Origin of the sequence: Desulforhabdus sp. TSK (assembly GCF_022836495.1) — a bacterium.
In the GTDB taxonomy this organism is placed as follows: domain Bacteria; phylum Desulfobacterota; class Syntrophobacteria; order Syntrophobacterales; family Syntrophobacteraceae; genus Desulforhabdus.
Map to the genome: position 1 here is coordinate 1 of NZ_BQXM01000024.1, position 57671 is coordinate 57671.

Annotated in this window: 45 protein-coding genes, 1 tRNA gene and 1 pseudogene (1 of these 47 running past the window's edge); 36 read left to right on the plus strand and 11 right to left on the minus strand. The window is 57.8% G+C overall.

What is annotated here, in order from left to right:
* The first annotated feature begins 822 nt into the window (after positions 1–822).
* From MWC30_RS14210 to argJ, 6 genes are all read left to right on the plus strand, one after another.
* Positions 823–2523 carry a glutamine--tRNA ligase/YqeY domain fusion protein gene (locus MWC30_RS14210; RefSeq protein ID WP_244084859.1) on the plus strand — a complete coding sequence of 567 codons (1701 nt, stop codon included), beginning with the start codon at positions 823–825 and terminating at the stop codon, positions 2521–2523.
* A gap of 31 nt (positions 2524–2554) precedes the next feature.
* A complete protein-coding gene (locus MWC30_RS14215) occupies positions 2555–5401 on the plus strand; it encodes an AMP-binding protein (protein ID WP_244084860.1) in 2847 nt (948 codons plus the stop codon).
* A 241-nt stretch (positions 5402–5642) separates the two neighbouring features.
* The gene (locus tag MWC30_RS14220) at positions 5643–6788 is read left to right on the plus strand and encodes an aminotransferase class V-fold PLP-dependent enzyme (RefSeq protein WP_244084861.1); all 1146 of its coding nucleotides are present in this window, start codon (positions 5643–5645) and stop codon (positions 6786–6788) included.
* Between the two features lie 156 nt (positions 6789–6944).
* Positions 6945–7409 carry an N-acetyltransferase gene (locus MWC30_RS14225; protein WP_244084862.1) on the plus strand — a complete coding sequence of 155 codons (465 nt, stop codon included), beginning with the start codon at positions 6945–6947 and terminating at the stop codon, positions 7407–7409.
* A 131-nt stretch (positions 7410–7540) separates the two neighbouring features.
* Complete coding sequence (secA, locus tag MWC30_RS14230; protein WP_244084863.1) at positions 7541–10066, plus strand: preprotein translocase subunit SecA; 2526 nt, start codon at positions 7541–7543, stop codon at positions 10064–10066.
* Positions 10002–11267, plus strand: coding sequence for a bifunctional glutamate N-acetyltransferase/amino-acid acetyltransferase ArgJ (gene argJ / locus MWC30_RS14235; RefSeq protein ID WP_368860861.1), 1266 nt, complete (start codon positions 10002–10004; stop codon positions 11265–11267). Before secA ends, argJ begins: the two co-directional genes overlap by 65 nt.
* Before the next feature lie 124 nt (positions 11268–11391).
* Here argJ and glgP read toward each other — a convergent pair whose 3' ends face one another.
* The 4 genes from glgP to MWC30_RS14255 form a co-directional block, all read right to left on the minus strand.
* The gene (glgP, locus tag MWC30_RS14240; RefSeq protein WP_244084864.1) at positions 11392–13008 is read right to left on the minus strand and encodes an alpha-glucan family phosphorylase; all 1617 of its coding nucleotides are present in this window, start codon (positions 13006–13008) and stop codon (positions 11392–11394) included.
* Between the two features lie 110 nt (positions 13009–13118).
* A complete protein-coding gene (locus MWC30_RS14245) occupies positions 13119–14867 on the minus strand; it encodes a YcaO-like family protein (RefSeq protein WP_244084865.1) in 1749 nt (582 codons plus the stop codon).
* A 366-nt stretch (positions 14868–15233) separates the two neighbouring features.
* Positions 15234–16097: a ribonuclease D gene (locus MWC30_RS14250; protein WP_244084866.1), complete on the minus strand. Its 864-nt coding sequence runs from the start codon at positions 16095–16097 to the stop codon at positions 15234–15236.
* 177 nt (positions 16098–16274) lie between these two features.
* Positions 16275–16478: a hypothetical protein gene (locus MWC30_RS14255; RefSeq protein WP_244084867.1), complete on the minus strand. Its 204-nt coding sequence runs from the start codon at positions 16476–16478 to the stop codon at positions 16275–16277.
* Between MWC30_RS14255 and MWC30_RS14260 the strand changes: the two genes are divergently transcribed.
* Complete coding sequence (locus MWC30_RS14260; RefSeq protein ID WP_244084868.1) at positions 16467–16910, plus strand: Smr/MutS family protein; 444 nt, start codon at positions 16467–16469, stop codon at positions 16908–16910. The two genes, MWC30_RS14255 and MWC30_RS14260, sit on opposite strands and share 12 nt — an antisense overlap.
* 67 nt (positions 16911–16977) lie before the next feature.
* Here the strand turns inward: MWC30_RS14260 and MWC30_RS14265 are convergent, their stop codons facing one another.
* The 5 genes from MWC30_RS14265 to MWC30_RS14285 all read right to left on the minus strand — a co-directional run bounded on the left by MWC30_RS14265 (position 16978) and on the right by MWC30_RS14285 (position 22147).
* Positions 16978–17439: a ferritin family protein gene (locus MWC30_RS14265; protein ID WP_244084869.1), complete on the minus strand. Its 462-nt coding sequence runs from the start codon at positions 17437–17439 to the stop codon at positions 16978–16980.
* 207 nt (positions 17440–17646) lie between these two features.
* Positions 17647–19377, minus strand: a complete 1731-nt coding sequence (ade, locus tag MWC30_RS14270; protein ID WP_244084870.1) for an adenine deaminase — start codon at positions 19375–19377, stop codon at positions 17647–17649.
* Positions 19378–19626: 249 nt separating this feature from the next.
* Positions 19627–20127: a bifunctional nuclease family protein gene (locus MWC30_RS14275; protein ID WP_244084871.1), complete on the minus strand. Its 501-nt coding sequence runs from the start codon at positions 20125–20127 to the stop codon at positions 19627–19629.
* Between the two features lie 112 nt (positions 20128–20239).
* Positions 20240–21595 (minus strand): tRNA (N6-isopentenyl adenosine(37)-C2)-methylthiotransferase MiaB, encoded by a 1356-nt coding sequence (miaB, locus tag MWC30_RS14280; RefSeq protein WP_244084872.1) that lies wholly within the window; start codon positions 21593–21595, stop codon positions 20240–20242.
* A 288-nt stretch (positions 21596–21883) separates the two neighbouring features.
* Positions 21884–22147 (minus strand): DUF4911 domain-containing protein, encoded by a 264-nt coding sequence (locus MWC30_RS14285; RefSeq protein WP_244084873.1) that lies wholly within the window; start codon positions 22145–22147, stop codon positions 21884–21886.
* 220 nt (positions 22148–22367) lie between these two features.
* Here MWC30_RS14285 and MWC30_RS14290 point away from each other — a divergent pair, with 220 nt between their 5' ends.
* The 14 genes from MWC30_RS14290 (at position 22368) to purN (ending at position 37670) form a co-directional block, all read left to right on the plus strand.
* Positions 22368–23786: a hypothetical protein gene (locus MWC30_RS14290; RefSeq protein WP_244084874.1), complete on the plus strand. Its 1419-nt coding sequence runs from the start codon at positions 22368–22370 to the stop codon at positions 23784–23786.
* Positions 23783–24331 (plus strand): CDP-alcohol phosphatidyltransferase family protein, encoded by a 549-nt coding sequence (locus MWC30_RS14295; protein WP_244084875.1) that lies wholly within the window; start codon positions 23783–23785, stop codon positions 24329–24331. Before MWC30_RS14290 ends, MWC30_RS14295 begins: the two co-directional genes overlap by 4 nt.
* A 251-nt stretch (positions 24332–24582) precedes the next feature.
* Positions 24583–24657: transfer RNA gene (locus MWC30_RS14300), tRNA-Val, on the plus strand.
* 291 nt (positions 24658–24948) lie between these two features.
* Positions 24949–26889 (plus strand): threonine--tRNA ligase, encoded by a 1941-nt coding sequence (gene thrS, locus MWC30_RS14305; protein WP_244084876.1) that lies wholly within the window; start codon positions 24949–24951, stop codon positions 26887–26889.
* A gap of 44 nt (positions 26890–26933) precedes the next feature.
* Positions 26934–27443, plus strand: coding sequence for a translation initiation factor IF-3 (gene infC, locus MWC30_RS14310; RefSeq protein WP_256461262.1), 510 nt, complete (start codon positions 26934–26936; stop codon positions 27441–27443).
* A gap of 155 nt (positions 27444–27598) precedes the next feature.
* The gene (gene rpmI / locus MWC30_RS14315) at positions 27599–27796 is read left to right on the plus strand and encodes a 50S ribosomal protein L35 (protein WP_244084877.1); all 198 of its coding nucleotides are present in this window, start codon (positions 27599–27601) and stop codon (positions 27794–27796) included.
* Positions 27797–27840: 44 nt separating this feature from the next.
* On the plus strand, positions 27841–28194 hold the full coding sequence (rplT, locus tag MWC30_RS14320; RefSeq protein ID WP_244084878.1) for a 50S ribosomal protein L20: 354 nt from the start codon (positions 27841–27843) through the stop codon (positions 28192–28194).
* A gap of 2 nt (positions 28195–28196) precedes the next feature.
* On the plus strand, positions 28197–29207 hold the full coding sequence (gene pheS / locus MWC30_RS14325) for a phenylalanine--tRNA ligase subunit alpha (RefSeq protein WP_244084879.1): 1011 nt from the start codon (positions 28197–28199) through the stop codon (positions 29205–29207).
* Positions 29208–29538: 331 nt separating this feature from the next.
* Entirely contained in the window at positions 29539–31944 is a 2406-nt protein-coding gene (pheT, locus tag MWC30_RS14330; protein WP_244084880.1) for a phenylalanine--tRNA ligase subunit beta, read from the plus strand.
* Positions 31945–31960: 16 nt separating this feature from the next.
* Positions 31961–32341, plus strand: a complete 381-nt coding sequence (locus MWC30_RS14335) for a PilZ domain-containing protein (RefSeq protein ID WP_244084881.1) — start codon at positions 31961–31963, stop codon at positions 32339–32341.
* A gap of 30 nt (positions 32342–32371) precedes the next feature.
* Positions 32372–32923 (plus strand): manganese efflux pump MntP family protein, encoded by a 552-nt coding sequence (locus tag MWC30_RS14340; RefSeq protein WP_244084882.1) that lies wholly within the window; start codon positions 32372–32374, stop codon positions 32921–32923.
* A 15-nt stretch (positions 32924–32938) separates the two neighbouring features.
* Positions 32939–35947, plus strand: coding sequence for an AIR synthase-related protein (locus MWC30_RS14345; protein WP_244084883.1), 3009 nt, complete (start codon positions 32939–32941; stop codon positions 35945–35947).
* A gap of 78 nt (positions 35948–36025) precedes the next feature.
* Positions 36026–36835 carry a phosphoribosylformylglycinamidine synthase subunit PurQ gene (locus MWC30_RS14350; RefSeq protein WP_244084884.1) on the plus strand — a complete coding sequence of 270 codons (810 nt, stop codon included), beginning with the start codon at positions 36026–36028 and terminating at the stop codon, positions 36833–36835.
* A gap of 16 nt (positions 36836–36851) precedes the next feature.
* Complete coding sequence (gene purN, locus MWC30_RS14355) at positions 36852–37670, plus strand: phosphoribosylglycinamide formyltransferase (protein ID WP_244084885.1); 819 nt, start codon at positions 36852–36854, stop codon at positions 37668–37670.
* Between the two features lie 63 nt (positions 37671–37733).
* Here purN and MWC30_RS14360 read toward each other — a convergent pair whose 3' ends face one another.
* Entirely contained in the window at positions 37734–38378 is a 645-nt protein-coding gene (locus MWC30_RS14360) for a WD40 repeat domain-containing protein (protein ID WP_368860863.1), read from the minus strand.
* A 117-nt stretch (positions 38379–38495) separates the two neighbouring features.
* Entirely contained in the window at positions 38496–40514 is a 2019-nt protein-coding gene (locus MWC30_RS14365; RefSeq protein ID WP_244084887.1) for a toll/interleukin-1 receptor domain-containing protein, read from the minus strand.
* A gap of 470 nt (positions 40515–40984) precedes the next feature.
* On the opposite strand from MWC30_RS14365, the gene MWC30_RS14370 reads away from it, so the two are divergent.
* From MWC30_RS14370 to MWC30_RS14440, 15 genes and pseudogenes are all read left to right on the plus strand, one after another.
* Positions 40985–41482 carry a hydrogenase maturation protease gene (locus MWC30_RS14370; protein ID WP_244084888.1) on the plus strand — a complete coding sequence of 166 codons (498 nt, stop codon included), beginning with the start codon at positions 40985–40987 and terminating at the stop codon, positions 41480–41482.
* 153 nt (positions 41483–41635) lie between these two features.
* Positions 41636–42346, plus strand: a pseudogene (locus tag MWC30_RS14375) (4Fe-4S dicluster domain-containing protein); the annotation flags it as partial.
* A 174-nt stretch (positions 42347–42520) separates the two neighbouring features.
* Entirely contained in the window at positions 42521–43159 is a 639-nt protein-coding gene (locus MWC30_RS14380; RefSeq protein WP_244084890.1) for a 4Fe-4S dicluster domain-containing protein, read from the plus strand.
* Between the two features lie 85 nt (positions 43160–43244).
* A complete protein-coding gene (locus MWC30_RS14385) occupies positions 43245–44630 on the plus strand; it encodes a CoB--CoM heterodisulfide reductase iron-sulfur subunit A family protein (protein WP_244084891.1) in 1386 nt (461 codons plus the stop codon).
* Between the two features lie 54 nt (positions 44631–44684).
* Entirely contained in the window at positions 44685–45122 is a 438-nt protein-coding gene (locus MWC30_RS14390; protein WP_254006171.1) for a hydrogenase iron-sulfur subunit, read from the plus strand.
* A gap of 13 nt (positions 45123–45135) precedes the next feature.
* Positions 45136–46074: a methyl viologen-reducing hydrogenase gene (locus tag MWC30_RS14395; protein ID WP_244084893.1), complete on the plus strand. Its 939-nt coding sequence runs from the start codon at positions 45136–45138 to the stop codon at positions 46072–46074.
* Between the two features lie 3 nt (positions 46075–46077).
* Positions 46078–47427: a Ni/Fe hydrogenase subunit alpha gene (locus MWC30_RS14400; protein ID WP_244084894.1), complete on the plus strand. Its 1350-nt coding sequence runs from the start codon at positions 46078–46080 to the stop codon at positions 47425–47427.
* A gap of 273 nt (positions 47428–47700) precedes the next feature.
* On the plus strand, positions 47701–47955 hold the full coding sequence (locus MWC30_RS14405; protein ID WP_244084895.1) for a hypothetical protein: 255 nt from the start codon (positions 47701–47703) through the stop codon (positions 47953–47955).
* An 819-nt stretch (positions 47956–48774) separates the two neighbouring features.
* Complete coding sequence (locus tag MWC30_RS14410) at positions 48775–49317, plus strand: helix-turn-helix transcriptional regulator (RefSeq protein WP_244084896.1); 543 nt, start codon at positions 48775–48777, stop codon at positions 49315–49317.
* A gap of 430 nt (positions 49318–49747) precedes the next feature.
* Positions 49748–51391, plus strand: a complete 1644-nt coding sequence (locus MWC30_RS14415; RefSeq protein ID WP_244084897.1) for an AMP-binding protein — start codon at positions 49748–49750, stop codon at positions 51389–51391.
* Between the two features lie 57 nt (positions 51392–51448).
* Positions 51449–53398, plus strand: coding sequence for an acetoacetate--CoA ligase (locus MWC30_RS14420; RefSeq protein WP_244084898.1), 1950 nt, complete (start codon positions 51449–51451; stop codon positions 53396–53398).
* Positions 53399–53464: 66 nt separating this feature from the next.
* The gene (locus tag MWC30_RS14425) at positions 53465–54649 is read left to right on the plus strand and encodes an acyl-CoA dehydrogenase family protein (protein WP_256461260.1); all 1185 of its coding nucleotides are present in this window, start codon (positions 53465–53467) and stop codon (positions 54647–54649) included.
* Positions 54650–54730: 81 nt separating this feature from the next.
* Positions 54731–55513 carry an enoyl-CoA hydratase-related protein gene (locus MWC30_RS14430; RefSeq protein WP_244084900.1) on the plus strand — a complete coding sequence of 261 codons (783 nt, stop codon included), beginning with the start codon at positions 54731–54733 and terminating at the stop codon, positions 55511–55513.
* A gap of 66 nt (positions 55514–55579) precedes the next feature.
* On the plus strand, positions 55580–57181 hold the full coding sequence (locus MWC30_RS14435; RefSeq protein ID WP_244084901.1) for an acyl-CoA carboxylase subunit beta: 1602 nt from the start codon (positions 55580–55582) through the stop codon (positions 57179–57181).
* Positions 57182–57271: 90 nt separating this feature from the next.
* Positions 57272–57671 carry the start of a hypothetical protein gene (locus tag MWC30_RS14440; RefSeq protein WP_244084902.1) on the plus strand. Its footprint extends 617 nt past the window's final position, so only the first 400 of its 1017 coding nucleotides appear in the window; its start codon is at positions 57272–57274; its stop codon lies off the right edge, out of view.

Here is a 57671-nt window from a genome sequence, read left to right on the forward strand (position 1 = left end):
TCGGATAATGGCTTTACGTACTTCACGCAGGCTCCTCGTAGAGGCTTTGTTATTAACATCGTAATACCACTTATCCGATTTGATTCATCATATCAACTTTGTTTGAAAATATTTGCTCGGGTACTTAAGTTTTTGCAAATTTCATGCTAAGCTCTGAAATTTCTTTTCTGCCAAATGATCTGCTATCCAAGTTGCCAATATCAGGATGTTATTAGGTTCAAATCAACTCTCCAGGAAATCCCATAAATGTCCGTCCAAGACCACGAGTTTGATCAGATTCGTAAAGCTAACCGACATATGACGGTTTCATTTCGAGAGATGTCCAATGAGTGTCATGGTATCTTTATAATTTTTCAGCATATTTCCTGTCGACGCTCCATTGTAATGATTCTGTAAACTTTGCCGACATTTTCCAAATTCGTGAGCTCTTGAATCAGACATTTTAATGAAGAGTTTGTTAACGTCTGGATGAAGTTGGCAGGCTCTCCATTGCTCGGCCGATGCATTTCATGAGCGATATGCATGATAACAAACGCCTGAAGAGACGGCGCCTTCGATATTTTGCATTCGAAGGTTGGTGGTTTTGTGGTAAACAAGCCCTTTGATGAGAAAGCGGGGGAGGGGTGCCCAAAGCGACGACCCCGTTTTTTCTGTAGAGGCTCAAGTGGCTTGAATCGTGGGGAACCGGCCACTGAGCGGAGAAATCAATGAACAGCTGGGTGCAAGTAAGAGTCATGCGGACCAAGGGCTCTGCCGGCCCTTGCCGATCCAGTATATTTTTTGCCGTGTAACTGAAGATGGGACAAACAGGGAGTTTTGAGCATGAGTACGACTGAATATACCCCGCCGCCGAATTTCATCCGCACCATCATCGCGGAGGACGTGAAGGCCAACAAGAACAACGGACGCGTGATGACGCGGTTTCCGCCGGAGCCCAACGGGTACCTTCATATCGGCCATGCCAAGTCCATCTGTCTCAACTTCGGACTGGCCGCGGAGTTCAACGGGGTCTGCAACTTTCGCTTCGACGACACGAACCCCGGCAAGGAAGATGTGGAGTATGTGGATTCCATCCAGGCGGATGTTCGGTGGCTGGGCTTCGACTGGGGTGACCGCCTGTATCACGCTTCGGACTACTTCGAACAGCTCTACGACTACGCCGTGCAGTTGATCCAGGAGGGCAAAGCCTACGTCTGCAGTCTCACGTCCGAAGAGACGCGGGCCTACCGCGGCACCTTGACGGAACCGGGGAAAGACAGCCCCTACCGCACTCGCTCGGTCGACGAGAACCTGGATCTTTTCCAGCGTATGCGGGCCGGGGAATTCGAAGACGGAGCCCACGTGCTCCGGGCCAAAATCGACATGGCCTCTCCCAATCTCAACTTGCGGGACCCGGTCATGTACCGCATCCGGAGGGTGACGCACCACCGGACGGGCGACAAGTGGTGCATCTACCCCATGTACGATTATGCTCACGGGATCTCGGATTCCATCGAGGGAATCACCCATTCCATATGTACGATGGAATACGAAGATCATCGGCCCCTTTATGACTGGTTCCTGGATGCCCTGGCCCTGGAATGCCATCCGCAGCAGATCGAGTTTGCCCGGCTGAACCTCAGCTATACCGTCATGAGCAAGCGCAAGCTCCTGAAGTTGGTCCAGGAAAAGCATGTGGCAGGCTGGGACGATCCACGCATGCCCACACTCGCCGGCATGCGGCGGCGGGGGTACACTCCTGAATCCATCCGGAATTTCTGTGAGCGCATCGGTGTCGGCAAAAAGGAGAGCACCGTCGACATCGCCCTCCTGGAGCACTGCATCCGCGAAGACATGAATAAAAAAGCACCCCGTGTCATGGGCGTGCTGAATCCTCTGCGGGTGGTCATCGAAAATTATCCCGAAGACCGGGTGGAAGAGCTGGAGGCCGTAAACAACCCCGAAGATGCCGGCATGGGGACGCGCAAGGTTCCCTTTTCGCGCGTACTTTACATCGAGCGGGAAGACTTCATGGAAGATCCTCCCAAGAAGTTTTTTCGTTTGTCTCCCGGCCGCGAGGTGCGGTTGCGCTACGCCTATTACATCACCTGCAAAGAAGTGGTGAAAGACGAAAAAACCGGCGAAATCATCGAACTGCGCTGCACCTACGATCCGCAAACCCGGGGAGGGGATTCTCCCGATGGGCGGAAGGTGAAGGCCACTCTCCACTGGGTGTCCGCCGCCCATGCCATCCAGGCGGAGGTGCGTCTCTATGACCACCTGTTTTCAGTCCCCAACCCTGCTGACGAAAAGGACGGCCAGGATTTCATGGCCCACCTGAACCCCAAGTCCCTGGAAGTTCTTCCGGTGTGCCGGGTGGAGCCGAGCCTCAAGGGTGCGCCTGCCGGCAGTCGCTACCAGTTTGAGCGGCAGGGGTACTTTTGCGTGGATCTGAACGATTCCACTCCGGATAAGCCGGTATTCAACCGCACCGTGACGCTGCGGGATACCTGGGCTAAGATAGTGAAGGCGGAAGGGAAGTGATCCTGGTGCGGTTGGGGCGTTGAGGACCGGCATGAACGGCGAACAGAGTCACCGTGACCCCGAAGAGACCCTGGAGGCGCTCATACGTATCCTCCAGGATCTGGTGGGTGAGCTCCACCCCGGCCGGGCGGTTTCTCCAAGGGTCTCCATCGACAGCACCCTGGACCGGGACCTGGGGCTGGACAGCCTGGCCCGCATGGAGCTCCTTGCCCGCATGGAGCGGCAATTCGGAGTCGCCCTGACGGAGCGGGCCTTTGCCGATGCCGAGACTCCGCGGGATTTGCTGCGGATGGTCATGAGCGCGGAAGCGTCCCGTGCCGGAGGCATGCCGGAAGTCACGCCCGTGAGGCTCGAAGAGGCGGGGGGCGAGCCGTACCGTGCCGAGACGCTGCCGGAGGTGCTCCACTGGCATGTTCAAAGGCATCCGGACCGCCTGCACATCCGCTTCTACAGCGATGCGGGGGAAGGGGAGGGGCTTACATACCGGCAGCTCCTGGAGGGGGCCGAAGCGCTGGCCGCCGGCTTGCAGGAACGAGGCCTGCAGCCCCTGGAGCCCGTCGCCGTCATGCTTCCCACGGGAAAGGATTACTTTTTCAGCTTCATGGGCATCCTCATGGCCGGTGGGGTCCCTGTTCCCATGTACCCTCCCGTCCGCAGGAGCCAGATCGAGGAGCACCTGAAACGCCACCGGGCCATCCTGGAAAATTGCGCCGCGGTGACCCTCATCACCCTCCCCGAAGCCAAAGCGTTCGGGAAGCTTCTGAAGACCCAAGTGGAAACACTGCGCAGCCTGGTGACAGTCGAGGAGCTTTCCACGCGCGCATCTTCCTACAGAGCGCCTTCCCGCCGAACTCAGGACACGGCCTTCCTCCAGTACACTTCCGGGAGCACGGGCAATCCCAAGGGGGTGGTCCTCAACCATGCCAATCTACTGAGCAACATCCGAGCCATGGGGCAGGTAATGCAGGTGAACTCCGACGACGTCTTCGTGAGCTGGCTGCCCCTCTATCACGACATGGGGCTCATCGGTGCATGGCTGGGGAGCCTCTACTATGCCGTACCGCTGATCATTCTGTCGCCTCTGGACTTCATCTCCAGGCCTCAACGATGGCTGCAGGCCATTCACCGGTACCGGGGGACGCTTTCGGCGGCGCCTAATTTCGGCTATGAGCTCTGCATCAAGAGGCTGCGGGACGAAGACCTGGAAGGCCTGGACCTCAGTTCCTGGCGGGGGGCCTTCAACGGGGCTGAGCCCGTGAGTCCCGATTCGCTGGAAGGCTTTTGCCGACGGTTCAGTCCCTACGGCTTCCGGCCGGAGGCGCTGATGCCGGTCTATGGCCTGGCGGAGAGCTCAGTCGGGCTGGCTTTTCCTCCCCCGGGGCGGGAGCCACTCATCGATGCCGTGGACCGGGGCACCTTCATGCGGGAGGGCCTCGCTGTATCCGTCGGTGCGTCGGACTCCAGAGCCCTGCGATTCGTGGCCTGCGGCCGTCCACTTCCCGGCCATGAGGTCCGCGTTCTGGACCCGTCGGATCGGGAATTGCCCGAGCGGCATGAGGGTCGCCTGCAGTTCCGCGGGCCTTCCGTTACGAGCGGGTACTTCAGAAATCCCGAGCAAAATCGGCTGCTTTTTCAGGGAGATTGGCTCAATTCGGGAGATCTCGCCTATATTGCCGGCGGGGACATCTTCATCACGGGCCGCACGAAGGACATCATCATTCGGGCAGGGCGCAACATCTACCCCAGGGAGCTGGAAGAGGCGGTCGGGAACCTGGAGGGGATCCGCAAGGGAAACGTGGTGGTTTTCGGGAGTGCAGACCCCGTATCGGGTACGGAGCGGTTGGTGGTGCTCGCTGAAACCCGTGTGGAAGATCCCACCGAACTGGAACGCCTGCGACAGGAAATTGCCGCCCTCACGACAGATCTGGTGGAGACTCCCCCCGACGAGGTGGTCCTCTGCCCTCCGGGAACGGTGCTCAAGACCTCGAGCGGCAAAATCCGGAGGTCCGCCAGCCGGGAGCTCTTCGAGAGCGGGAAAATCGGCAGCAGGCAGCGTGCGGCCTGGGGGCAGATCCTGCGTGCTCTGCTTTCGGGCCTGGGGCCGGAGTGGCGGCGGGTGAGGAGAGCGGTGCAGGGAGGGCTCTATTCCGCCTGTGCATGGGCTCTGGTGGGTCTCTTCGCTCCCATGGTATGGTTGGGGGTGCTGATGCTTCCCGGGGTGTCCTGGAGGTGGACGTTTTTGCAGGGTGTCGGAAAATTCCTGGCGCGGCTCCTGAGAATTCCCCTCACGCTGCAGGGAGGGGAATATTTGCCGCGGGAATGCCCCTGCATCCTCGTGTCCAATCATGCCAGCTACCTGGACAGCTTTGTCCTGACGGCCCTTCTTCCGTTCCCCGTGCGCTTCGTGGCCAAGGGGGAGCTGGCGGGCAGCATGTGGCTCCGCCTTTTTTTGAACCGCCTGGGGACGGAGTTTGTGGACCGGTTCGACATGCAGCAGGGGATCGAAGACGCACGGAGGATCGGCGGAATCGCCCGCTCGGGGCAGCCGTTGGTCTTCTTCGCCGAAGGAACGTTCACGCGCATGCCGGGGCTCCTTCCCTTTCACATGGGAGCCTTCGTGGCTGCTGCAGAAGCCGGTGTGCCGGTGGTGCCTCTGGCCATCCGCGGGACCCGCTCCATGCTGCGATCGGAATCGTGGTTTTTCCGCCGGGGTGCGGTGACGGTGACCGTCGGCCGTCCCCTGGAAACCCTGCGCATCCGGGAGAAGCATGGCGGAGACACCTGGGCGACCGCCGTTGAGCTGCGCGATGCGGCGCGCGAGCATATCCTCCGCCATTCGGGGGAGCCGGACCTGGCGCATGAAAAATCGCCGGTTTAGCTATTGCGTGATAGAATTCGTAACACTCGTGCAGTTACTGGAAATTACACCACGGGGCTGACTACCCCAGGCGCGATGATTACGCGGCCATTTCTTTGTAGGAACGGCTTCCAGGCGTGACAGAAACCGTCTACTCCACACTGTGTCGCGGCAGGATGCCGCTGCTACAAAAGCGCAAGGGCAGGTGGGGGCGTCATTGTGATCATGAGGATTGAATCGCCCCGGAAGGTTTGAAAGCATCATGACTCTTTATCTCGACAATGCGGCCACCACGTGGCCCAAGCCCGATCGTGTCTATGAAGCCGTGCAGCATGCCATGCGCGAGGTGGGGGCTTCACCCGGCAGGGCGGCGCATCGGCATGCCCGGGAAGCCTCGGACATCGTCACGGCGACGCGGGAAAAGGTCGCCCGGCTGCTGGGCATCCCGGATGCCGAAGCGGTGATTTTTACCAAGAACGCCACGGAAAGCATCAATCTAGTGCTGAAGGGGTGGCTTCGCCCGGGGGATCGAGTCATTTTTTCCGGGATGGAGCACAATGCCGTGGTGCGCCCGGTGGAGCGCCTGAAGCTCGTGGGCGTGGAGGCCGAAGTCATCCCGTGCACCTCTTCCGGCCTGTTGGATTTGGAGCTTTTCCGTAAAAAGGTGGCTGCCCGCCCTCGGCTGGCGGTCCTGAACCATGCGTCCAACGTCAACGGTGGAATTCAGCCCGTTGCGCGTGTCGCAGAGTTGTGCAGCGACGCGGGAGTGCCGCTCCTGCTGGATGTTGCCCAGACGGCGGGAGTGCAGCCGGTATCGGCCAAGGATTTGAATCTCGGAATGCTGGCCTGCTCCGGGCACAAGGGCCTGCTGGGTCCGTCGGGCATGGGACTGCTTTACATCCGGCCCGATCTGGATGTCTTGCCTCTCATGGAGGGTGGCACAGGGAGCCGCTCGGAAGACGCTCTTCAACCCGATTGCACCCCCGACCGCTATGAAAGCGGGACCCTCAACCTTCCAGGCATCGCCGGACTGGGGGCGGGAATTGATTTTATCCTGGAGCGGGGCATCGCATCGATCCGCGACCATGAGCTGGAACTGGCCTTTTTCCTGGAAGACGGTCTGAACCGCATGTCCGGTGTCAGCGTCTATCGCCCGGCGGAACGGGGGACGGGAACGGTTTCCTTCACGGTGGAAGGGCTCAACCCGGGGGACGTGGGCTACCTGCTGGACGAGGCCTTCGATATCGCGGTGAGAACCGGCCTTCACTGTGCCCCTCTCGCCCATGAAACTTTGGGGAGCTTCCCTCAGGGAACCGTTCGTGTCTCTCCGGGAATTTTCACAAGGATGGAAGAAATGGAGTATTTCCTGAAATCCCTCCGTTCTCTGCTCATGACACGGCGCCGTTGAGCCGAATAATGGTCGACCATGAGGGTCTTGACGGCCATCATTGCTCGAGTCCATTGTAGGGTTCCGGTTTGAACGATCTGCAGCTGGAGAAGGTGCAGTCCATGCAATGAATGTCGGGCTGTGTGTGCGCCCTGGCTCATGGGAAGGTTCTGAATCATGATACGTAAAGCGAAAATTGCCGATGTGCCCCCCGTACAGAAGATGTTGGGCGAGTTTGCCAGAGACGGACGGCTTCTGGCCCGTTCCCTGAGCGAGCTCTATACGAACCTGCGTGACATGTACGTCTATGTGGATGGGGAGACCAATCAGATCGCGGGGTGCTGCAGTCTGCACATCATTTGGGAAAACCTTGCGGAAGTCAGGTCCCTGGCCGTGGCACCTTCCCATCACAAGCGGGGGATCGGACGCCTGCTCGTGCAGGCCTGCATTGACGAAGCCAGGGAGCTGGGCATCAAACAGGTATTTGCCTTGACCTATAAAGATAAATTCTTCCAGCACCTGGGCTTCAGAGTCGTGGACAAGAATATCTTTCCTCAAAAGATCTGGGCGGATTGCCTCCATTGCCCCAAGTTCCCCGAGTGTGATGAAATTGCGCTGGTGCTGGATTTGTCCGAGGGATAATTGCAAAATCGGGGAACGTGGGTTATATAAGCAAACAAAATTGAGGCGTTGGAAGTTTCAACCCTTTACTGCCATTCAAAAGACCGAGCTGAATCCCCCGCTCCTCGTGAAGGAAGGAATACACTGAGCCGATGATTAGTGCTCTTCTGAAGAAGATTTTTGGGAGTCAAAACGACCGCAACCTGAAGCGTATTGCTCCTTTGGTGGATGAAATCAACCTGTTGGAACCGGAAATCCGGAAGCTCTCCGATGAAGAACTGAAAGGGAAAACCCCCGAATTCCGGCAGAGGCTGGAAAATGGGGAACCTTTGGACGATCTCCTGCCCGAAGCCTTTGCCGTCGCACGGGAAGCGTCCATCCGTACGCTGGGGATGCGGCCGTTCGACGCGCAGATGATCGGTGCCATTGTTCTGCACCAGGGAAAAATCGCCGAAATGAAAACCGGTGAAGGCAAAACCCTGGTGGCGACCATGCCCGTTTACCTCAACGCGCTCACGGGCAGGGGGGTGCATCTTGTCACGGTCAACGACTACCTGGCGCGCCGCGACAGTGAATGGATGGGAAAGATCTACAAATTCCTTGGACTGAGCGTCGGGTGCATTGTACACGGCCTGGACGACAGGGAGCGCAAAGAAGCCTATAATGCCGATGTGACCTACGGCACCAACAACGAATTCGGCTTCGATTATCTCCGGGACAACATGAAGTTCCGCATCGACGACATGGTGCAGCGGGACCTCCATTACGCCATTGTCGATGAAGTGGACAGTATCCTCATCGATGAAGCGCGTACCCCCCTCATCATTTCGGGTCCCGCCGAAAAATCGACGGAGCTTTATTACCGAATCAACCGCATCATTCCCAGCCTTCAGGATGGACTCCATTACACAAAGGAGGAGAAGAGCCGGACGGTCTCCCTGACGGAAGAGGGCGTGGCCCGGGCCGAAAAACTGCTGGGAGTCGACAACCTCTACGATCCCCGCAACATGGACAATCTGCACCATACGCAGCAGGCTCTGAAGGCCCATGTCCTGTTCAAGAGGGATGTGGACTATATCGTCAAGGAAAACCAGGTCATCATTGTGGATGAGTTCACCGGGCGCCTCATGCCCGGGCGCCGCTACAGCGACGGTCTGCATCAGGCCCTGGAGGCGAAGGAGGGGGTCAAGATCGAGAACGAAAACCAGACCCTGGCCACCATCACCTTTCAGAACTACTTCCGCATGTTCGACAAGCTGGCCGGCATGACGGGTACCGCAGACACCGAGGCTGCCGAATTCGACAAAATTTACAAGCTGGAAGTCGTGGTGATTCCGACCCATCGGAAGATGATCCGCATCGACCATTCGGATTGCATCTACCGGACGGAGCGTGAGAAGTTCCGCGCGGCGGCTGATGAAATCAAAGCGTTGAATGCAACGGGACGCCCGGTGCTGGTGGGGACGGTGAGTATTGAAAAATCCGAAAGACTGAGCGACATGCTCAAGCGCCAGGGCGTGCCGCACCAGGTCCTGAATGCCAAGCAGCACGAGAAGGAAGCGGAAATTGTGGCGCAGGCAGGACAGCGGGGAGCCGTCACCATCTCCACGAACATGGCGGGCCGCGGAACCGATATCGTCCTGGGTGCTGGGGTGGCCGAGCTGGGAGGGCTCCACATCCTGGGAACCGAACGCCATGAATCGCGGCGCATCGACAACCAGCTGCGCGGCCGCTCCGGGCGCCAGGGAGACCCGGGCTCATCGCGGTTTTACCTTTCCCTGGAAGACGATCTCATGCGGATTTTTGCGGCCGAGCGGTTGTCGGGCCTCATGCAGCGCATCGGTATGGAAGAGGGGGAGCCCATCGAGCATCGCCTTATCAGCAAAGCCATAGAGAACGCTCAGAGCCGTGTGGAAGCCCAGAACTTCAGCATACGCAAGCAGCTCATCGAATACGACGACGTCATGAATCAGCAGCGGGAAATCATCTATCGACAGCGCCGGGAAGCCCTCCAGGGGGAAAATCTGAAGCCGGTGATCATGGACATGGTGGAGGACCTGCTGGACGGGGTCGTCGCGGATTGCTCCGACGAGAAGACCTTTGCCGAGGACTGGGACCTGGAGAAGCTCAATGGGGAAATCTCGAGACTTTTCGCGATACAGTCCCCCCTGACCGAGGATTCCCTGGGGGAGTCCAGCCAGGAGGATCTCAGGGAACTGCTCTCGAAGATGGTTCTCGATCGCTATGAGGCGCGGGAGCAGGAGTTCGGTGACAAGGTCATGCGGGAGCTGGAAAGTTATGTCCTGCTCCAGAATGTCGACAGTCTCTGGAAGGATCACCTCCTCAATATGGATCATCTGAAGGAGGGGATCGGCCTGCGAGGGTACGGGCAGCAGGATCCTCTCGTGGCGTACAAACGCGAGGGGCATGCCCTTTTTGACGATATGATCGAGCGGGTGAAGGAAGAAACGGTCCGGATGCTCTTTCACATCCAAATCCAGCGCGAAGAGCAGGTTCAACAGTTGAAGAAGGAACAGGAAGACCAGCCCATGTTTTTTGGACCGGCCGAGGGGGGTGGCTCCCGTCCGCCGGTGGTGAGAAAGGACGGCAAAGTTGGACGCAATGACCCCTGCCCCTGTGGAAGCGGCAAAAAATATAAAAAATGTTGTGGTAAGTAGTGAGCCTTTTGCCGTCCCCGGTTTCCTGGTGTCGGCGGTGGCGTCGGGCATGCGGTACAAGGATCGGACGGACCTGGCCCTCATTGTGGCCGAGGGGGAAGCGGGGGCCGTGGCTGCAGGCGTATTCACGACCAATCGGTTCTGCGCCGCCCCTGTGGAGCTGTGCCGGGAGCATTTGAAATCCTCCAGGGCGAAGGCCATCCTCATCAATGCCGGCATTGCCAACGCCTGCACGGGGGACGAGGGGCTCAGGCGGGCGCGCGAATCGGCCCGGGCTGTCGGAGAGGCATTGCATGTGCCTCCCGAAGAGGTTTTGGTGGCATCGACAGGCATCATCGGGCCTCAGATCGTCCTGGACCCGGTGTACAAGAGCATGCCGGACCTGGTGAAGGATCTGCGTCCGGACGGGTGGAGTACCCTGGCGCAGGCCATCATGACGACGGACACCGTGCCAAAAATGGCCAGCGCCCGGGTGGAAATCGGCGGTCGGACGGTCACGATCGGGGGAGTCTCCAAAGGGGCGGGAATGATTGCCCCGAACATGGCGACGCTGCTCTCATTCGTCTGCACGGATGCCGCTGTCGAACCGGAAGTCTTGAGTCACTGGGTGCGTCGGGGAGCAGACCATTCCTTCAACAGCATCACGGTGGACGGGGACACGAGCACCAACGATACGCTGCTGGTTCTGGCCGGCGGAGCTGCGGGGAACCCGGTTCTCAGCGATGTGAACAGCCCGGACAGCGTGCGCTTTGGAGAAGCCCTTCAGGCGGTGCTCTTTGAGCTTGCCCGGAAAATCGTCCTGGACGGTGAGGGGGCTACCAAGTTCATCGAAGTGCTGGTGACGGGTGCGCGCGACGCGACCGAAGCCAGGGTGGTGGCTTTTACGGTTGCCAACTCTCCCCTGGTGAAAACCGCCTTCTTCGGTCAGGACGCCAATTGGGGACGGATCGTTGCGGCGGCTGGACGTGCAGGTGTTCCGCTGGATCCCGAAAAGACGGCTCTCTATTTTGACGATGTGTGCGTGTTTCGGGCCGGGACGCCCCTGGCGGGAGCGGACGTTGAAGAAAGGGCGTCCGCCGTTTTCAAGCAGAAGGAGCTGCGGGTGAACCTGGACCTGGGGATGGGGGACGCCGGCTTTTCGGCCTTCACCTGCGACTTTTCTTATGATTACGTAAAGATCAACGCCTCATATCGATCGTGATTTCGTCCGGAGCTGCGGCTGGTCGCCCAGGGGCTGCGGTGTGTGGCGGGAATAAAAATAAGGGGGGACAGAAGGGAGGTTATCCCTTCCGTCCCCCCTGCATGTTTTCACAGGTTGTCCAAAATCAGATGTAATACTTGTGGACGTAATCCGTCACCATGCGGTGCGTGTTGAACACCGGCGTGAGGTCGGCGATGGAATGCTTCATGATGGACAGCCACTGCTTGGGCTTGGAGTAGTATGTCGTGACCATGTCCTCGAGATCGCGGTAGAGGTCCGCCGCAGCGTCGTCATCGTTCTGGTTTTCGTCGTCGCCGATGGCCCAGCCGTTCACTCTGTTGATGCAACCTTCCCGCCACCATCCGTCCAGCACGCTCATGTTCACCCCACCGTTGAAACAAACCTTCATTCCACTGGTACCACTGGCTTCGCGGGGACGGCGGGGGGTGTTGAGCCATACATCCGTACCCTGGGTCATCAGGGCGGCGGACCATATGTTGTAATTGGGCAAGAAAACCATGCGCAGCCGGTTTTCATACTGTTTGCCAATATTTACGATTTCCTTGATGAGCTCCTTCCCCAAATCGTCCTGGGGGTGGGCCTTCCCTGCAAAGATGAACTGCACCCGATCGAAGGAGAGGTTGAAGAGGTATTCCAGGTCCGTGAAGATGAGAGTGGCGCGTTTATATGCCGCAGCACGCCGGGCAAAGCATATGGTGAGGAATTCATCGGCAAATCCCACGGCGGAGACGGAATTGATGTAGCTGATGAGCCGTCTCTTAGCTTTCCGCTTGGCGTCTCTGATCTCCTCGTCAGGAATGTTGAGGGCTCCGCTCAGGGCTTGGGGCTGGACGCGCCAGTTGGGGAGATGCTTATCGAAAAGCTCCTGAAATTCGGGTCCCGTCCAGCTCAAGTGATGGACTCCGTTGGTGATGTGCCCGATATTGAAGCCGGGGAACATCTCCCGGGAAATTTCACCGTGGAGCTCGCTCACACCGTTGGCGGCGCGGGAGAGGTTCAGGGCAAGCACCGTCGTGTTCAGCTCATTTTCCCCCGCCAGAGCCCGAATATTTGAGGGCAGATATTTTGCGAGGACATGCTGGGCCATGTCATAAGAGAATCGGTCATGGCCTGCGGGGACGGGAGTATGCGTGGTGAAGACACACTGCTCGCGCACCCGCTCTTCATTGCCGTTGGCCTCCTGGAGGAGGGCCAGGGTGAGGAAAACAGCGTGCCCCTCGTTCATGTGGTACGTGGTGATGTTCCGCTCGAGCTTCTTCAGGGCCAGGTAGCCGCCGATGCCCAGCACCGCTTCCTGGCAGATGCGCGTGTGCTTGTCGCCGCCGTAGAGGTACTGGGTGATGAGGCGGTCATCGGCCGAATTGATGGGAAGATCCGTATCCAGGAAGTAAACGGGAACCTTGCCGTGCATCCCCATTTGGTTGAACTTCCAGACTCCGATGTGCAGGTCGCGCCCTTCGATGTTGATGGTCACCTTCAAAGGGAGAGGCTCCATGAAGGCCCGGGGATCAAAGTACGGGTACATTTCTTCCTGCCGCCCCATGGGGCTGATGCTTTGAATGAAATACCCCCGCTTGTAAAGGAGAGTGACAGCAACGAGAGGGATGTTCTGATCGGCCGCTGACTTGACGTGGTCTCCCGCCAGGATTCCAAGACCTCCGCTGTAGGTGGGCATATTTTCATTCAAGCCGATTTCCATACTGAAATAAGCGATCTTCATGGGGATTTCCCTTTCTTCATCTTGAAGGATTTTGCTACCCTTATACCACACCGTGCGTCCGCTTCAAACACACTCTTGAAGCACCTTCGAGAGATGCATCGCCTGATGCCTCATCCGGCAGTTGACTCTTTGCGGATGGCTGCCTCGAGCTTTTCAATGTTGTCTCGGGCAAAATCGATGTCCGGGTCGAGCTCCAGAGCCATGCGGTAGAGCCGGATGGCTTCCTGCTTGAAACCGAGCTCTCTCAGGTTGGAGCCGATGTTGGCGTAGTCTATGCCCGATCCGGGATCGAGCTCGATGGCCCTCTCGAAGGCGTCGATGGATTCCTGGTGCCTCTTCAGCTGGTAGTAGCAGAAGCCCCGCAGGTTGTAGATTTCCTTCAGTTCCTTGTTGGATTGCTCGGCCAGGGCCAGGGCCTCCAGAGCCTCATGGTAGTTGCCGAGGTCCTTGTGGCAGGAGGCGATGTGTACGTGGATGCTGGCGACTTCCCTGGGATGGGGATTTTGCTCCAGGGCCCGGAGGAAAAGGGGGAGGGCCGCGTCGGGCCGCTCTTCCAGTTCCAGGCTGTGGGCCAGGAAAAAAGTGAGATCGTAGCGTGGCCCGAAAAGTTCGAGGAGACGCTCCATGTGTGGGGGAAGCTGGTCGATGGGGAGGCTTCGGAGCATCGTCCGCGCGGCGTGCTGGGCGAAGTCCGTGTCCCGGGTGCGGTCGAGGAAATGAGCTCCCGGTACGATGGTATAGACGGCGGGAACTCCCAGGTCCGGGTGGGTCACGTCCATCACCAGCACCTCGAGGCCGATGCGCTTCAGAGCGGCCACACACCGTTCGATTTCCACTTTCAGGTTTTCGTGGTCCAGGTTGGGAAGGGCCTGGATGGGAATGGAGCGGCCATTTTCCATGAGGTAGCCTGCCTCGTCCAGGCTGCCGTATTTGGGAAGGGTGGGGCGGTAGGAAGTGCGGCTCTCGAAGTCACCGGCAAGTTGAGCGACCTCCGTCAGTGCCCGTGAAAGAGACTTCTCGGGATGCGACGTTGTCCCCGCGGTGAAAATGATTTCACTCGATTCCGGGAAGGTGGAAGGATCGTAGGCCAAGGCTCCGACTGTCGGGATTCCCGTATCCAGTGAAAAATCCCTCAGGAACAACCGGATGCCCTTCTGACGAAATTTCTGCACCAGCTCCACGGCGGCGGGGTCCTGGAGGGAATCGGGATCGATCAGAGGGGTTTGGCGCTTCTCATAGCTGATGATGGACCCCACGTGCCGCTCCACGACCTCGCAGAGGCTCTGGAGGATGGCTTCCTCCAGCGTGTTGCCTGAGGCGGGGCCGTTGTATTCATTGATGAGGTAAAACCAGTCGATGGGGACCCACTGGTCCACTCCGCGCGTGAGATTGGCAGCCCTGCTCCAGCGCATGGGCAGGTCCTGCAGGAAGGCGTGGCAGAGCTCCGTCGGCGTCGTAGCGTCGTAAACGGACTGTTTGAGCGTCTCGGGGGATACCGCCTCCGGAGCAACTTCCCCATAAGAGCGGAGGGGAAAGTCCGACTGGCGAATGAAGGAGAAGAAACTGAACCGTTCCATGAGCTCCATGACGGCGCTCGCTTCGGACTGGATGGGTGTAGCCCCTTTTCCCATCTGCTTCTTCGTGCCCGTGAGGCGTGTGGCGTCGTCTCCGCAAAGGCTGATGTAGACGGGAATATCGAGACGCCCTGTATCGATGCGCCGAGTTTCCGCCAGGATATTGATCTTCAGCTTTTGCAGGCGTTCCTTGACCCAGGCCACGGTTTCTTCGGGTGTTCGAGCTTTGTCCTGATCGTGGCGGTATGTTTTGTAGCAGTCTTTGATGACGATGTGCGAATTCATGGGTTCTCCTCTGGGGTTTCTTCTGCCCTTGGGGGCATGTATACGCTGCATGGATGAGATGGTGACTTTTTGATGACCCAGTAGGAGCGGCTTCCAGCCGCGACTCTCTTGGGAATCAGCTATCTTTGTCGCGGCTGGAAGCCGCTCCTACAAGAGTCCAGATTTCAACAGATCTCAGTATGTCTTGCCAGACCTGAATCGTTGCACCGGCAGAAAGTCCCGCGATCCTTCGGATCCGTGCCTGGATCGGGATGAGTGCAGTGCTTCGAGTATGAGGGATCTTCGAGCCGAATGGGGGGGACATGGTTTCAGTGGACAGCAGACGGGAAAGGGTTTGAATAGTTTGAGTGGTTTGTCACGCCGGTGCTACTCTTCGATATTGCGGATCAGTTCCAGGAGGTTCTGTGCCCCACGACCGTTGTGGTAGTTTCTGGGCATTCCTTTGATTTTGGAAAAGTCTTTCAGATCCTTGGGGCGTTGGTGAGCGATCCTGAGGAGGGTATCGTTGGAGAGAACACGAAAGGGAGCGCGATTGCGGCGTCGGGCTTCGTGCTCGCGGTAAAGATAAAGCGCTTTGAGAATGCGCTTGCCTGTGGGATCGAGCGTCCGGGCCCCGTTGATCTGTATGAAGCTTTCCGGCCGAAACGTCTTTGCCTGAGCCTCCTGCTCGCTCGCCCGTGCGAAGGACTCACGCGCGGCGTCCCAGAGCTCCCGGGCCTTCAGATCCTCCGCCAGCCGGTGCCGCAGATCGATGAGGTAGTGCGTGTCCATGCGGGCGTAATCCAGCTGTTCTTCTTCGAGGGGGCGTTTTCCCCAGTTGTGCCGCTGCCATTTCTTGTTGAGGATGACTCCGAAGTGCTCCTGGATAAGCTTGGCCAGACCCAGCTGGGTGTATCCCAGCAGCTTGGCGGCCTCCGCCGTATCGAAAAGATTCCTGAAGGCAAATCGAAAATCGCGTTTGAGCCCCAGGACGTCGTTTACCGCCGCATGGAAGACTTTTTCTATATCAGGGTTGTTGAGTATCTCGCCCAGTGGCTGCAGATCTTCCAGTTGCAGCGGGTCCAGGATATAATCGTCCTCTGCCGTGGAGATCTGTATGAGGCAGATCCTTTCGAAGTAGGCGTAAAAACTGTTGGCTTCCGTATCGATGGCAATGTGCCGCGCGGTGGACAGCTTCTTCACGAGCTTCAGAAGGTCTGCCGGGTTTTGTATGACGATCACTGGGTTCATTCAGGGGTTCCTGTTGGATTTTCCTGGGGCAGTCATGCGAGTCACAAGCGAGGCAAACCAATGGGTAACCGTAAAAAAAAGATGCATCCACCCCCCTCTCGCTCCTCTCGCGGGAAATCTTTCCCCCATGAGTTCTATACCCCTTTTAAGGGCTTAGATCAACATCTTACGCAAACTTCACACACGGCTTCCCGTCGAGACCAAACGCCTTCCCGAGGCCCGGTCTCGGCCTCTCCCCAGGATGACGACCAGCTCTTCACCGAAGCCATGAAGGACGTGGTGCCCCTTGCGGATGCCGGGAAAAAGCGCGTTCCACCCCCATCCCCGGCGAAACGGGCGCCGCGCTTTCTCGCCCAGGAAGAGCAGGAGGTGTTCACGCATCTTGTGGACCTGGTGTCGGGTGGGGGGGAATTTGAACTGACCTATTCGGACGAGTATGTGGACGGCGCCATCGTCGGTCTGTCACCGAAGATCCTCAAGAAGCTGCGCCGCGGGGAGTTCAGCTACCAGGACTATATCGATCTCCACGGGCTGACACGGGATCAGGCCCGTGACGAAGTCATCCGCTTTGTCCAGGAGAGCTTCGCCAGGAAGTTCCGTTGCATCCTGGTTGTTTCGGGGCGCGGCCTCAATTCCAGGGACAAACAGCCCGTCCTGAAAAAGGGCCTGGTGCACTGGCTGACTCGATCGCCGCTGAAGCGCTTGATCCTTGCCTTCGCTTCGGCTCGTACGTACGACGGCGGGGCAGGGGCGTTTTATGTGCTTTTGCGCAGGAACGAGGGCAAGGCCCCCTTTGTGACGCCCGCGGTATGAGCCGCTTTCGTGGGAACAGCGTCAAGGCGCCATTCCCATGAAAGCTTTTCCTATGGAAATGGAAAAATCAATCCCAGCTCAAGATCTGGTCATCATAGATGGTTTCGATGGTGCGCTTGTGCTTCATTTCTTCCTGAGCAAGCAGTTCAAAGAGCTTGGATGTCTTTTCGTGCATGCACTTGTTCTTCCAGCCCGAATAGAAGGCGTGGGCTTTCTCTTCCTTTTTCATGGCCAGGGTCAGTGCTTCCTGGTAGGTGATTTCATCGTAGAACTGTACATCCACCAGGTAGTCCCCGATGCGCAGGTCTTCCACCTTGGCCAGCTGTACATCCGAGATTCCCAGGACATCCAATCCTTTCAACATGTCCCTGTGGCGTTGTTCTTCGGCAGCCATCTCCTGGAAGAACTTCTTGATGCCGGGGTTCTTGGCCTTGTCGGCACATTTCTGATAAAATTCCATGGCTTTTTGTTCTTTATCGATGGCGAAGTTGACGACATCATCCACAGAGCTGCATGAAACACTGGACATGGTTCCCTCCAAATTTTCGGTGACGGTCGATGTTTGTTCTCACGCGATTTCCATGAGAAGCAGCCTTGCATGCAGACCCCTGAACCCTGTCCAGGAGCCAGTTCCATATGAAACAGCAGGGCGCGTTCCTTCAGCCGACCGTCGCCATTTCGGCGACAGTCCCGGCCTGCGGTTTCATCCTCCTCTGAGCCTTGCAGGGCTCGGAGGCTATTGGGTTTGGAACAATGGAACGAAAGAAAAGGTGGAGACGTCCACCAGACCCAAATCGGTCAACTTCAGTTCCGGTATAACGGGAAGAGCCAGGAAGGAAAGGGCCATCAGAGGGTTATGAAGTCGACACCCCCAGGAGGCCGCTCTTGCCTTCAGGATTTCGAGACGCTCCACGACTTCCCATGCCGGTTCATCCGACATGAGTCCTGCAATGGGCAACGGAAGAACGGCCACGGGCTCCTCCGTCGAGCCGATGGCCATCCCGCCGCCAACCCTTCGCAGCGTCTCCACGACGTGGACAATGTCGTTGTCGTTTGTTCCCACTGCCATGAGATTGTGGGAATCATGGGCCACCGTCGTCGCCATGGCCCCCTTTCGCAGACCGAATCCCCTGACGAAGCCAAGGGAAGGTGGGCAGTCGGAGCGATAGCGGTTGAAGACGACCAGTTTGAGAATGTCGCGGTCCAGGTCCACCGCGACCTGGCCCTTTTCGACCTTCGGGGTCACGAGCAGCTGCCGGGTGAAAAGAGAGCCCTCCTGGACTTCGATGACTCTGAGGAGTCCCGGCTGAGGGGAGACGGCCAAAGCCTCTGGCGAGGGCGGAGCCAGGGCCATGGGGCTTTCCGGGGGGGAATGACTCTGGAACAGATCCCCCGGCACCAGGATTTTCCCGTTGCGGGCGATTTCCCTGCCTTTCTTGAATACACGCTGGGGAACCCACGGGGTGAGGGTGGGGCTCAGAGTGAAATCGGCCTGATAGCCGGGGGCGACGGCTCCCTGTCTGCCGAGACGGAAATGTCGTGCGGGGGTCCATGTAGCCAGGGTGAGGGCACGCACCGGTTCGAGGCCGAGGGCCATGGCGTGATTGACGATAGCGTTCATGTGGCCTTCCCGCAGGAGGTCATCGGGATGGCGGTCGTCGCTGACCAAAAGGCATTGGGGCCAGGTGTGATCATCGACGGCGGGCAGGAGCCGGGCCAGGTCCTTGGACTGGCTTCCTTCCCGGATCATGAGGACCATTCCCCTGGAAAGCTTTTCGCGAGCCTCCTGGAGCGAGGTGCATTCGTGGTCTGAGCTGATTCCCGCGGCAAGGTAGGCGTTCAGGTCGAGGCCGCTCAATTGAGGAGAGTGACCATCGATGCAATGCTCCTGAAAGAGGAGCAGCTTGTCTATCACTTCGGGAACGCTTGCGAGTACACCCGGGAAGTTCATCATTTCGGCCAGTCCCAACACCCTGGGATGCCGGAGCAGCGGGAACAGGTCGGACCCTCTCAGGACGGCTCCCGAAGTCTCCAGCGGGGAAGCCGGGACACAGCTGGGCAGATTGAAATAGACATCCATGGGAAGCCCATCCGTGGCCTCCAGGAGGTAGCGTATCCCCTCCAGACCCAAGACATTGGCCATTTCATGAGGATCTGCCACGACGGCGGTCGTTCCCCAGGGGGCGGCGGCCGCGCAAAACTGTATGGGACTCAGCAGAGAGCTTTCCAGGTGGATGTGTCCATCGATGAAACCGGGGCAGAGAAACATGTTTTCGGCATCGATGCTTTCCAATGCTTCGTAGTGGCCCCACCCGGCAATAAAACCCCCGTGGACGGCCAGGTCGGAAGTTTCCACCCGCCCCGTCAGGACATTCACGATCCGACAGTGACGCAGGCACCGCTCGGCCGGAACCCTTCCCCGGGCCACATCGATGAGTTGCGTCAGTCGCCTGCTGTCCCAAATCATGCATTCATCCCGTTTTTTCCTAAGTACACGTCCACAGAATAAGATGTCCATTTCTCCGCTCGTCATGCCGGCAGTTTTTAAGCCGGCATCCAGTTTTTTCTGTGGATTCCGGCTAAAAGACCGCCGGAATGACGAGGAAACGAATTTTTAGACAGCCCCTAAGGTGCTGGGGCCGAACTGCCCCATCGCCGGATTCCCGCTGCGTCCCCGGCACTCCGACAGCCTGCCGGATCGAAGTGTCCCGCCTCCTTACATTTTGTACTTGCTGAAGTCGGAAGGGTCGAGCTCTTCCAGGATCTCACTCCATTTTTCCCGGTGCTCCTGGTCGAAAAGAGGCTTGGCCGTTTCTTCCGGCTTCTGGGACTTGTTCAGCACCTCTTCCTTCACAAAGATGGGAGCATTCGTGCGGAGAGCGATGGCAATGGCGTCGCTGGGGCGTGCGTCGAGAGTGGAGCTCACCTGATTCTTGTCCCTCAGGTGGATGAGAGCAAAATAGGTGTTGTCCCGCAAATCGCACACTTCGATGCGCTCCACCGTAACGTCCAGGAGATCCAGGCAATTTTTGATGAGGTCATGTGTCATGGGGCGCGGGAACTGGATCTTCTCCAATTCCGTGGCAATGGCCGTCGCTTCGAGCAGCCCGATCCAGATGGGCAGGGATGTTTCGTTCCGGGGATCCTTCAAGACCAGAATGGGAGTATTGCTCTTAGGGTCCATCACGAGGCCGGACACTTTCATTTCTTTGAACATGCTGGCTCCTTGAAAAACTATGATTGCACCATGTGAGCAGCTAAAAAAGTGAATGGCTCAATGTAACCGCTGCAGTGACGCATGAAAAGTCCTTTGCACGGCGGGAGCGGCATCAGGCTGCAGGCTCTCCTTTAAGAGAATGAGATGCAGCCTCACGGATTCTCACCGTGATGAGCTCACCCGTACATGGCCGTGTACTCTCGAAATGTACGATCCGGTTCTGATGGGTCCTCCCCGTCAACAGCTCTTCCTGAGTCTTGCTCGGGCCCTCCACGAGGATTTCCCGCAGGGTCCCCACTTCAGCCTCGTTCTTGCGAAGCGTGATATCGGCCTGCAGCGCCTGAAGCTCCATCAGTCGGCGTGCCTTGGTCTCTTCGTCCAGCTTGTCATCGAATGCCGCGGCCCTGGCATGCGGCCGGTCCGAGTAGCGGAATGAAAAAAGATTATCATATTGGACCGTTTTCAGTAAATCCATGGTTTGCTGGAAATCCTCTTCCGTTTCACCGGGAAAGCCCACGATGACATCCGAGGAAAGTCCAATTTCCGGGCATGCGTCCCGCAGCCGCTGAATCTTTTCCAGGTAATGCCCTGCGGTGTAGCCGCGGTTCATCCGCTTCAAGATGCGGTCGGATCCGGCCTGAACCGGCAGATGGAGGTATTTGCAGAGGACCGGCAGATCCGCAAAGCATCGGATGAGCTCATCCGTGAGATCTTTGGGATGAGAAGTCGTGAACCTGAGCCTCAGAAGATCCGTTTCTTCCTGGATACGGTGCAGGAGCTCGACGAAAGAGATCTTCTCTTCCAAGCCTCGCCCGTAGGAATTGACATTCTGTCCGAGCAGGAGGACTTCACGTGTACCGCAGGAAGTCAGCTTCTCAATCTCATCCAGGATTTCCCTGCTGGGTCGACTCCTTTCCCGGCCCCGAACATAAGGGACAATACAGTACGTACAAAAGTTGTTGCACCCCTGCATGATGGTCACCGGCGCAGTCACCGGGGAGGTGGCGGCAGGAGATGCTGTGAAAAGCTCCCGGGGTGTCATGGAATCCACTTCGGGAAGGTATGCAAGACGCTTGTTTGTCTGCTGAATTTTTTCCAGGAGGTCGCCCACGGCGGATATGGCACGGGTGCCCAGAACGAGGTCCAGGTGGTCGAATCTCTTGAGGAGCTTGTTCCCCAGCTGCTGAGCGACACAGCCCGCCAAAATGATCTTGAGGCCGGGGTGGTGGCTCTTCAGGCGCTTCAGCCGTCCCAGGAAGGAGTGGACCTTCTGCTCGGCCTTTTCCCGCACGGAGCAGGTGTTCAGAAAGATGACGTCCGCCGAGACCATATCGGGCGTGACGAGGTACCCATGGGCCGCAAGAATGCGCTGCACTCTCAAAGAGTCATATTCATTCATCTGGCAGCCGAAGGTGTGCACATAGAGGTAGCGTGGTTCCAATTCTGATTCCAATAAGGGTTGCGTCATGAATCTCTCTTAATCCGGTGGGATCGTATCACCTGATCGTGACGGGAGCCATCCGGTGCTCGTCAAGGATGATTATAGGGGGCCGGTCAGCGAAGCATAGGAAAAAAGCTGACAGAGCGCCGAGACGAAGCGCTTTCAGAATTCGGAACGAGAGCGGCACGGGGCGGCTCAAGCGGCAATGTCGTTGACGATACCCTCGTCATTCCGGCGAAAGCCGGAATCCAGAGAAATAAAGACTTTATGGACCCCGATTTTCACCGGGGTGACGTCAAATCAACTGCATTGAGCTCAGGCAGGGGCGGAATCGAATGGAGCGTCCTCTTCCAAAACGACTGCCCTCCACTGCAGCTCTTCTTTTTCCGTGGCGAGAATCCGGTCGATCTCCTCCCCACACCCCGGCGCAACGCTCAGTCTCACGAGTCCCAGCTTGGGATCCAGTGTCGTGACCATTCCAATGCCTTCGTACCCCTCCAGGATGAAGCGCAAATAATGAATTTCCGCAGGGGGAAGGATCAGGTGGCGGACCCCGCATTTCCGAGGAACCTTGTGCAATCATTTCTCCTTTTGTTTCGGCCGTGACTATGATACCAAATAACATTCCAAAAAGGGAAGAGTGAGAACCGGCTGGTACCGGAAAATGGCTTTGGTGGCTGTCTCAAAATTCCCCCCTCAAGGGGGAAATCGTGGTGGGTTTGACTCCCGATCAGATGAATTTTTAGACAGCCTCTTAGAGCCCTTCGCCGGGGCGGAGACCTTGCGAGGGGAATTGGGAATGACTATGCGGTGTCGAGTGTTGTTTTTCCTTGTGGCACTTCTAACAACAGGCGTTTTCCTGCCTGCGTGGGCGGCAGTCCCCCAGACGCAGGAAAAAACCGAAGTCTTTTTCAGCCTGGGGCATGCCGTCTACAGCGCTCAGGATCATGCCAAGAGCCAGCAGGAAGCGATCCATGATTTTCAGGCCCAGGCTGTCACCCAGGCTGTGGGAAGCTTCCTGTCCCCAGGTGAAATGGGTGGCAAGTATAAGATCTTGAAAGAAAAAATTCTCAATCAAGCCGAACGCTATGTCCAGTCGTATCAAATCTTTTCCGAAACCCCTTCGGAAGGCGGTCTCTATCGCATGACGGGTCAGGTGCATGTCTCCATGGACCTGCTTCGGGGAGATCTCGTGGAACTGGGGATCATTCCTGAAGGTGCGGCGCCCTGGAAAAGTCCGCCCTCAGATGCTGGAGAGTCCCCACCCACCCTCGATCCCTCCTCTCCGGACCCTGGGGCTCCACCCAGCGACGAGGAATCGTTGCAGCCCGCTGAAGCGCTTCACCGGAAATCACCGGGCAGGGAGCTCCTGTGGGTGGTGAGCGAAAAATGGGGCGCGACCTGGTCCGTGCCTCAAGATGAAAAAGATACCGACGGGTTGTTTGCTCAGAGTGTCCTGCAGGAATCCGAGGATTATGACTGGCGCATGCGTTTTCCGGACGGTGAAAGACTGGACATCGGCGAAAGAGGGGATGTCTCCAACGGTCAGGCTCTGGCCTTGGCTCGCCGCCAGAAGGCTCCGGCTGTCATCCTGGGAGCGCTGGCCCTGCGCGAAAAGCAGGGGGAACCCTCCCGCCTGGAACTGTCGCTTCGAGTTTTGAACGTGGACACGGGAAAGAGTCTCGGCGAAATCAGAGACGAGCGAAATCTCGGCGATGACTCCACGCAGGAGTGTGCCATAGCCTTGGCGGCTTCGGTGGTTCCCCGGCTCAACGGCCTCCTGGGGAGCATTGAGTCCGTTCCTGCCGTTAGACATCCACAAGTGGAGTCCGGTAAGCCGGCGAAGCCGGTCTCCGCCGGGGAGCCGGGAGAATGGGCCCTGCATCTCCGCACTCAACAGCCTTATATCTACTGGCAGAAATTGGAAAAGGTTTTGAGGAAACAGTTCGCCTCCATGGAGGTGAGTGCCCTGGAGTTGAATCCTTCCGAAGGGATCGTTCGTCTCAAAGGGGTGGATGGTTCTTTTTTTCAGACCATGGATGGAATGGATCTTTCCGGAAATGTACAGGTCAAAGTGGAGGAGCTTGTCCCCGAATCCCGCCTGGTGCGTGTGAGCTTTGTCCCTTCACCGTTTCCTCGCAAGGAGATGCAGCAAAAGGTGCAGCCGCCGGAGGACGCGCCTGATTCAGAAACACCTCAGACAGAGTCGGAGCAATGACAATCCCCAATATTCTCACCCTCGGTCGTATCGTCTTAACCCCTCTGCTCGTCTGGCTTCTTCTCGACGGTAAACTCAAACAAGCTCTGGTGGTCTTCTTTGTGGCCGGGATGACCGACGGTCTCGATGGACTGATTGCGCGGGTTTTTCATCAAAAATCGAAGCTCGGGGCCTACCTGGACCCCCTTGCCGACAAGCTCCTTCTCGTGAGCTCATTCATTCTCCTCGGGCACCTGAATCTGGTTCCCGATTGGCTGGTGGTCATCGCGGTGAGCCGGGATATCATTATCGTTCTTGGGTTGATGACCCTGATGTTTCACCAGATCAACGTGGAGATCCATCCTTCGTTTTTGAGCAAAATCACCACGCTCCTGCAGCTCCTCACGATCTTCCTGGTCATGAGCACGCCGTATATGCTCCTCCCCGATTGGGTCTATTCGATTCTCTTTGCTGCAACAGCTCTTGTCTCCGTGGGCAGCGGGGTGCAATACATGCTCATCGGCTTCTCGCTCCTGGGGGCGTTTCGAGCCAACGGCAGGGAATGAAGGGCGTAACCGGGGCATGGCAACTGTATTGAGGATTGCAAGCTTTATTTTTGTAGGAGCGGCATCCTGCCGCGATCGCCTCACTGTCGCGGCAGGATGCCGCTCCTACAAAAAAGCAGGGAGCTATCAAATCGGAAATCAACTGTCTCACTGGGAATGAATTTGTGAGACTGCTCTCATGAGATTTGCTCGCCGGGTGCTATTTTTCTTGACATGGAACGGGGAGACCGCTATAGAGACGAGTAAATTTTAGGCGCGTAGCTCAGTGGGAGAGCGCTACCTTGACACGGTAGAGGTCGGCGGTTCGATACCGCCCGTGCCTACCATTCCTTTCCTGGTAATCTTAGGAAAGGGTGACATGAAAAGGAAGATCATTGAGGAGCTTCTCAAAGGCGTTTTACAGGCTGGCCGAAGCCCGGGATAAAGCTGACACAAGACTTTTCGAGACAGAGATAAAAGTCTTTTAGGGTATGAACGATGGGCACCTTCCCTCTCTGTGAGGCACGGTGCCTTTTTTGTTGAATGATCGTGTATATTAGTTCTATATAGCGACTCTGAAGGTCGAGGCTCGGCGTTCGGTGGCCGCGTTTGATGCACATCACTCCCAGGAAGTGAAGATGAATTCTCAAGAAATCCAGGTGACATTTTCAGATGGAAGGCAGCAGGCATTTCCCAGGGGGATTTCCGTTCAGGAAATCCTGAAGGCCGGGCAGAAGTCTAAAGCGAACTTTGTGGCTGCTCGTATTGACGGGCAAATGGTGGATCTCGTTCGGCGCGTGGAGACCGATGCGGTAGTGGAGGGGATTTCGTCGGACTCGGGAGAGGGATTGGAGATTTTACGGCACAGTACGGCCCACATCATGGCCCAGGCTGTGAAAATGCTTTTCCCGGAAGCGAAAGTGGCCATCGGTCCGGCCATTGAAAATGGATTCTACTACGATTTCGACGTGGATCGCCCTTTCACCCAGGAAGATCTGGAGCGCATCGAAGCGAAAATGAAGGAGATCATTGCTGCAAGGCAGGCTGTGCAGCGGCGGGAAATGGCCCGGGAAGAAGCGATCCGGTTTTTCCAGGAGCAGGGCGAGCAGTACAAGGTCGAACTGCTGGAGAGCTTCGAAGATCCCACCGTCTCATTTTATCAGCAGGGGGATTTCGTGGACCTGTGCCGCGGACCCCACATTCCGGATACGGGGTTTGTCAAAGCCTTCAAGCTCATCAGCGTCGCCGGTGCCTACTGGCGGGGAGACGAGCACAATGCCATGCTGCAGCGGATTTACGGCACGGCGTTTCCCGATCGCGACGGGTTGAAAAAATACTTGAATTTCCTGGCGGAGGCTCAGAAACGGGACCACAGGCGCCTGGGAAAGGAACTGGATCTCTTCAGTTTCAGCGACGAAATCGGTGCGGGAATGGTCATCTATCACCCCAAGGGAGCCCTCATCCGCCATATTCTGGAAACCTTCGAAAAGAAGGAGCACCTGCGGCGAGGGTACCACCTGGTGGTGGGGCCGACTCTGCTCAAGACGGATCTCTGGAAGCGCTCCGGTCACTTCGACAACTATCGCGAAAACATGTATTTTACGGAGATCGATGAGCAGTCCTATGGTGTCAAGCCCATGAACTGCCTGTCGCATATGCTCATCTACCGCTCCAAGATTCGGAGCTACCGGGACCTTCCTCTGCGCTATTTCGAACTGGGGACCGTCCACCGACACGAAAAATCGGGTGTTCTGCACGGCCTTCTTCGGGTCAGGCAATTCACTCAAGACGATGCGCACATTCTTTGCATGCCGGAACAGCTCAACCGGGAAATTCAGAATATCATCGACTTTGTCATCGAAGTCATGGGAATTTTCGGGTTCGAGTATGAAATGGAGATCAGCACCCGGCCCCAGAAGTCCATCGGTACGGATGAGGACTGGGATCGTGCGACCGATGCCCTCATCGGCGCCCTCGAAGGCAAGGGCATTCCCTACGAGATCTGCCAGGGGGAAGGGGCATTTTACGGTCCGAAGATCGATGTGAAATTGAAAGATGCGTTGGATCGTCGCTGGCAGTGTGCTACGATCCAGTGTGATTTCACCCTTCCGGAACGGTTTGATCTGAGCTACATCGGTGTCGATGGAAACCGTCATCGTCCCGTCATGCTGCACCGTGTTATCCTGGGAGCCATTGAACGGTTCCTGGGCGTTCTCATCGAGCATTACGCCGGGGCCTTTCCTGTATGGCTTGCCCCCGTTCAGGCCGTGGCAGTGACGGTGACGGACGCTCAGGTGGAGTTCGCCGGGAAGGTTTGCGACGCACTGAGGGATCTCGGGGTGCGTGTGGATCTGGACGATCGTAACGAAAAGCTGGGTTACAAGATTCGGGAGGCCCAGCTCCAGAAGGTGCCCTACATGCTGGTGATAGGGGATCGCGAGGTTGCCGCAGAGGGAATCTGTCCCCGCCGCCGCGATGGGGTTCAAATGGAGCTCATGTCCGCTCAGGATTTTGCCGTATTGTTGGAAAAGGAATGTCGAGAGAGCACCAAGGGGCGGGTGGGCTTGAACATTATTTAGCTCCAATGCCATAGTGACCATCATTCAGAAAGGAGGATGTTGTCCTGGAGAAGCAAGCCAATGTCAACGAAAGAATTCGATCTCCGGAAGTCCGTGTCATCGGTCAGGATGGACAACAGTTGGGAGTTCTGCCCATAAAGAGGGCTTTGGAGCTGGCCCTTCAGGAAGAGCTTGATCTGGTGGAAGTGGCCCCGAATGCGGATCCCCCTGTTTGTAAGATCATGGACTACGGCAAGTTCAAGTATCAACTGAGCAAGCGGACCCAAGAGGCCAAGAAGAAGCAGACGGTCATTCAGGTCAAAGAGGTCAAGATTCGTCCCAAGACGGATTCCCACGACCTGGAAGTCAAGATCCGCCACATCAAACGCTTTCTGGGACAGAAAGACAAGGCCAAGGTAGCCATCGTTTTTCGTGGACGGGAGATTGCTTACACGGAACATGGAACGAAAATCCTGGAGCATGTCATAGAAGAGCTCAAGGAAGATGCGGTCGTGGAGCAGGCGCCCAAGATGGAAGGCCGCAATATGGTCATGATCCTGGCCCCCAAGGCGTAAGTCCCCCCGCCTGAAAATAGAGCTTGACACTCGTAGGGAAGGCCAATAAATTACGCCCTTTCAGCGTCCGGTGCGAGGCTGGAGGCGAAGAGACAGGAATCCGCCCTCGCTTGAAGCGGGGGAATGCGTAGTGACAACGGACCATGGAGGATGGAATGCCCAAGATCAAAACCAATCGCGCAGCGGCCAAGCGCTTCAAGAAGACCGGGAGCGGCAAATTCATGCGCGCGCGAGCCAACAAGAGCCACATTCTCACCAAAAAGACACCCAAGCGGATGCGTCGTCTCCGCCAGACCACGATATGCGATTCCACCAATGTGCGCGCCCTGAGCCGCATGATGCCTTATCTTTAGAAAATAGACTCTGCTGAAAGTCTTATAGTGAGGAGTTTTTATCCATGCCCAGAGTAAAAAAAGCCGTTAAATCCCGTCAGCGTCGCAAGACCATCTTGGACATGGCGAAGGGCTACAGGGGGGGGCGCGGAACGCTTTTGCGCTCTGCATCCGAAACGGTCGATCGCGCCCTCAAGTTTGCCTACCGGGATCGGAAGGCCCGCAAGCGTTCCTTCAGAAGCCTTTGGATCATGCGCATCAATGCTGCTGCCAGGCAGCACGGCCTCAGCTATTCCAAGTTCATGAACGGTTTGACCAAGGCCAATGTTTCCCTGGATCGGAAGGCTCTTGCCCACATCGCCATGGCGGATCCTGAAGCTTTCGCCCAACTGGCTCAACTCGCAAAAGAAGCCGCATAAACATGGAAGAAGCTGTTCGAAAACTCCTGGAAGCGGCGACTGGAGAGGTTGCCGCCCTCGGAGACGACTTGAAAGCCCTGGAGCAGCTGCGGGTGCGCTACCTGGGGCGAAAAGGGGAAGTGGCCCAGTTGTTCAAGCAGCTGGGCAAGGTTTCCGAAGCGGATCGTCCGGCAGTCGGCAAAGTGCTGAACGAAGCCAAGGTGTCCCTGGAAAATCTTCTGGAACAGGCTCAGAACCGGTTGAAGGAATCGGCTTCCCAGCGACGGGAGCGATTCGATGTCACGGTTCCGGGGAGAAAGCCCCTCCGAGGACGTCTCCATCCCATCACCCAGACGGCCCAGGAGGTTTCCAGGATCTTCAACTGGCTGGGCTTCGACGCGGTGGAAGGCCCCGAGGTGGAATTGGACTACTACAACTTCGAGGCTCTGAACATTCCCAAAGACCACCCCGCCCGGGACATGCAGGACACCTTTTATATTTCTGAAGACGTCGTTTTGAGGACGCACACTTCGCCGCTTCAGGTCCGGGTCATGGAAAAACGAAAGCCTCCCATTCGCATCATTGCCCCCGGGAGGACCTATCGCTGCGATTCCGACGTGACGCACACTCCCATGTTTCACCAGGTGGAAGGCCTTCTGGTGGGCGACGATATCTCCTTTGGCGATCTCAAGGGCATCCTCACCACCTTCGTGCACCAGATGTTCGGCTCCGGTGTGGGATTGAGGTTCCGGCCCAGCTTTTTCCCCTTCACGGAGCCCAGCGCGGAAGTGGACATCCAGTGCGTCATGTGCGGTGGAAAGGGATGCCGCGTCTGTTCTCACACGGGATGGCTGGAAATTCTCGGATCGGGGATGGTGGACCCGGAAGTCTTCAAAATGGTGGGGTACGATCCGGAAAAAGTCACGGGATTTGCCTTCGGTATGGGAATCGAGCGGATTGCCATGCTGAAGTTCGGGATCGACGATCTGCGCCTTTTCTATGAAAACGATCTGCGATTTCTGAAACAATTTTGATCGACCCCAGGCCCCGACGTTTACTCACAGGTTCCTGATCGTCTTCCGAAGCCAATCGGTGGGTGAGAGGAACTTTTCTTGTTTTTTTGGGGCGTTTCGAATTCCATCGGCCATTTTCGTTCGTGGCTTCCGGTGTGTGCTTGTTTTCCCGCCCTCTGTTTCGGTTGAATCCGAACCTGCGCCGGGAGCGTCGACTTCGATCGGTCCGGTCCCCTGTATGGGCAGGAGGCTTGCCCCGACCGACGCGTGAGGGAATGAACCATTGTTGCCAATGCTTTCTGCTTTTCCGTGAGCTTCCCCCGCGACGGAAAAGGAGAAGAGGGATACCAGGATGATCGTCAGTTTAAAGTGGCTTCGCAATTATGTGGATGTAACCCTGACCGTCGAAGATCTGGTCCATCGCCTGACCATGGTGGGGTTGGAAGTGGAAGGCGTCAGCGCACTCAATCCTCATCTGCAGGGGGTGATCCCGGTGCGTGTCCGGTCTGTGGACCCCCACCCGCGCGCCGATCGTCTCCATCTTTGCCGGGTATCAGACGGTGAAAGGGAATACAAGGTGGTATGCGGCGCGCCCAATGTACGGGCTGGCGTTGTCGCTCCCCTCGCTCTTCCCGGCACCGAAATGCCCAATGGAATGGTGCTCCGGGAAGCCCGCCTCCGCGGCGAAGTGTCCCAGGGGATGCTCTGTTCCCAGAAGGAGCTTGGGCTGGGAGAGGATGCGAGCGGTATCTGGCTCCTCCCGGAGACCATCAGCCTGGGAATCCCCCTGTCTCGAGCCCTGGACATCGAGGACACCATCATCGAGGTCAGTATCACTCCCAATCGCGGGGACTGCCTGTCCATCCTCGGCATTGCACGGGAAGTGGCGGCCATCTGTGGAGCCCCCCTGCGGTATCCTTCTGTTGTTTTGGAAGAGAAGGGCTCTGCCATCGACGGCCGGGCCTCCGTTGTCATCGATGACCCCGTGGGGTGTCCCCGGTATGCCGCGCGCCTCGTGGAAGGCATCACCATCGGCCCGTCCCCACGCTGGCTCCGGGAAAGCCTGGAGGCCGTCGGCTTGCGGTCCATCAACAACATCGTCGATGTCACCAATTTCATCCTCATGGAAATGGGGCAGCCCCTCCATGCGTTCGACTTCGATTCCCTGCGTGAGCACCGCATCGTGGTGCGACGTGCTCGGGGAGGCGAGCGTTTCACGACCCTGGACGGGGTGGAGCGTACCCTCTTCGACGACACACTGCTCATTTGCGATGGGGCAGGTCCGGTAGCCATCGCGGGCATCATGGGCGGGCTGGATTCGGAAATCACCTCGGGAACCTCCCGGGTCCTCATCGAGAGCGCCTATTTTGAACCCGTCTGCATTCGACGGACAGGGAAGAAGATTGGGCTGCGCTCGGAATCGAGCTACCGCTTCGAGCGGGGTGTCGATCCCGAGGGCGTCCTGCGGGCAGTGGATCGTGCGGCTGCCCTGATGGCTGAAGTCGGGGGAGGCGTCATGGCTGCGGGAAGGATCGATGTCTATCCCCAGCCTATCGAATGGCCCGTCCTTTCCCTGAGGGTCGATCGGACCAACCGCTTCCTGGGAACCCGCCTGGAGGCATCCCGCATGGCCGAGGTCCTGAAAAGCATCGAGATGGACGTACGGGAGTTGGACGGCAACCGGCTGGAGGTGATTCCACCCTCCTTTCGTCCCGATATCTCCCGGGAAGTGGATTTGACGGAAGAAGTGGCCCGTCTGGTGGGCTACGACCAGATCCCCGTGACGCATCCTCATGTCGAGCTCCGCGCCGAACCGCTGGATCCCCATTTTCGCATGCGCCAGGAAGCAAGGAATCTTCTGGCGGGAGCCGGATTTTTCGAAGTCATCAACTATTCCTTCATCGGCCAGGAATCCCTGCGGCGGCTGATGTTGGACTCCGACGATGCCCGCCTCCATCCGGTGGTGGTGAAAAATCCCCTCAGCGAGGATCAGGGAGTCATGCGAACCTCCCTCATACCGGGGCTCCTCCAGACGGCGCGCCATAATTTCGGGCATCGCAACGATGATCTCAGGATTTTCGAGCTGAGCAAAGTTTTTCTGCCCCGGGCAGGGGAAGCCCTCCCGGCGGAGCCGCACCAGTTGGCGGGGATCCTCACGGGCAAGCGCGAGCCGCACCTCCTTTACGGCGGTGAAGAGGAAGTGGATTTCGCAGACGCCAAGGGAATCGTGGAAAGCGTTCTCGATCTCTTCTATCTCGAAGGGGTGCGCTTTGCGGATGAAGCCCTGCCTCCCTACCTGGATGCCGGCCAGGCGGCCTCGATTTTTTGCGGCGGAGAATGGGTTGGAACGTTGGGCAAGCTCCGTGCCGAGGTGCAGGAAGCCTTCGATCTCAAGAAAGATATCATCGTGTTTGAGGTGGATTTCGACAAGGTTTTCAATCTCAAGCAATCCCACCCCATGTTCCGCAGTCTGCCCAAGTATCCACCCGTAGCCCGGGATATGGCCCTCATCGTGGACGAGAACCTGTCCGTCCAGGAGCCCCTCGACTACATCTGGGGACAGAAGGAGGCGCTTCTGGAGCAGGTGGAAGTATTCGACATTTATCGAAACCCCCAGTGGGGCAAGGGAAAGAAGAGTGTAGGGTACCGCCTGGTGTATCGTTCTCCCGAGAGGAGCCTGACAGATGAGGAGATCAACGACATCCACAGCGGCCTGGTGCGGAAGGTACTCGACGTTTTTCATGCGACTTTGAGATAAATCCTGGCGGGAGACCATGACGGAGCTGAATCCAACTTCCAAAGCCAGGGCAGGGGGGAAGGTCCCACCGTGCAGGGTCGCCTATGCGATGGATGAAGAGGTCCGCAAGGGATTTTCCCTCCATTTCAATGCGACAGGCCTGCTGGTCATCTGCGCTGAGCCGGCTCCCCTCAAAACCCGGCTCAAACTCTCCCTCCACTTCACCGGGTTGAAGAACGCCATTGAGGCCGAAGGGGAGGTTGTGTGGACCAATATCCATGGAAGCGCCGACAACCTGTCACCGCGGGGAATGGGGGTGAAGTTCCTGAACCTCGAGCGGGATACAGAGCGAATACTGTCGGAGCTCGCCGCCAGGTTTGAAACTCAGGGAAACATGTACGAGTGCTATTACACTTAGCGGCAAATCATACAAGGGATTCACGAAGACTTGGAAGCGCTTGAAACATTCCTGGTGGCTGTTGCCCTCGGGTGCGATGCCTTCGCCGTGGGGATGGGGGTCGGAACCCGGTTTTGTGGTCCCAGGCAAATCTTTCGTCTCTCCTTTCATTTCGGCCTTTTCCAGTTTCTGATGCCCATCGCAGGCTGGTACCTCGGACAAAACATGGTGGGAATGATGCGCCAGTGGGCGCCGTGGGTGGCCTTCGCTCTCCTGTTCTCCATCGGGGCCAAAATGGGATACGAAAGCCTGAAGCCCCACGAGGCCGAAGAACCCGAGGCGTGCATTGACCCAACGAAAGGCTTCAGCCTGGTCATGCTCTCCGTTGCCACCAGCATTGACGCCCTGGGGGTGGGAATCGGGCTGGGAATCATGGGGCAAAGCCTCTTTTTTTCCGCACTCTGTATCGGAGTCGTGGCCTGCCTGATGACCTGGATGGCCATGAAGCTTGGAAACCGCCTCTCAGAAAAGTTCGGACGGCGAATGGAAACCGTGGGAGGCATCATTCTCATGGGGATCGCGGTGAAGTTCCTGTTCGACTGACAATGGATGCAGCATATGGTTGCAAGACTCGAAATCACGCTCAAGAGCCACCTCTTCGATGCGGAAGGCGCGAGCCTCTGCCGTAAGATCCGAGACTATTTCGGCTGGGATCCCGGAGCGGTGCGCGTCATACACGTTTTGACCCTGGATACAGACCTCACGCAGGCGGAACTGGAAGCCGTTCGCCGGGAGATTTTTACCAATCCCGTGACTCAAGTTTCCAGCTTTCAACCCATGGGCAGGGATTTCAGCTGGGCCATATGGGTGGGGTTCCGCCCGGGCGTGCGGGATACGGCGGGCAGCGTGGCCATTGAGGCCATTGCGGATTACCTGGGACGTCCTCCAGGAGCCCACGAAGCCGCATACACCTCCAAGATTTACCTGTTTTCCGGGGCGGAGCTGGAGCAGGGACAGGTGGAAATCCTGGCGCGTGAGCTCCTGGCCAACGACATCATTCAGCAATGGCGCATCTACAGTCGATCCCAATGGGATGAAACCCAGGGAATAGGTCTCATCGTTCCCAAGGTGCGGCTGGCGCACACCCCGGCCGTCGCCGAAATTCCCATTCCCTCGGATGAAGCTCTCATGGCCCTGAGCCAGGAGCGCAATCTCGCGCTGAATCCTCAGGATGTTCCCGTGATTCGAAGCTATTTCGGGCGTCCGGAGGTCCTGGACGCCCGCAGGAGCGCAGGGCTTTCCGCCCCGACGGATGTCGAGCTGGAAGCCATTTCCCAGGCCCGGAGCGATCATTGCAACCACAATACGTTTCGGGGCAAATTCCACTACCGGGATCTGGCTACGGGAGAAGAGACGATTGTCGACAACCTCTTCAAGACCTGCATTGAGGCGCCCACGCTGACGATTCAGAAGCAGAAGGACTGGGTCGTGTCCGTTCTGTGGGACAATGCCGGCGTGGCCCGCTTCGACGAGAACCACAATTACGCCATCACCGGGGAAACCCACAACAGCCCCTCCAATATGGAAGCCTACGGCGGTTCGCTGACGGGCATCGTCGGGATCTATCGCGACATCATGGGCACGGGAAAGGGGGCCCGCCTTGTGGCCGGCCTTTACGGCTACTGCGTGGGGCCCCGGGACTATGCCGGCCCCCTGCGCCCCCGCCTCCATCCCCGGCGGCTGCTGGACGGCATCGTTGAAGGGGTGCGTGACGGCGGCAACAAGCACGGCGTCCCCACACCTTTCGGCAACCTTTTCTTTCATCCGTCCTACCTCGGGAAATGCCTGGTGTTTGTGGCATCTTTAGGCATCATGCCCAGGGAGGTCCTCGGAGAGCCGTCGGATCAAAAGCGCCCCAGGCCGGGAGACTGCATCATCATGAGCGGCGGGCGGGTCGGCAAGGACGGCATCCACGGCGTGACCGCCTCCAGCGAAATCTACAGCGAAAACACGCCCGCCGGGCATGTGCAGATCGGCGATCCGTACACCCAGAAAAAGATGCACGATTTCCTCCTGGAAGCTCGGGATGAAGGGCTTGTCACGTTCATCACCGACAATGGAGGCGGCGGCCTGTCTTCGTCCGTCGGGGAATCCGCCCAGTTTGCGGGCGGCGCCGTGGTGGAGCTCGACGAGGTGCCGTTGAAATATGAAGGGCTCGATGTCTGGGAAATTTGGATTTCCGAGTCCCAGGAGCGCATGACGGTAGCCGTGGACCCGAAGCACCTGGATCGCTTCCTGGAGCTCTCGCGGAGGCATGAAGTCGAAAGCACGGTCATCGGCCATTACACGGGAAGTGGAAAGCTCCACCTTTCTTACAGCGGTAAGACGTGTGCCCAGCTCGATCTCAGCTTCTTTTCCGAAGCGTTTCCCCAGTGGGAGTTTGACGCCCACTGGACCCCGCCCGAAGCCCGCGGCCTGCTGGAGCCGGTGCTGTCGGAGCCCCGCGACCATGCAAAACTGCTCCACACCCTCCTGGCGCGCCCGAACCTGTCTTCGCGCGAATGGATCCAGCGCCAGTACGACCACGAAGTCCAGGGAGGCAGCGCCGTAAAGTTTCTAGTGGGACGTGAAAGGGATGTCCCCAACGATGCGGTGGTGCTGCGGCCGCTGCTGGACAGTCCCAGGGGCCTGGCTGTATCCCAGACCCTCAACCCCACGTACTCCCTCATCGATGCTTACCCCATGGTGGCTGCCTCCATCGATGAGGCCGTGCGCCGACTGCTGGCCGTGGGGGCCTTTCTGGATGAAATCGGCGGGGTGGACAACTTCTGCTGGCCCAGCATTCAATACGATGCAGTGCAAAATCCCGACGGTCGCTACAAGGCGGCTCTGCTGGTGCGAGCCAACTGGGCGCTGCGGGACATGTGCCTGGCATACGGCATTCCGCTCCTTTCAGGCAAGGACAGCATGTACGTAGATGGTCATCTTCCCGGAGCATTCGAGGAGACTCACAAGGTTTCGGGGCTCCCCACCATGCAGTTCACAGCGACGGGTGTCGTTCCCCAGGTGAGCAGGTGCCTGACCCTGGAGCCCAAGGTGGCGGGAGACCTGGTGTATGTTTTGGGCTCGACCGGGAACGAGCTGGGCGGCTCCGAGTATTACGACCTCATGGGAGAGGTGGGGTTGAACGTTCCGACTGTCGAGCCCCGGGGATCGTTGAAGCTTTATAAAGCCCTGGAAGGGGCCATTTCCGGGGGGCTCCTCGCCTCCTGCCATGGGATCTACAGGGGGGGACTGGCGGTCCATGCCGCCATGGCCGCCTTTGCAAGCTCTTTCGGGATGACCCTCGACCTGCAACATGTGCCCCAAAAGGAGTGCGCTGCGGGACGACTCCGAGACGACCAGCTCCTCTTCAGTGAGACCTGCGGCCGTTTCCTGGTGACCGTATCTCCCGCCTGTCGCGAGGCTTTTGAAGCCCGTTTCCAGGGCTTGCCCTGTGCACGGGTGGGGGAGGTGACTCAGGATCCCCGCCTGGTCATACGCGGGCAGAAGGGGGATATCCTGGTTGAGGAATCCCTGGCCTCTCTCAAGAGATCGTGGAAGCAGGGCAATCCGGCGACCGAATGAATTGCCTTACCGGTATCGAGCGGCGAGCGTGCCTGTAATCAGCCCATTCTCAAGCACCGAAGTATCAGGAGCCTCCCAATGAGCCCCGTAAGAGCTCTCGTTTTGACGGGTTTTGGTTTGAATTGCGATTATGAAACGGCCCATGCCTTCACCGTGGCAGGGGCGGTCCCCGAACGGGTTCATCTCAACAGCCTGGTGGAAGGTGAACAGAGCCTCCAGGATTTTCAGATTTTCGTCATAGGGGGCGGATTTTCCTGGGGAGATGATCATGGCGCAGGGGTCATCATGGCCATGCGCCTGAAGCACCGCTTGAAGGACGATATCCTCCGGTTTGTGGAGAAGGGAGGCTTGGTCCTGGGAATCTGCAACGGCTTCCAGGTGCTGGTGAACCTCGGCCTGCTCCCGGGCTTCGAGCCTCGAACCATGAAGCGTGAAGTCGCTCTCATCAACAATGACTGCGGTGGATTCCGGGATCAGTGGGTACACTTGGCGGCCAATGGCCGATCCCCCTGTGTGTTCACCCGTGGAATCGATACGTTGGAGCTGCCTGTGCGACACGGTGAAGGGAAATTTTTTGCCGAGCCGGAGGTCCTTCAGCGCCTGGAAAGGCAGCAGCAGGTCATCCTGCGCTATGCGCTGCCGGGGGGGACGCCCGCTCAAGGTGAGTTTCCTCACAATCCCAACGGGTCCGTGGCCGACATCGCCGGGGTATGCGACCCCACGGGACGTGTTGCCGGCCTGATGCCCCACCCCGAAGCATTCAACCACTGGACCAACCATCCCGATTGGACTGCTCTCAAAGAGACCGCCCGGCGTGAAGGAAAGGAGCTTCCCGAAGAAGGCGATGGCATTCGCCTGTTTCGCAACGCCGTTGCGTATTTTCAGTGAGAGGTCGAGGCTCTTCATGCCTTCACCAGCGCGAAAATTGCGTCTCGCCGTTCTGGTCTCCGGAGGGGGCACCAACCTGCAGGCTCTCCTGGATCGGTCCGCAGCCGGGACCCTCCATGCGGACGTCGTCGTCGTTGTCAGCGACCGGAAGGATGCTTTTGGATTGGTCCGCGCCGAGCGAGCGGGTGTTCCACATCATGTCGTCGATTACAAGGCCTGCCTGGAGCGCGTGCGAGACCTCGACCCCGGGGCCATCAGCCTGCCGGTGGATCTCCATGAGCTGGACAGCCGCCAAAAAATCCTGAAGGACGGAGATCCAATCCGCCGGCTGCGCCGACTGGCCGGCCTGGTTCTTGCCGAGACGGAGCTGCTGGGCATTCTGGACATGTATAAGCCTGACACTATTTGCCTGGCAGGGTTCATGCGCCTCCTCAGCCCCTATTTTTTGAGCCGGTACAACAAAGAAGACGACTTGCGTGTCGTGAACATCCATCCAGCCCTGCTCCCCGCCTTTCCAGGTGAGCACGGCTACGAGGAGACCTTCGCCTACGGCGTGAAGTGGGGCGGTGTGACGGTCCACTTTGCCGACGAAGGGGAAGACACCGGCCCCATCCTCGCCCAGGGGGTCTACCCGGTCTGGGGCGACGACGATTTGGACGCTCTTCGAGCCCGCGGCCTGCAGCTCGAATATGAGATCTATGCCCAGTGCATCAACTGGCTGGCCTGCGGGCAGGTGGAAATGCAGCGCAGAGCCGACGGCCGCGTGCGGACTGTCATCCGTGATCCCGCCTACCCCGATATTCTGAGGAACTGGCTGCAGAAAAGCTTTTCATAGTGCTTCCATGCAAGTAACCTTCAGAGCTGCCCCCACTGTTCACGGTTGCCGCTCTCCATCCGCTCATGGACCGATTGGGGGTAAGCCCCCGGCTGAAGCGGCGACTTCCGGAGTATGCCAGTCGGGGCAGGTGGGCCGCCATGCTTCGCTCTCCCCGATGAACGTGCGCCATTCCTCTCGGCTGAGATTGCGCCCCGACCGTTCGCAGAGCTGATCGAAGGGCCATTTCGGATCGGCATGCCAAAGCTTCAGCCTGTCTGCGCTGACAGTCAGGAGCGACTGGCCGTCGTGGGAGAAGTTGGCCTGGAAGAGGGGAGCACCGTGCTCGAAGCGGGCCACGGTCTTTCCGGTTTCCATCTGATGCTCAACACGGCAGGCTTCTGTCCCGGTCTTCATGTCAACGACTGTAATGCCGTCCGTCCTTCCGTCGGCATCGGCGGTTGTGGATGCCACCCAGCGGCCATCCGGGCTCACCGTGGCCAAACACCTCACTCCTTCCCTCTTGTACGCAGTATTGTGAAGGGTGAATGTGCCTTGATTCACCGAGTGAACCTCCCTGCCCGTTTCCGTTTCCACAATTCGTAGCATATAGAAAGGGAAATCGATCGCCAGGAAGCGCTCGTTCGGGCTGAAAAGGACCCTGGCCGAAGTGAGTGATTGAGGATCAGGCTCGATCCGGCGAACGGGGAACCATTCCAGCATCTTCATCGCCACGGAATAGGCGTCGGGATTGGGCTCACGATTCCAGGACTCGACCGCCAGGGTGCCGGCGCGCAGCAGGGTCTCTTCACTGGGACCCCGCTCGACCAGGAGCGACGCCTGGGCCTAGAGTGCCCAGCTCAGGGCTTTTTGACGTTCCTGCTCCTTCGCATCCTTGCTTGCCCGGGCTTCCTCCGTTGCCCGATCTGCCGTGCGCCAGCGCTCCAGCGCGAGCAGACCAAGACCGGCCAGGGTCAACGCGACAAAACCGAAGGCAACAGCGAGGTTGCGGTTGCGCCTCAATTTCTGACGCTGCGCTTCCCGCTCTGCCTCCTGCAAGGCTTCCTGGCGGCGCGTTTCGGCAGCCGTTGAACCTTCAATGAAAGCGATGAGGGAGGGGCTGAGATCGGCTCGGCGCTCGGCCAGCAGGTCTTCCGCTTCCGCCAGGGGACGGCCCCGAGCAAGCAGGCGGTCCTCAACCATGCCTTCCTGCTCCCACAGGACCGCTGCCGCCTCTACCCGCTCCCGCGTGCGCAGGAATTCGCGGTCTTCATCGATCCATTGCCGCAAGAGCCCCCAGTGGTGGATGAGGGCTTCGTGGGCGATCTCCACCGTCCGGGCATCGGTCCGCGCCTCGTCGCGGCCGGTGACCAGCAGCCGGGCGTCGGCCAGCTTGTGAACCACCGCCATGGCGTTCTCATCTTCCGCCGGCAGGGCAGCCCGCCTGCGTGTGTCCGGAACGCCTTCGCCCGGTCGAACCAGCCGCATCAGCACGCGCCGCGCCGCTTCCCTTTGCTCTTCCGTCAAGTCGTCCTGGAAGATCTTGTCCGCCCGGACGGCAATGGCCCCCTGGATGCCCTTCATGTCTTTGTAGGCTTCGAAGTGGAGCAGGCCGCCGCGTCGCTTCTCCCACAGCTCCTTCAGCGTGAATTCGAGGAGGGGCAGATTTCCGGGCTCTTCCCCCACCTCGTCGAGAATGTGGTGGACCAGTCCGGGCTCGAATTCGAGCCCGACTTCCCCTGCAGGATTTTCGATGGTGCGTTGGAGCTCCTCGCGCGTCATGGGGCCCAAGTTCACCACGCAGTCCTGGAGCCGGTCCACAAGCCCCCGGTGGGTGAGGGTTCGGCCGTAGAAATCCCCGCGCAGCGTCATGACCACCGTCACGGGCGCCTCGGCACAAGCGGCGAGGAGTTGATCGATGAACCCCCGGCGCGCCGACTCGTCTTTGCAGGCGGTGTAAAGCTCCTCCCACTGGTCCACGAAGAGGAGCATGCGATCCGTGCCGGGCTGCTTTTCCATGCAGCGCCGCGCAGCGCGTTGGAGTGCTCTGGGTTGCGTGGAGAACTGCCGGACGAGAAGGTCGAGCTCAGTCAGTCGCTTCGCCTCGCTCATGTCCTCCGGTTCGAGGACCCGCAGGATCGCGTCGGCGAGGCTGTCCAAAGGCTGTTTGTGCGGGGTCAGCGTGAGGATGTCCCAGACGGGAGCTTCTCCGCTTCTGGCTTCGCGCAGACGTGGGATGAGGCCGGCGCGCACGACGGACGATTTGCCGCTCCCCGAAGCGCCGACCACCGCAATGAAGGATTTGCGCCGGATTTCCTCCACAAGCCTGTCGCTGAAAGCGTCCCGGCCGTAAAAGAAAGGGGCATCCTCCTCGCGGAAGGCCTGCAGCCCGCGGTAGGGGCAGACGAGGGGCCGGGCCCTCACGGCTTCGGGAGGGAGCCCTCGGGCGGCGCGGGCGATGGCCTCGACGGCCTGAGCGTCTTCCACGCCGGTGCGCAGGCTTACCCACGTGTTGAGCTTGAGAAAGCAGAGGGGGAGCTCGGCGCCGGGCAGCAGCACGGGAATGACCGGAAATGCCAGCCCCCGGCGCTCCTCTTCCGCCTGGCGAACCAGCGCGAGGAAATGCTCCCGCATCTGCCACGGGCCGATGTCTCCCGGTCCGATGCAAACGGCGACAGCACGGCAACGCTCCAGGGCCTGCTCCAGGGCCCGAGGCCACGGGAGGCCCGGGGCCAGATACCATCGGTCGAGAAAGACGCGCAGCCCTCGAGCGTCGAGGGCACGGGCCAGCTGTTCCACCGCGTCGTGGTCCCGCCAGTGGTAGCTCAGAAAAATATCGCAGGGAGGCGATTGAGGTTCCATCATGGGTCATTTCCCGACGGGTGATGCTGTGAAAAACACCGCATGCGCCAAGCCGGCGAAGCGAGCAAGGATCGTCCAGAGGGGAGGATCTTCAGTGTCGCATGTCGGAAGAAGAGAAATGGAAGCCGGGTAAATTTGCAGATTGATTCATGTATACGTAACCGGAAATATGAAGTCAACGATTTCAAGCGATGGCCTTGCATGAAAATCTCCTTGACCGTATTTTTCATAACTGTTACACAAATATCGCGAAAATGCGATTCTCTCTTACCTCCCTGCAGCATGCCGCATCCTGATGAGCCGTTCCATTTCGGGACCATCGCGTGGCAGGCCCATCACCTGCCGGCGGACCGCAGGCCGGCGGAGGGAACTGCAGCCATTTTTTTTCCCCATAGACATAACAACCTGACTGTGAGACACGGACTGCTGCCGGGAGCCTCGCGTGCGAGAATCCCGGGAAGACAGGATCACCCATGATGCCCCACGACCACGGGAAAAAACGCTTTGTTTTTGGTTCTGGCAACCCTCTCTTTGGCGACGACGGGTTTGGGCCGGCAGTCATTGAATACCTCGAGGCGCACTGCCCCATTCCCGAGGATACGGCCTGTATCGATGCGGGAACATCCATTCGGGGCATTCTCTTCGATCTCCTCCTGGGTGAAGACAAACCCCTTCAGATCATCCTGGTGGACGCCCTCGATTTTCCGGGCAGGCGCCCCGGGGAAGTTTTCGAAATCGATGTGGAGGCTGTTTCGCCGGCTAAAATCGCCGATTTTTCTCCCCACCAGTTTCCAACGATCAACATGCTTCAAGAAATCCGGGATTATACCGCCATCGATGTGCGTGTCCTGGTGGCCCAGATCGAAGCCATCCCCGATGAGGTGCGACCGGGGCTTTCCCCTGCTTTGCAGCAGGCCGTCGAGCCCATGTGCCGTTTGATCCTGCAGACACTCGCGAGCGGTGCCTCGTGACGGGACCACGGAACGGTGCTCCCGGACCATGCGTCACGTGGGAGGAATCCCCGGGAAAGCATCCCGGGCGTGTTCTGCCCATGGAAGCTGTGCAAGGTTTCCTGTTTTGATTTGTGCGAGAGATTGCCCCTTGGGATCCGAAAGGAGGTAAGAATGACCGGACAACCAGCGGCTGTTTCCGAACCGAAAACGGTCGGCCCGCGCGCCAGTCTTCTGCGGGATGACCCTCAGTGGGCGGATGTGTGCCTCACCTGCGGGAGCTGCGCCAGCGCCTGCCCCATCTCGGGCGTGGACAACCTCGACCCGCGCAAGCTCATCCGCCTGGTGGTTTTGGGGCGCATCCAGGAGGCGGTGGACTCCAACTGGACATGGAAATGCACCATGTGCGGCAAGTGCGAAGAGGCATGCCCCATGAACGTGGAGATCACCGCGCTTTTTCGGAAGATCCGATCCATGCGCGAACGGGAGAAGGTTCCCGGCCCTCTCCACAAGGGTGTTCTCATGGCGCTCCGCAGGGGCAACAATCTGGGCATTCCCAGGTCGGAGTTCACGGATCTCCTGAAGGAAGTGGGGGAAGAGCTAGCCGAGGAGTGCTGCCCGGGCTTCGAGACCCCCATCGATGTGGAGGGAGCCAACGTCCTCGTGACCCTCAATTCCAAGGAGCCCTTCGGCGAGCCCGACGACATGAAATTCTGGTGGAAGATCTTTTACGCCGCCGGAGAATCCTGGACCATTCCGTCCGAGAACTGGGAAGGCGTCAATTGGGGACTTTTCACGGGCGACGACGAGGCCATGAAGATCATGGTGGGCCGCATCGTCGACAATATGTACCGACTCCAGTGCAAACGCCTTCTCCTGCCTGAATGAGGCCACGCCTACTACCTGGTGGAAAAACAGTCGGCCATCGGCGGCGCCATGGCCAAGCTGGACAAGACTTTTCCCACCAATGACTGCGCCATGTGAATCATCTCGCCCAAACTGGTCGAGGTCGGCCGGCATCTCAATATCGAGCTCATCACCCTGGCTGAGGTCACCGACGTGCGTGGTGAGCCGGGCAACTTTCAGGTGGATGTTCTCAAGCATCCACGCTTTGTGGACATGGAAAAATGCATCGCCTGCGGCGAATGCGCCGCCAAATGCCCCCGGAAGGTGGACGACGCCTACAACGAGGGAATCAGCAAGCGGAAGGCCGCATACATTCCCTACCCCCAGGCGGTGCCTCAAAAATACGCCATCGACAAGGACAATTGCATTTTTTTTGAAAAGGGCAAGTGCCGGGCCTGCGAGAAGTTCTGCCCCACCGGGGCCGTCAAGTTCGACGACCGGGAAGAGACAGTCACATTGCAGGTGGGCTCGGTGGTGCTGGCGCCCGGCTTTGCGCCCTTCGACCCCAAGGGGATCCGCACCTGGGGTTACGGATTTTACTCCAATGTGATCACTTCTATGGAGATGGAGCGCGTGCTGTCGGCGTCGGGCCCCACCGAGGGGCACCTGCTGCGCCCGTCCGACAAGAAGGAAGCCGCCAAGATCGCCTTTCTCCAGTGTGTCGGATCGAGAGATCTCAACAAGGCCTCCAACGGCTACTGTTCGTCGGTTTGCTGCACTTACGCCATCAAGGAAGCGATGATCGCGAAGGATCACGTCAAAGACCTGGATGTCACCATTTTCTTCATGTGAGCCCCTGTTTCGAGAGACTCTCAAGGCGGCCGGCCTCAACTAGTACCTCTTCGAAATGGCCAACATCCGGAACCAGGATTCCTGGGTGCATTCCGGCGAACCGGAACAGGCGACCCGGAAAGCCATGGACCTCGTGCGGATGGCCGTCTCCAAGGTCGGGCTCCTCAATCCCCTGCCTGAGATCGTTGTGGGGGTGCAGCAGTCCGCACTGGTCATCGGCGGTGGCCCATCGGGCATGACAACGGCGCTGGAACTGGCCGATCACGGCTTTCCCGTTCACCTGGTGGAAAGATCCAATCTCCTGGGAGGCCAGGCGCGGTTCCTCTACAATACCTGGAAGGGAGAGCCCATCGGACCCGCCCTCCAGGAAATGGATGCCAGGGTGAGGAGCCACCCCCTCATTACCCTGCACATGGAATCCACTGTCACGGATGCAGAAGGCTTTGTCGGCAACTTCAAGAGTACGATTCAGTCGCCTCGGGGTCCGCAAGCGGTGGACCACGGCGTTACCGTCATCGCCACGGGAGGCAAAGGGTACACCCCGACGGAATACGGCTACGGCACTGCGGACCGAGTCTACACCTCCATCGAGTTCGACAAGCTCACCATGATGGGGGACCGGCGCATCAACGATGCCAAAACCTTCGTGTTCATCCAGTGCGTGGGATCGCGGGAGCTGGGACGCATGTACTGCTCCAGGGTCTGCTGCACCCATTCCGTGCAGGCCGCTGTCCAACTGAAGGAGCAGGATCCCACGCGGGAGATTTTCATCCTGTATCGAGATCTGCGCACCTATGGGGAGCGGGAGGAGCTGTTCAAGAAGGCGCGGGAAAAGGGAGTCGTTTTCATCAACTATGAACTTCACGGGAAGCCCCGGGTGACGCAGCTGGATCCCCGGCAGCTGGAGGTCGTGGTGTGGGATCACATCCTTCACGAGCCCCTCAGGATCGTGGCCGACGCCGTAGTACTGGCCACGGCCATTGTTCCGAGCTCGGCCAATGCGGATCTTGCCCGGATTTACAAACTTTCCACCGACGCGGACGGTTTCCTGCTGGAGGCCCATGCGAAGCTTCGGCCCGTGGATTTCGCGGGGGACGGCCTCTTCATGGCGGGGCTGGCCCACTACCCCAAGTCCGTAGACGAAGCCGTCGCCCAGGCCAAAGCTGCGGCGGGGAGGGCCATCACCGTCCTGTCGAGCGACCGCATTGGGCTGGAATCCACCAAGGCGACCCCCGTACTTGCCAACTGTGACGGCTGCGCCCTTTGCCTGGACGTCTGCCCTTACCACGCCATCAGCCTGGTGGAGGAAGCCACGGCCGAGGGTTCCAGGTCTTCCCACATCCAGGTCAATGTGGCCCAGTGCAAGGGATGCGGCATGTGCCAGGCTACCTGCCCAAAGGACGGCGTCTACGTGGCGGGGTTTTCCATGGAGCAGATCACGGCGCAGGTGAAGGCTGCCCTGGCTTTGTGAATTGGCAGCGGCATCCTCCGCTCCGCGGGGATGCCGCGAGGCACCTATGAGGAGATGGTCATGTCCTATGAACCAAAAATCATTGGATTTACGTGCAATTGGTGCACTTATGCCGCAGCGGACCTGGCGGGAATATGGAGGATGCAGTATCCTTCAAACATCCGCCTCATTCGCGTCATGTGCTCGGGGATGGTCCATCCCAGGATGGTTACGGAGGCCTTCAGCCTGGGAGCCGACGGCGTCATGGTGATGGGGTGACACATTGGAGAATGTCATTACCTGGACGGTAATGTCAAAGCGCAGGCCCGGGCCGAAGTCATCAAGGTGATGGTGGAGGGGCTCGGTCTCGAGAGTGAGCGTTTTGCCCTGGTGTGGTGCTCGTCCGCCGAGGCGGACAAATTCGTGGCCGCGGTGACGGAGATGACCGAAAGGCTCCGCCGGCTCGGCCCCACTCCCTTCAAACAGGAACCAGGCCAGGCGGTCGCTTCATGAGGAGGATGAACCCATGACGGTTAAAGTCGCTCAAGAATGGCTCAACTCATGTTCGGGCTGTGAAATCGCCATCGTGGACATGGGGGAGAGGCTTCTGGATATCCTGGCGGTCGCCGACTTTGTCCACAGCCCGGTCCTGATGGACCATAAATACCTTGGCCAGCTTGGAAACGGCAAGCACATCCATATTCCGGAAGCCGACGTGGGTATCGTCAGCGGCGGGGTGCGCAACGAAGAGCACGTGGAGGTGCTCGAGGAGATGCGCCGGAAATGCAAGATCATCGTGGCCCATGGGACGTGCGCCACTCATGGTGGAATTCCGGCCCTGGCAAATTCCTACACCAGTGAGGAAATGCTGCAGCGGGTTTATTCAACGGAAACGACGGACGCTCCGGCAGCTTCGTTCGACGAAGATGTTCCGCCTCTGCTGGATGCCTGCTACGCCCTGGATGAAAAAGTGAAAGTGGACGTGTATCTGCCCGGCTGTCCCCCTCATCCCGACCACGTCTTCGAGGCTCTGACGGCCCTCGCCACGGGAAGCCCCCTGAACCTTCCCGGCAGGAGTGTCTGCGACCACTGCCCCACGGTGCGGGAGGGTAAGGGCCAGCTGAAAACGCTGCGGAGATTCCTCCAGTCGCCACACTACAAAGCGCCCGATGAGCCCCTGGACAAAATGCGGTGCATCCTCGAACAGGGGATGCTCTGCATGGGCCCGGTCACGCGGGCCGGGTGCGGGGGGAGCAAGATCGTACCCCGCTGCATCACGGCCAGGGTCCCCTGCCGCGGGTGCTACGGGCCCGTCAAGCAAAACGGCAATCAGCGGTTGGACATGCTGAATGCCCTGGCATCCAACGGAATAGACATTTCATCTCTTCCTGAAACCGTCTCCCTTTTGAGGTTTTCCGGGGCACACCATCAACTGCGGCCGCCACGCAAGAAACAGGAGGCATGAAGCATGGGGCAGATCATCAACATTCATCCCATCACCCGCATCGAAGGGCACGCATCCATCGCCATCCAACTGGATGACCAGGGAGAGGTGCGGGAGAGCAAGGTCCGTATCCTGTCCCTCCGCGGATTCGAAAAATTCGTGGAGGGAAAGCCTGCCGAGGAGCTCCCCCGGATTGTCAACCGCATCTGCGGCATCTGCCCCTGGCAGCACCACCTGGCATCCAACAAGGCAGTGGACCGCTGTTTTGGAGTCACTCCGCCTCCGGCGGGAAGAAAGCTTCGGGAATTGATGCAGGCCATTTCCCATTCCGAAGATAAAATCCTGCATTTCTATTTTCTTGCAGCCCCGGATTTTGTCATGGGGCCGGACAGCGATTATTCCGTGCGCAATATCATCGGAGTGGCCAAGGCCAATCCCGATCTGGCAAAGCGCGTGGTGCGCATGCGGCAGATGGCGAAAATGATCCTCGAGACTTTTACCGGCAAGGCCATCCATCCCCATGCGGGGGTTCCGGGGGGATTTTCCAAGCCTCTTCTGGAAGAAGACCGCAAGGATTTTCTGGCCAAGATGCGGGAGATGCTGGATTTTGCTCTTTTCACCATCGAGTTTGCCAAAACCGAGGTTTTTCCCAAGTACCTGGACGCCGTCAAGACCCTCGGCGTCATCAAGACAGGGTTCATCGGCACCGTCGATGGGGACGGGGCTCTGAACCTCTACGACGGCATGACCCGCCTCATGAAGCCCGACGGGACCTTCCAGGATTTCGATCCGCAGCAGTACGACCGGTATCTCGGAGAGCACGTCGAACCCTACTCCTACGGAAAATTCCCCTATGCCCGATGCTGGGGGGAAGGATTCTCCCTGGATCTGGAAGCTCCCAGGGGCATCTACCGGGCCAATACCCTGGCAAGGATCAATGTGGCCGACAAGATGGCGACTCCCAGGGCCCAGGCCGAACTGGAGGAATTCAGGGAGAAGTTTGGGAGACCGGCTCAGTTCACCCTGCTCCATCACTGGGCGAGGCTCATCGAGGAAGTCTACGCATGTGAACGGGCCATCCAGTTGCTGGAAGACCCGGAAATCACCGATTCCAACGTTCGTGCCGTTGTGGAGCCCAGGGCCGGGAGAGGAGTCGGCTGCCTGGAGGCGCCCCGAGGCACCTTGATCCATGACTACTCCACCGACCAGAACGGCATGATCACGAGAGCGAACCTCATCGTGGGAACCACCCACAACCTGGGTCCCATCAACATGACGGTGAACCAGGCGGCGCGGAGCCTCATCAAGGGAGGAGCGGTAGACGAAGCCGCTCTGAACAAGATCGAAATGGCGGTTCGCGCCTACGACCCCTGAATTTCCTGCGCAACGCATCGCCTGGACGGCGATGCCGGGATCTCCATCGAGATCCGAGACGCGGAAGGCCGGGTCGTTTCCCAGTGGCCGGCGGAGCGGTAGCAGGGTGCGCTTCGCGCACCATTTTTGACACAAGACAAAACCTCCCAGACGGAGTGATGACTTTCGCTGTGAAGTACTTGTTGAGTGCCTCGGTATGTTGGTGAGTCCCTGCTTTATCGGGATGGACTCGGGGGACGGTCGGCTTTTTCCTACAAGACTTTGGAGGATGCCATGGAAGGTCAAGAGAAGAAAAAGAAGAAAACGCAGGTCACCGTCGAATCCGCCGACACCGCCTGCGGGGGTGTTCCCCACATGACCGTCGACGAGCTCGCAGCGCGGCTGAGCATCGAGAGCAAGGAACTGCGGTGTCCCGCCTGTGGCAGGATTCATCTTACGGATGAAGATGTCCGGGAAGCGGAAGCCATGCGTTACAGCAACTCGGAACGCTTCAAGAAGATCAAGGAAGAGGCTGAAGGAAGCGCCTGACAGGCTCCAAAGCGACATTCTACTACTCTGTCAACTTTGCTCCGCTGAGCGGACCGTCAAAGGATATCGAAGCGTCCAGATTCGCGTGCGCAAGCTCAATCGGACCTCCTTCCCGCGAATTTTGCAGGAGCTGGGAGAGAAAGGCCGGCTCCTCTACAAGATCGATCATCGCGAGAACACGCGCGAGGTATACGGAGCGGGTGAGCACTGATTTGAATCGCTCCTCTGCCCGTTATCGGCTCGTTTGAAATCATTCCGGCCTCAGAGGGTGTGTAAGAAATGAGTCCATCACTCTGAGCATGCACCTTGTTTCGTCATTCCGGCGGTTTTAAAGCCGGAATCCAGGTTTTTCGCTGGGGTGGATTCCGACTTTAAAACCGCCGGAATGACGATGAAACGAATTTTTTGACAGCCTCTCAGTGCGGACCCAGGTTTTCGACGGGCTGAAGTTGAGTCAACAACAGTGGCAGCCGCCGTTAAATGTCATACCCCAAACATATGATCAGCGTCTCCCCCTCTCTTGCCAAATCAATGTGATCCTAACATCATCAATCATAACAGCTAGTTAAAATAAAACAAGAATGAAGCCATAAATCCGCCTCCGGCAATATCGGAATGGATTAATTCGAAGCTATTACAAAATGTTATGGATATTCGCTTCTTTTGTGCGTCATCACGTGGTGAGGTGGGAAATTTCCTGTTGACAAGCGATAAATAATCAGTATAGGTTAAGTTTAACCAATGGCAATTATTTTATATAGATTAGTATTAGCGGCAACCGGCTGAATTTTATTTTCTGCGGAAAAAATATGGGGCTGCATGAATCTTGGCACAGTGATCAGAAAATGTCGGCGGGAACGGAAACTCACCCTGAAAGTCGTTGCGGAAAGGGCTTCCATCTCCGAGGGCTTCCTGAGTCAGGTGGAAAACGATGTCAGCTCACCTTCCGTTGACACTTTGATCCGGATCTGCAATGCCATTGGCGTCAATGCCGGCGATCTTATTTCTCAGGTCAGCAAGCAGACGAAAGTCGTCCTGATCAGGAAATCAGAATGGGATGAAATCGATCTTTCCCACACCGGCTTTGTGACGCGCCGCTTTTTCTCTCCAGACGACCGAACGGTCATCGATTCTTCCATTCTCGTCGTCGATCCAGGCAAGTCAATTCCCGTAAGAAAAAATATTAAAAATGCTCAGGAAGTCCTGTGTGTATTGAAGGGATCGATCGAATTGATGCTGAGTGAGGAGACCTATACACTGGTTGAGGGGGATTGTGTTCACTTCTTGTCTAATCCTGACAGCCAGAAGATAACCAATGACAGTACTGCCACAAGTTTTGTCCTATGGGTGGGAACACTATAGTTTTATTTCCGATTCATCGACCACAATCATGAAGGAGACGGATGTATGACCACAGTCGGTAAACAGTAGTAAAGGACCTATAGATTTCAAAACCAGGTCTATCTGGCAATGGTCCGAGGCTCGAAACTTGACCGCGTCTTCCTGTGCAACTGAAGCGAAAAGCTGTTGGCTCCGTCAATGTGGTGCCGTCCATGTTGACATTTTCATCTGAATCTCCCTGCGGTTCCAGCAAGAATGAACAAGAAGCAGTTTCCTGAGAGAGCTTCTAATCGATGGATCATTTCGGAAGTCCGATGTCGAAGAGAATGTTGGTGTGAAATGCTCCGGCGGGTTGTCGACTGGGGAAGAGGGATATTCAACCGGAACGCCCGGAGGGATTTTACCGAAATATCTTATCCATTAATCATTTCTTCAATACACTGAGGATCATATGAATAAACCTGACATTAAAGTAGGCAAGACGACCATCGGTAATGTTGTTGATATTCTTGCGGATAACTTCGGGGATAACATAGGTCTCGAATACCACGAGCTCGGAATCAAGTATAACTTCAAGCAGCTGAGAGAGATACTCGACAAAGTCGCCAAAGGATTGATGGCGCTCGGCATCGAACGCGGCGAGAAGGTGGCGCTTTGGGCCAACAATGTTCCCGAGTGGGTCTACCTTCAGTACGGGAGTGCCCGGATGGGGGCTGTTCTCGTCACGGTGAATACCAACTACCGCAGCAGTGAGCTCGAATACCTTCTGCAGCAATCTGATTCCTCGACACTGATTCTGGTGGGTGGCATACGGGAGTCCGACGAGTTTCTGAAGGTTCTGGACAAGGTTTGCCCCACCATCAAAGAAAGTGAACCGGGAAAGCTCAACTGTGAAAAGCTGCCTTTCTTGAAAAACATCATCTATCTCGGCAAAGAGAAGCTTCCCGGGATGTTCAATTGGGATGATATCCTGGAAATGAGTAAATCCGTGTCGGATCAGGAGCTCAAGGCAAGACTGGACTCCCTCGATCCTGATGACACCATAAATATGCAGTATACCTCTGGAACCACCGGATTTCCCAAGGGCGTCATGCTCACACACACCAACCTCATCGGCAATGCACTCAGCATGTCCGAACGCATGAATTTGACCCCCAACGACGCAATGTGCATCCCGGTTCCATTTTTCCACTGCTTCGGTTGCGTGATAGGGACTTTGTGCTGCATGGTTTCCGGGACCACCATGGCTCCGGTTGTTTCGTTTTCGGCCGTTAACGTGTTGAAGACCGTCGAGGCTTCAAAGTGTACCGCGCTCCATGGGGTGCCGACAATGTTCATCGCTGAATTCGAAGAGATGGATAGAAATAAATATGACACGTCCACCCTGCGCACTGGGGTTATGGCCGGATCCACATGCCCTGTCGAGGTCATGAAGCGGGTGATCAAGGACATGGGTGCGAATGAGATGACGATTGTCTATGGTCAGACTGAGGCTTCTCCCGGTGTCACTCAGACTCAGGTTCACGATAACCTGGAACTGAAGACAACCACCGTGGGCATGGCCCTGCCCAATGTCGAGGTGAAGATCGTCGACCCGGTCACCGGCTTGGAGACACCGAGAGGGGTACAGGGAGAGCTCTGCACCAGGGGCTATCATATCATGAAGGGCTACTACAAAATGCCCGCGGAGACAGCCAAGACAGTGGATAAGGATGGCTGGCTCCACACGGGCGACCTGGCCACCATGGACGAGAACGGCTATTGCAAGATCACGGGCAGAATCAAGGACATGATCATCCGCGGTGGGGAAAATATTTATCCGCGCGAGATCGAGGAGTTCCTTTACCGCCATCCAAAGGTTCAGGACGTCCAGGTGGTGGGGGTTCCCAGTGAGAAATACGGTGAAGAAGTGGCGGCTTTCATCAAAGTAAAGCCCGGGGAGAAGGTCACCGACACAGAGATCCTCTCCTTTTGCAAGGACCAGATATCCTTCTTTAAAATCCCCAGATTCGTCTACTTTGTGGATGAATATCCCATGACGGCGAGCGGCAAGATCCAGAAGTACAAATTGAGGGAGATGGCACAAACGCAATAGTGAACACAGTGATTCAAAATCTTGATGCGCCTGATTGAGCAAACGAAGAGGAATTTCATGATGGAACCTTTGTGGAAGCCGTCGGAGAAACGAGTCAAAGAATCCAATATGTACAGGTTCATGCAGAGTATAAACCATACCTATGGAACAAACTTTGCCGACTACGACGCGCTGTATCAGTGGTCTATAGAGAATTTAGAGGCATTCTGGCTCGAGGTGTGGCGTTTTGCCGGGATTAAGCCGTCCGTCGGTAATCCCAGGGTCATTGACGATCCGACCCGAATGCCGGGTGCGCATTGGTTTCCGGACACCCGTCTGAACTTTGCCGAGAACCTCCTGCGTTACAGGGATGATAAGACAGCCATGATATTCCGGGGCGAAGATGCTGTCCGCCGCACCCTCACTTATGAGGAGCTTTACGCTGCAACGGCAAAGGTCGCGGCGTCCCTCCGTGCGGCGGGTGTCACCCCGGGAGACCGTGTCGTCGGCTTCATGCCGAATATGCCCGAATCCATCATCGCAATGCTGGCGGCGACGAGCCTTGGGGCAACATGGTCCTCCTGCTCTCCGGACTTCGGCATCAGAGGGGTCCTGGATCGATTCGGCCAGACACGCCCAAAAGTCCTGTTTACCGCCGACGGGTATTATTTCAAAGGGAAGGCGCTGGGCTGCCTGGAAAAGGTTGCACAAATCATCAAAGATCTCCCCTCTATTGAAAAGATCGTCGTCGTTCCCTATACGCAGGAAAAACCCGATCTTACGGATCTCCCCAATGCCGTGCACTACAACGAGTTCGTCCATAATGATGCCGAAGACATGGATTTTGCTCAGCTACCCTTCGAGCATCCCCTCTACATCATGTATTCCTCCGGCACGACGGGTCTGCCGAAATGCATGGTCCAGAGCGCCGGCGGGGTATTGCTCAACCAGCTCAAAGAGCTGATTCTGCATACAGACCTGAAGCGCGAGGACACGATCTTCTACTTCACCACATGCGGGTGGATGATGTGGAACTGGCTGACCGCCTCCCTTGCCACGGGCGCGACCCTCGTGCTCTATGACGGCAATCCTTTCCATCCTGGTCCGGATGCGCTGTGGCGGATGGCCCAGGATGAGAAGATCACTGTCTTCGGCACCAGCGCTGGATATATAGCGGCCCTGAGGGCTGCAGGCGTGAAGCCGGGCAAACAGTTCGATCTGAGCGCGCTGAAGACATTGCTCTCCACCGGTTCGCCCCTGTCCAAAGAGGATTTCCAATTCATCTACCGCGAAGTGAAAAGCGACATGCAGCTGTCCTCCATCTCTGGAGGCTCTGATCTGAACGGCTGCTTTGCCCTGGGCAACCCCATGGGACCTGTCTATGAAGGGGAGCTGCAATGCCGGGGACTGGGTATGAAGGTTTTTGCCTACGATGAAGACGGCAAACCGACGGTAGGACAGCGAGGCGAGCTGGTTTGCGCGGCCCCCTTCCCATCCATGCCCATCTATTTCTGGGATGATGAGAGCGGGAAAAAATATCGCTCTGCCTACTTTGAAGTGTTTCCCGGAGTCTGGACGCATGGAGACTTCATCGAGGTGACCGAGCGTGGAGGCATTATCATTTACGGGAGATCCGACGCGACCCTGAATCCTGGCGGGGTAAGGATCGGCACTGCGGAGATCTACCGGGTGATGGACCAGATGGAGGAGATCGAAGACAGCGTGATCGTGGGTCAGCAATGGTCGGGTGATGTCAGGGTAATCCTTTTCGTCAAGATGAAAGAAGGCTTTGACCTGACCGATGATCTTCGAGAAAAGATCAAGAAGAATATCCGGACCAATGCTTCCCCGCGGCACGTTCCTGCAAAGATCATTGCCGTCCCCGATATCCCTTATACCCTGAATATGAAAAAGGTTGAGCTTGCCGTCCAAAAGGTCATCCATAACCGCGAGGTGAAGAACAAGGATGCGCTGAAGAACCCGGAGGCCCTGGACTATTTTGCCAATCTCAAGGAACTGGCCAATTAACCTGTCGCAAGGGCAACATTGAAATAAAACTATCATCCGAAACAATTCGGTTCGAGGGGGAGTCAAGTGGATTTCCAGCTGTCTGATGAACAACGTATGATCAAGGAAACGGTGAACAAATGGGCCTTCAATGAACTGGGCCCTTTGCAGGAAAAGATAGACGAGGAAGATTGGCTTCCGCCCGATTTTTTCCGCAAATGCGCGGAAATTGGAATCCTCGGCATAACCATGGACGAAAAGTACGGCGGATTGGGTGGGGACGTGTTGATGCAGGCGCTCGCCATCGAGGAGATGAGCCGAGTCTCCCCGGCCCTGGCGATGACCTATGGCGCCCATTCCAATCTCTGTGCCAACAATATTCACAAGAACGCCAACGCGATGTTGAAGGAGAAGTATCTGCCTCCTTTGATTTCCGGTCAAAAGGTCGGAGCATTGGGGCTGACGGAGCCGAATGCCGGATCGGACGCCATGGGGCTTCGCACCCGGGCGGTGAAGAAGGGTGACAAGTACATCCTGAACGGCACGAAGATATTCATTACGAACGGACCCATAGCGGACACGCTTCTGGTTTACGCGAAAACGGACCCGGATAAGGGTGCCAAGGGGATCAGCGCCTTTATCGTGGAAAAGGATTTTCCCGGCTTTTCCGTGTCGAGAAAGTTGAAAAAGTGCGGGATGCGTGGGTCGCCAACGGGCGAGCTTGTCTTCGAGGACTGTGAGGTTCCGGCGGAAAACCTCGTCGGACAGGAAAATAATGGCGTTCACGTCATGACAAGCGGCCTCGATATAGAAAGAATTGTCCTTGCGGCCGGTTCTGTGGGCATGGCAGAGCAGGCTCTCGAATATTCCATCCAGTACGCCGTGGATCGGGAGCAGTTCGGACAACCGATAGCCAATTTCCAGATGGTGCAGCAAAAGCTTGCGGATATGTACACCAGGACCGAGGCTTCGCGCCTCATCGTGTATCGCGCTGCCGAAGCGGTGCAGAAAGCCGCGAGGGGAGGTAAGGGCACCGAGCTCACGAAGCTTGCAGCTTCAGCCATCCTCTTCGCCTCCGAAACCGCGACGTGGGTCTGCGACCAGGCCATCCAAATCCATGGCGGGTATGGGTATTGTCTCGAGTTTCCGGTTCAGAAGCTTTGGCGTGATGCGAAGCTCTACGAGATTGGCGCCGGTACGAGCGAAATCCGCCGTATGATCATTTCCCGGGAGCTGACGCGAGAGGCTTTTTCACGCAAATCGCAGCGCTGATACGGCCTAAAGTCCGCCATCATGTTGAAATGCGTCCAGCTTTGCTCCACGGCGGCCTGGAGTAGCATGGGAGGATGGGTAATGGATCAGCAATTGGTCATGGAGGAAAGACGGGGTCAGGTGGTGTTGCTGACACTCAACCGCCCCGAGGTGATGAATTCTTTCAATTTCGCCATGCTGCGATCCCTCAAGGAACGCATGGAAGCGTTGCAGTTCGATGAGGACGCCCGCGTGGTGATTGTGACGGGGGCGGGAGACAAGGCGTTTTGCGCCGGCGCGGACTTGAAGGAGCGCGCGACTCTCAGTCCCAACCAGGTCAAGGAATTCATTTATACGATTCGAAATCTTTTCACATTCATCGAGTCGCATCCCAAGCCCGTCATAGCAGCCGTCAACGGCGTCGCTCTGGGGGGCGGGACGGAGCTTGCATTGGCGTCGGATATCCGGATTGCATCCGCGAGCGCCACCATGGGCCTGACGGAAACCCGGCTGGCCGTCATTCCCGGGGCGGGGGGAACCCAGCGGCTCCCCCGCCTGGTGGGGCGTGGGAAGGCGAAGGAGCTCATATTCACCGGGCGACGCGTAGGGGCTCAGGAGGCTTTGCAGATGGGACTGGTCAACGCGGTCTCTTCGCCCGAAGAGCTTTTGAATGACTGCTTCGCCATGGCTGCAATGATTTGTGAAGCGGGGCCGGTGGCGATCCGGCAGGCCAAGTACGCCATCAACTATGGCTTGGAAACGGACCTGCACACTGGATTGGCCATTGAATCCAATGCCTACTGGATCACCATACCCACGAAGGATCGCCTGGAAGGATTGGCCGCTTTCCGTGAGAAGCGGAAGCCGGTCTACAAAGGGGAGTAAACAACGGGTGGGAAGGCACGCTCGCCTGTTGCGATGCGTAGCTTGTCACCTGGAGAGGATAACAAAATGCCAGATGCAAGAGCGGTGAATAGAGCTTTTTGGGAAAACGAGGAATCCAAGCTCGACGAGCTTGCCTTTCGGGCCGAGTGGCCCGGCGGCGAGGAGGCGGTGAAGCGGCTTGCCAAGCAGGGCAAACAGCCGGTTCGGGCGCTCATTCAGAAGCTGATCGATCCGGGCGAAAAATTTTTTGAGCTGAGCCGCCTCGCCGGTTTCGGAGTGGATTACCCCGACGTGGAGGATGTCCCCTGCGGAGGGATGGTGACCGGTCTCGGGAAAATCCACGGCTCCTGGACCATGATCTTTGGCAATGACAGCCGTGTGAAGGCCGGGTCCTATTTCCCCATCACACTCAAGAAGCACATGCGGGCGCAGGCGATTGCCGAGCGGTGCGGTGTGAACTGCGTCTATATAGCCGATTCGGGAGGGGTGTACCTGCCCATGCAGCGGGATGTCTTTCCGGACGACCAGCATTTCGGATCGATCTTTTACAACATGGCCCGCATGTCGGCAATGGGACTCAAGCAGATCACCCTGAGCACGGGGGGCAATACCGCGGGAGGCGCCTACATGGTTTTTATGGCCTGCCAAGCCGTCATGATCGATAAAATGTCGTATTCCTTCCTCGGCGGCCCTCCACTGGTGAAGGCCGCGACGGGGGAGGTCATCACTGCCGAAGATCTTGGCGGTGCCCGCGTTCACACTCACGTATCGGGAGGTGCCGACCACTTTTGCCGCAACCAGGATGAAGCCATTGAAAGGGTGCGCGAAATCCTCTCCATGGAGCCTCCCCAGAAGCTGCACATCCACCGCTATGAGGAACGCCCGCCCCTGGAGCCAGTGGAAAGCCTTTATGAAAACCTCCCCGCCAAGGTGCAGCAGGGCGTGAACAGTCGCGCGTTCCTCAAGGCGATTGCCGACGACGGATTTTTTTCGGAATACAAGAAGAACTACGCGATGGGCCGCGCCGACAACATCGTGACCGGCAAGATCCGCATCAAGGGCATTCCGGTGGGCGTGATCGCATCCAACGGGCTGGGAATCATCTTTGCGGAGGCGGCCCGAAAGGCCACGGAATGGATCATCCGCTGCTCCAACGATAAAACGCCGCTCCTTTTCCTCCAGAGCTCTCCGGGGTTCATGGTCGGATCCGAATCCGAGCACTCCGGAATAGGGAAATATGGGGCGGATATGGTGCGCTCCGTTGCGTGTGCCCAGGTTCCACGCATCCAGCTGGTCATCGGACCGGACAACGGAGCCGCCAACTATGGAATGTGCGGACGTGCCTACCGGCCCCACTTCCTCTTCCATACCATGAGGTCCCGCACGTCGGTCATGAGCGGCCGTTCTGCGGCGGAAGTGCTTCTCACCATTGAAGAACGGAAGCGTTCCGTGGAGAAATCCCCCATGAGCGAAGAGGAGAAGCAGGCTTTTCGGGAGCAAATGGTCGAGAAGTATGATGGTGAGGCGGACCCATTTTGCTGCGCCTCTCGTCTCTTGAGCGACCGTGTGCTCAAGTTCAAGGAGATTCGTGATTGGCTCGCGATGGCGTTTGAAGTCAGCCTGATCAAGCCCGTCGGAGACACTGCATTCGGCAACCTGCGCTTTTAAAGGAAGCTCGAGGCCCTTCGATTCCGAGCTCTGGAGCGCTAAACCATCCCTGACTAATACTTAAAGCGGAGATTCGAGATGTCGTCAATTATGAAATATCCAAAGAAAGTGGTTTTGGGGGATATCACCGTAAGAGATGGATTCCAGCACGAAGAAAAGATCATCCCAACGGATGCCAAGTTATGGGTGGCCGAGGAGCTCATCCTTTCCGGATACAAGAGGGTTGAGATCACCAACTTCGGAAATCCGAAGGGAATGCCCCAGTTCAATGACGCAGACGAGCTCATGAGGCGTCTTAGAAACAGCAAAAAAGTCGCCCATCTCATCAGCGACGTGGAGCTCACCTGCATCACGATCCGGGAGAAGGCCGTGGAGCGTGCCATCCAGGCGCGCAGGGAAGGGTATGGTCCGGACCGGATTCTCTTCATGGTGTCCACGAGTGAATCGCACCATCGGACCAATTCAGGCCTTTCCCTCGATGACTATTGGA

Coding starts and splice junctions, on each gene's coding strand:
- thrS (WP_244084876.1), top strand. CDS start 24,949: ATGAATTCTCAAGAAATCCAGGTGACATTTTCAGATGGAAGGCAGCAG.
- MWC30_RS14220 (WP_244084861.1), top strand. CDS start 5,643: ATGACTCTTTATCTCGACAATGCGGCCACCACGTGGCCCAAGCCCGAT.
- MWC30_RS14290 (WP_244084874.1), top strand. CDS start 22,368: ATGACTATGCGGTGTCGAGTGTTGTTTTTCCTTGTGGCACTTCTAACA.
- MWC30_RS14245 (WP_244084865.1), bottom strand. CDS start 14,867: ATGAATTCGCACATCGTCATCAAAGACTGCTACAAAACATACCGCCAC.
- MWC30_RS14360 (WP_368860863.1), bottom strand. CDS start 38,378: ATGAAGATGCTGGAATGGTTCCCCGTTCGCCGGATCGAGCCTGATCCT.
- MWC30_RS14210 (WP_244084859.1), top strand. CDS start 823: ATGAGTACGACTGAATATACCCCGCCGCCGAATTTCATCCGCACCATC.
- MWC30_RS14255 (WP_244084867.1), bottom strand. CDS start 16,478: ATGCGTGAACACCTCCTGCTCTTCCTGGGCGAGAAAGCGCGGCGCCCG.
- MWC30_RS14415 (WP_244084897.1), top strand. CDS start 49,748: ATGAATAAACCTGACATTAAAGTAGGCAAGACGACCATCGGTAATGTT.
- MWC30_RS14435 (WP_244084901.1), top strand. CDS start 55,580: ATGCCAGATGCAAGAGCGGTGAATAGAGCTTTTTGGGAAAACGAGGAA.
- MWC30_RS14295 (WP_244084875.1), top strand. CDS start 23,783: ATGACAATCCCCAATATTCTCACCCTCGGTCGTATCGTCTTAACCCCT.
- MWC30_RS14370 (WP_244084888.1), top strand. CDS start 40,985: ATGATGCCCCACGACCACGGGAAAAAACGCTTTGTTTTTGGTTCTGGC.
- MWC30_RS14395 (WP_244084893.1), top strand. CDS start 45,136: ATGACGGTTAAAGTCGCTCAAGAATGGCTCAACTCATGTTCGGGCTGT.
- MWC30_RS14430 (WP_244084900.1), top strand. CDS start 54,731: ATGGATCAGCAATTGGTCATGGAGGAAAGACGGGGTCAGGTGGTGTTG.
- MWC30_RS14420 (WP_244084898.1), top strand. CDS start 51,449: ATGATGGAACCTTTGTGGAAGCCGTCGGAGAAACGAGTCAAAGAATCC.
- MWC30_RS14350 (WP_244084884.1), top strand. CDS start 36,026: ATGAGCCCCGTAAGAGCTCTCGTTTTGACGGGTTTTGGTTTGAATTGC.
- MWC30_RS14335 (WP_244084881.1), top strand. CDS start 31,961: ATGACGGAGCTGAATCCAACTTCCAAAGCCAGGGCAGGGGGGAAGGTC.
- MWC30_RS14410 (WP_244084896.1), top strand. CDS start 48,775: ATGAATCTTGGCACAGTGATCAGAAAATGTCGGCGGGAACGGAAACTC.
- pheT (WP_244084880.1), top strand. CDS start 29,539: ATGATCGTCAGTTTAAAGTGGCTTCGCAATTATGTGGATGTAACCCTG.
- MWC30_RS14405 (WP_244084895.1), top strand. CDS start 47,701: ATGGAAGGTCAAGAGAAGAAAAAGAAGAAAACGCAGGTCACCGTCGAA.
- purN (WP_244084885.1), top strand. CDS start 36,852: ATGCCTTCACCAGCGCGAAAATTGCGTCTCGCCGTTCTGGTCTCCGGA.
- secA (WP_244084863.1), top strand. CDS start 7,541: ATGATTAGTGCTCTTCTGAAGAAGATTTTTGGGAGTCAAAACGACCGC.
- MWC30_RS14225 (WP_244084862.1), top strand. CDS start 6,945: ATGATACGTAAAGCGAAAATTGCCGATGTGCCCCCCGTACAGAAGATG.
- MWC30_RS14275 (WP_244084871.1), bottom strand. CDS start 20,127: ATGTTCAAAGAAATGAAAGTGTCCGGCCTCGTGATGGACCCTAAGAGC.
- MWC30_RS14365 (WP_244084887.1), bottom strand. CDS start 40,514: ATGATGGAACCTCAATCGCCTCCCTGCGATATTTTTCTGAGCTACCAC.
- MWC30_RS14345 (WP_244084883.1), top strand. CDS start 32,939: ATGGTTGCAAGACTCGAAATCACGCTCAAGAGCCACCTCTTCGATGCG.
- MWC30_RS14265 (WP_244084869.1), bottom strand. CDS start 17,439: ATGTCCAGTGTTTCATGCAGCTCTGTGGATGATGTCGTCAACTTCGCC.
- glgP (WP_244084864.1), bottom strand. CDS start 13,008: ATGAAGATCGCTTATTTCAGTATGGAAATCGGCTTGAATGAAAATATG.
- rpmI (WP_244084877.1), top strand. CDS start 27,599: ATGCCCAAGATCAAAACCAATCGCGCAGCGGCCAAGCGCTTCAAGAAG.
- miaB (WP_244084872.1), bottom strand. CDS start 21,595: ATGACGCAACCCTTATTGGAATCAGAATTGGAACCACGCTACCTCTAT.
- MWC30_RS14215 (WP_244084860.1), top strand. CDS start 2,555: ATGAACGGCGAACAGAGTCACCGTGACCCCGAAGAGACCCTGGAGGCG.
- MWC30_RS14400 (WP_244084894.1), top strand. CDS start 46,078: ATGGGGCAGATCATCAACATTCATCCCATCACCCGCATCGAAGGGCAC.
- MWC30_RS14250 (WP_244084866.1), bottom strand. CDS start 16,097: ATGAACCCAGTGATCGTCATACAAAACCCGGCAGACCTTCTGAAGCTC.
- pheS (WP_244084879.1), top strand. CDS start 28,197: ATGGAAGAAGCTGTTCGAAAACTCCTGGAAGCGGCGACTGGAGAGGTT.
- ade (WP_244084870.1), bottom strand. CDS start 19,377: ATGATTTGGGACAGCAGGCGACTGACGCAACTCATCGATGTGGCCCGG.
- rplT (WP_244084878.1), top strand. CDS start 27,841: ATGCCCAGAGTAAAAAAAGCCGTTAAATCCCGTCAGCGTCGCAAGACC.